Below are 41,642 nucleotides of genomic sequence, written 5' to 3' on the forward strand. Positions count from 1 at the left end.
TGTGCAGTTTGCCGGCCGGACGGCCATCGACGGGGATACCGCGGGACGCGTGCCTTGTCGCGCCCTGAGGAACGCCGGACCGCGCGATGATCCGCACCGGACCGGGGCAGCAGCCATGTGACGCTGCGATCATCGCTCCTTGGGGGCACGCTCCTGGCGGCCCGTCCACTTGCGAGTGACTTGGCCGGCTCCAGGGGCCGCAAGAAGGGCCTGCTGCGAGGGACGCTCTCCCCGTGCTCAGCCGGCGTGGCAGGACAACCCGAGGGGACGATCCAAGGGGACGACCCGAGGGCTGCCCCGATTGCCAGGCGCGGTGCCGCTTGGTTACCGCTCCCGCTCTCAGACGCAGCTCGCCGCCGACGCGACAGGATCGCGGCGGCTTCCAGGCCACAGGACCGAGGCGTTGCTGCCTCAAGCCTTGACCCGCTCGTACGGCGCCTTGGCCCGCTCGTACGGCGCCTTGGCCCGCTCGTACGGCGCCTTGGCCCGCTCGTACGGCGCCTTGGCCCGCTCGTACGGCGCCTTGGCCCGGTCGTACGGCGCCTTGGGCCGTCTGCGGGCCCACGCCGGGTGTCCCCGCTGGCGTAGCTGGGGTCAGCCGCACGGCGCCCCGGCGGGGTCAGCCGTACGGCCGGCCGACGGGTTCGGTCGCTCCAGGTGGTCAGCCCGCGAGCGGGACGTCCACCGGGAGCTGGGGCTGCGAAGCGATGCCCAGGAGGTCTTCGACGAGCGTCACGAACGTCTCCGCCTCGGCCAGGATCTCCTCGGCGTCGGACGCGCTGACGCGGCGCACCATGCCGGCCTCGGCGGCGGCACGCTTGTCGGCCGTCGTCGAGAAGTAGGCGGCCCACTCGGCCAGCGCGGGCTCGGCCTCGGGGAGCAGTTCCCATGCGCTGCGCAGCCGCCGCCGGCGCCCCTCCATGGGGCGGGGACGCGCGGCCAGGAGCGCCGCCGCCGCTCTCAACGCGGCCAGATGGGCGGCCACGAAGCGGGACGCCGGGGTGCGTGCGCCGGCAGCCTCCGCCAGGCAGGAGCGTGAATCAGTCAGATGTGCCCGAACCGCCGGCGACAGCCGGGGCCCGGGCGTGTCTCTAGGCCGTGGTGCCATGTTGCGCGCCTCCTTGGATGCGTGGGCGGCTGTCCGGCGTCTGCGCCGATGGAGTCAACAATCGCAGACGCCACCGACATTTCCGCCGGGCAGGCCGGACGAGGAGCTTCCCCTCTCCCCGTCCGGCCAGGACACGCCCTTTCGTCTCCGCCGACGACGAGGACGTGCCCTTCGCCCGTGGAGCCCGGCCGCGGGCGTCACTTGGGGGAAGCGAACGGCCCACGACCAGGTCCTCGTGACGCTGAGCCGCGAGCCTCACCGTCACAGGTCGAACATAATTTCGAGCAGGCTGCCGTGTCAACCATTTCACGAACACGGGTTCGATGACCATGAACGACCAGGGACGCGACGGACAACGTCACGCCCGCTCCTGGCATCCCGCTGACGTGCCTCGGCCGAGGGTGCCGGATTCACGGAGCCTCAGCCGGCCGGGCACAGCTGACCGCGCCCGCCTGACTCCCCGCTGACGACGCCCGGCCGACGGCGCCGGCAGGGATCGTGGGGTGCGCCACCGCCTCCGTGGTGTCCGGTTCGCATCAGGGCGCCGCCGGGCAGTCGGAGCCTGGACCCGCCCGAAGGCGCTTCGACCGACGAAGCCCAGCGGACGTAGCAGGGGGAGAGCGCGTGATGCGGCACCACCTCCCTGCCGTCCGGGTCGCAAGCGGCGAAACGCCACTGGGCCAGCTCCCGGTCCGGACGCCGCTGCGACGGATCGCGTTCCGGGAACCACTGCGACGGTCGCCCCTCGTTGGCGTGGCGGCGGGGCCGGTCGGCGAGGACGGCGATGGGTTGCTGAGGCTGCTCGAACGCGGCCGGGTAGATGCAGGCCGCTTGAACGTGGCTGGGTAGATGGCAGGCTGCTTGAGCGTGGGCGGGTGACGGCGGGTCGCTTGAACGCGGCCGGATGGACGGCAGGCCGCTAGAGCGTGGCCGGGTCTTCGGCTGATGGCGTGACGGTGCTGGTGAAGTGCGCGTACTGACGCAGGCTCCGGGTTCGACCGGCGAGTTCGAGTTGGCCTGGTGACTCGGGCGTTTCCTTGCAGCCTTCAGCCTCGTACTGGTCGACGGGCCGAGCGCGGGTCGGCTGAGCGGCCGTGTCCGACTTCTGCCGAGCCGCGGGTCAGTGCCGAGCCTTGGGCCCATATGTCTAGCCAGGGGCCGAGGTGTCGGGCGCTTGAGAGCGGGCTGTTCGGGTGGTGTGGGGAGCCATCAAGCTCGGGTCGGAGCATTTCGGCCGGCTCGGCTCTCGGGCTCATGCCGAAGCCGCGAAGAACGCGAGCAGGGCCTCTATGGCGAGCGGGGGCGCCGAAGACGTCGCCGACGAAGCTCGCGCCTGAAGCGGTGGGCTTGTGCGCGTGCCGACGCCTGCCCGACGTCGTGGCTCATAGGCAGGTCAACGGCTTGTGTCCGGGGTCGTGCTCATGAGCGCGTCAACGGCTTGTGCCCGGGGACGTGGCTGGTGCCCGAGATCGTGGCTCGCGTAGGCCGCGGCTCGTGTCCGAGGTTCGGCCTGCTTGGACGCTGTGCTGAATGTCCGAAGTCGTGGTTCGCGTGGGCCGTCGCCGGTGTCCGAGGTCGTGACTTGCGTGGGGTGCGGGGTCGCCGGGCCGGGCATGTCCGGGCATTCGATGTCATGCCGAGCAGCGCGGGGCATGTCTGCGGCCCGACGCCGAGACCATGTCGGGGACCAGGGCCGTGGTGCTTCACGATCGCCCGCAGGTCGATTACCGACCGGCAGCGCGGCGAGTACGTCCTGAGATGCCCGGAACTTGCGCCAGGTTCAGGGTTGTGGGGCCGAGACCTGGGTCATGGCCTCAGAGGTGCTGAGGTGCGGTTGTGGGTTGGGGCCCCGGGGCTCGGGTCCGGAGGGTGGGGCTGGTGAGCCTTGGGTCGGGGTCGAGCCTCGGGGCGGTGTCAACAGAGCCGTGGGGTGGCGTTCGAGATCTGCGGCAGAACTAGAACGACTCGACGGCCCGGCGGGCCTCGGCGTCGAGCACGCCCCAGCTGATCAGCTCCTCGGTCAGCTCACTGGGCGACTTGTCATAGATCACCGCAAGGGAGCGCAGGTCTTCCTGGCGGATCGACAGCACCTTGCCGTTGTAGTCGCCACGCTGGCTCTGGATGGTGGCGGCGTACCGGGCAAGGGCTCCGGCCTTCTCCTTCGGCAGGGTCGCCAGCCGCTCCAGGTCGATCACAAGTTTGGGTGTCGGCCCGAGCGGGCTGGGGGCGGCGCCGCCCGGCAGCAGCTCGGAAACGGGCACTCCGTAGAAGTCGGCAAGTTCGGCAAGCTTCTGCACGGTCACGGCACGGTCGCCGCGCTCGTACGAGCCCACGACAACGGCCTTCCACCTGCCACGCGACTTCTCTTCGACTCCGTGCAGGGACAGACCCTGCTGGGTGCGGATGGCGCGGAGTCTCGCACCCAGCGACTTTGCGTATTCAGACGGCATCGTGTGGCCCCCGGCTCTCGTATGTATCGCTCTCAGTAGATTGTGCTCCCTTGTGGCGAATGCCCGAGCCACCGGGGGGTCTGGTGCCGGGTTAGGCACCATCGGTAGCCATGGCCCTGGGTTTACCCCAGATCGCCACGCGGAGTGGTTACGCACAGTGACGGTAAAGGGGTGGGCGCCTGAGGTCAAGCTGATTGGAAAAAAGATGCCGAATCCGGTCCGGCGTAGAACGCGTGGAACGCCCGTGATGCCCCATTGGTCGGGGCGTTCTAGGCGGGTTTGACGGGGAAATCGTCCCATGTCAGAGCTGCCGGGTCAGAACCATGACGGGGCACGGCGCGGCCTTGACGATCTTGATCGAGGTGTCGCCGAGGAAGACCCGCCGAAGTGGCCCGCTGCCGCTGGAACCGCATATGATCATCTCGCCGGGCAGCCATGAGGTCGTCCCGAGCGCCTGGGCGACCGTCCGTCCTTCCAGCACCTCGACCTCGACCTCCGAACGCCGCCGCGGCCCACGCGCGGCGAGCCGGAGATCGGCCGCCGCCCGGTCGCTCAGCCGCGTCAGCAGGTCCCTCTCGGCGCCCCCGCGCGCGCCGACCACCAGCGTGACCAGCCGCAGGGGCACGCCGAGCGCCGCGGTCGTGCGGACCGCGGCCCTGACCGCGGCCTCGCAGCCACGGCTGCGGCGGTAGGCCACCGTGATGCGTTCGAACGCCTCAGGCGGATCGTCCCCGTAGCCGCGCGGCGCGAGCAGGACCGGCACGGAGGAGGCGTGCAACAGCTGGTCGGCGGTGCTGCCCAGCGTGATGCGCCCCCTCGCGCCACCGGGGGCAGAGCCGATCACGACGGCGTCGGCGCCGCGCCTGCGCGCCAGCTCCATCAGCCCCCGGCCGCTGCCGCGACGGAAATGGGCGACGTACTCGGCGTCGTCGCCGGCCAGCTCCCTGGCCTGGGCGAGCGCCGCGGCGGCCGCCTCACGCAGGTACGCCCGCCAGGCCCACTCCTCGGCCTTCGCGGGCCCGGGCGCGGACCAGGCCAGCGGCTGCACGTTCGCCACGGTCAGGCGGCCCCGCGTGCTCCGCTTGAGCAGCAGGGCCAGGGCCAGGGCGTCGCGGCCCCGGTCATCCGGTACGTAACCGGCCAGCACGTTCTCAGGCGCCATCAGCCCACCTCGGCATTCAGCCGCGAATGGCGGTAGCCGTACAGGAAATAGCAGATCAGACCGACGAGCATCCACAGCGTGAACGCCAGCCAGGTCGTGCCGCCCAGGCCCGCCATCAGCAGCAGGCACATGACCGCGCCGAGCACCGGAGTGGCGGGGAAGATCGGCACGCGGAAGCCGCGCGGCAGGTCGGGACGGCGGTGGCGCAGCACGAGCACGCCCACGTTGACGATGGCGAAGGCGAACAGCGTGCCGATGCTGGTCGCCTCGGCGAGCTGCCCCAGTGGCACCAGCCCGGCCAGTACGGACACGAACGCCGCCACGATGACGGTGTTGGCGACCGGCACCCGCCGGCGGCCCACCCGCTGGAAGACACGCGGCACGAGCCCGTCACGCGACATCGCGAACAGGATGCGCGTCTGCCCGTACAGGACGGTGAGCACGACGCTCGCGATCGCGACGACCGCGCCGAACGACACGACGAGGCCCGGCCAGGTGGCGCCCACGGCCAGGTCGGCGATGTGCGACAGGCTCGCCTCGGCGCCTTCCTCCTCGAAGTCCGTCCACGGCAGCGCGCCGACGGCCGCGAGGGCCACCAGCACGTAGACGGCCGTCACGACGGCCAGGGACAGCACGATCGCCAGCGGCAGGTCGCGCCGCGGGTTCCTGGCCTCCTCGCCGGCCGTCGAGGCCGCGTCGAAGCCGATGTAGGAGAAGAAGACCTGCGAGGCGGCCGCCGTGACGCCGGCCACCCCCATGGGGACGAACGGATCGAGGTTCCCCGCGTCGAACGCCGTGAACGCCACCGCGCAGAAGAACAGCAGCACCGCGATCTTGACGAGCACGAGGACGGCGTTCGCCGTGGCGCTCTCGGAGGTGCCGCGCAGCAGCAGCCACGTGGCCAGCACCACGATGGCGATCGCGGTCACGTTGACCACGCCGCCGTCCTGACCGGGGGAGCGGGTGACCGCGTCGGGCAGCGCGACGCCGAACAGCGAGTGCAGGAACGCGTTCAGGTACTCGCCCCAGCCCACCGCGACGGCCGCCACGGACACGGCGTACTCCAGCATCAGGCACCAGCCGCACACCCAGGCGACCAGCTCGCCCAGCGTCGCGTACGCGTACGAGTAGGACGAGCCGGACACCGGGATCGTCCCGGCCAGCTCGGCGTACGACAGCGCCGACAGCAGCGCGGTGACGGCCGCGAGCGTGAACGACAGCACCACCGCCGGACCCGCCTTCGGCACCGCCTGCCCGAGGATGACGAAGATGCCGGTGCCCAGCGTCGCGCCGACGCTGAACAGCGTCAGCTGCCACAGCGACATCGTGCGCCGCAGCTCGCCGCCCTCGCCGCGGCCGCCCTCGGCGACGATCCGCTCGGTCGGTTTGGTACGGAGCAGCCGCTCCGCCACTGGCATCTCGCGCTCCTACAGGGTGCTCGTCAGCGGCCACCTGCCGTTGGGCGTGACGATCGTCCCCGCCGTGCCGGCGAGGATGCGCTCGGCCTCCTCCAGGCTGCCGATCGCGGCCATGTCGCCGGTCGTCTCCACGAACCTGCAGGCCGCCTCCACCTTCGGCCCCATCGAGCCGTCAGGGAAGGGTAGGGCCCGCAGCTCGTGCGGCGTGGTGTGGCCGATCTCCGACTCCTGCGGCGTGCCGAAGTCGCGCATCACGCGCGGCACGTCCGTCAGGCTGAGGAACGCGTCGCACTCCAGGGCCTCGGCCAGCATCGACGCGGAACGGTCCTTGTCGACGACGGCCTCCACACCGGCCAGCCGGCCGAGCTCGTCGCGGACGACGGGGATGCCGCCGCCGCCCGCGCACACCACGATCACGCCCTGCCCGATCATCCGCCGGATCAGGCGGGTCTCCACGATGCGCTGCGGGACGGGGGAGGGCACCACGCGCCGCCACTGGCTCCCGTCGGGCCGTACCGTCCAGCCGCGCTCGGCGGCCAGCTTCTCGGCCTCCTCCCGCTCGTAGACCGGGCCGACGAACTTGGTGGGGTTCGCGAACGCCGGGTCGACGGCCGTGACCAGCGTCTGCGTGACCATGGCGAGGACCTGCCGGCCGGGCAGCGCGTTCTGCAGTGCCTGCTGCATCCAGTAGCCGATCATGCCCTGCGTCTGCGCGCCCAGCACGTCGAACGGGTACGGCCTGCTCAGCGCCGGGTCGGCGGCGCTCTCCAGGGCCAGCATGCCCACCTGGGGGCCGTTGCCGTGGGTGATGACCAACTCGTGCTCGCCCGCCAGCCGGGCGAGCGTCTTGACGGCCGTACGGACGTTGGCGACCTGCACGTCGGCGTCCGGCTTCTCGCCGCGCCTCAGCACCGCGTTGCCGCCCAGTGCCACGATGACCCGCATTCAGCCTCCCAGCGTGGCGACCATGATCGCCTTGATCGTGTGGAGCCGGTTCTCGGCCTGGTCGAAGACGATCGAGCGCGGCGACTCGAAGACGCTCTCGGTCACCTCCAGCGCGTCGAGCCCCGTCCGGTCGAAGATCTCCCGCCCGATGCGCGTCTGCGGGTTGTGCAGGGCGGGCAGGCAGTGCATGAACCGCACGCCTGGATTGCCGGTCGACTCGACCACCAGGTCGTTGACCTGGTACGGCAGCAGCAGCTTGATCCGTTCGTCCCACACCTCGGCCGGCTCGCCCATGGACACCCACACGTCGGTGTAGAGGAAGTCGACGCCCTTGACCCCGTCCGGCACGTCGTCGGTCAGGGTGATGCGGGCCCCGGTCGCCGCGGCCAGCTCACCGGCCGGCTTGAGCGCGAGGTCGGGGTCGGGCCACAGGGCCTTGGGGCCGACGATCCGCACGTCCATGCCGAACATGGCCCCGGCCACGAGCAGGGACTGCCCGACGTTGTTGCGCGCGTCGCCGAGGTAGGCGAAGGACAGCTCGCGCAGCGGCCGGCCGGCGTGCTCGCGCATGGTGAGCAGGTCGGCCAGCGTCTGCGTCGGGTGCCACTCGTCGGTGAGGCCGTTCCACACCGGCACGCCGGCCAGCGCCGCCAGCTCCTCGACGCGCGACTGCGCGCCGCCGCGGTACTGGATGCCGTCGAACATCCGCCCGAGCACCCGCGCGGTGTCGCCGACCGACTCCTTGTGGCCGAGCTGCGAGTCCGCCGGATCGAGGCACGTCACGTGCGCGCCCTGCTCGCGGGCGGCGACCTCGAAGGCGCAGCGCGTCCGCGTGGAGGCCTTCTCGAAGACCAGCGCGATGTGCCTGCCGCGCAGCCGCCGCGCCTCGCGGCGGGCCCGCCGCGAGGCCTTCAGCTCGGCCGACAGGCTCAGCAGGTGTCCGAGCTCCTCGGGTGTGAAGTCGAGTTCCTTGAGGAAGCTGCGGTGACGCAGGTCGACAGCCATTCGGATCAGGTCCCCCTAGACGCCGTCACGTTCGAGCGGGCAGCTCATGCACCGCGGCCCCCCGCGCCCCCGGCCGAGCTCGCTGCCCCTGATCGTGATCACTTCGATGCCGTTGTCGCGCAGGTAGTTGTTGGTCGTGGTGTTGCGCTCGTAGGCGACGACGACGCCGGGCTCCAGTGCCAGCCCGTTGCAGCCGTCGTCCCACTGCTCGCGTTCGGCGGCGTACACGTCCTGGGTGGGGGTCAGGACGGTGATGTCCGGCAGGTCGATGGCGCGCGCGATGGCCCGGTGCATGTCCTCGGGCGCGTGGTCGGTGACCTTCAGCTCCTTGGGGGTCTCACCCGGCTCGATCGTGTACGACCGCAGCATCCCGAGCCCCGCGTACTTGGTGAACACCCCCACGTCGAGCATCGTCATCACGGTGTCGAGGTGCATGAACGCCCGCGTCTTCGGCAGGTCGAGCGCCACGATCCGGCGCGCCGAGCCGGCCTGGAACAGCCGCCGCGCCAGCATCTCGACCGCCTGCGGCTGGGTGCGCTCGCTCATCCCGACGAGCACGGCGCCCCGTCCGATCACCAGGACGTCGCCGCCCTCCAGGGTGGCGGGCGCCATCGACCGTCCGGGCAGCCAGCAGTGGTAGCCGTCGTCGCCGGGCCGGTTGAAGCCGTCGGCGAACATCGGGTGGAACATGTAGACGGCCTCCATGTTGACCGTCTCGCGCATGCGGGCCTTCTTGCGCATCGCGTTGATGGACACGCCGTCGTAGATCCAGCTGGAGGTGTCGCGGGTGAACAGGTGGTTGGGCAGCGGCGGCAGGACGAAGTCGTCGTCGGCCATGACGTGGAAGGTCAGCGCCTTGGGGGAGCAGCCCATCTCGACGATCTCGCGCTTGGTGATGCCGCCGGTCAGGTAGACCTGCAGCGTCGCCGCGTCCATCGCGTCGAGCGTGTTGCGGATGTCGTCGACGGCGACCGGGCCGAGCCAGTGCTCGTCCACGACCGCGTCGAGGATGTGCTTGCGCGCCTCGGGGATCTCGACGGTCTCCCTGAGCAGGTCGGACAGCAGGTGGACGCGGACGCCGCGGTCGGTGAGCAGCCTGCGGAACTCCTCGTGCTCCTCGATCGCGCGGTGCACCCACAGCACGTCGTCGAAGAGGAAGGCGTCCTTCGTGGTGGGGGTGAGCCGTTTCAGCGCCAGGTCCGGGGTGTGCAGCAGGACCTGCCGGAGCCGCCCCACCTCGGAATCGACATGAAATGTCATCTCTGCTGTATCCCCCTCGGGGGCGCGGCCTCACGCCCGCGGTCCCCGCCTGCGCGCGTCCGGGGGCGGGCCTCGCACGGAGTACGCCCCGGACGTCCGTCACCTGCCCCGCGCCCGGGACCGCGACACCGCGAGTGCGCAGAGCAGGGCCGGAAATTACGTGATCGCGGGCATCGGCTGAACCCCTCCGCGCCTCCGGGAGCCGGGAGGGCAGTCCCGTTGTAGCTGGTAGCCCCTGGTACTGTGTGTCCCGACCGACACCCTTTAAGACCCGTCCCGTGAGGCGGGAAAGGTGGTGAGATTTCGTCATGTCCGATTCGAGGGCTGTTCTCGAGGCCCCGGACATCCACAGGGCGTTGACCCGCATCGCGCACGAGATCCTCGAACGCACGAAGGGCGCGGGAGACGTCGTCCTCCTCGGCATCCCGACGCGCGGCGCCACGCTGGCCCGCCGCCTCGGTGAGCGCATCGAGCGCTTCGAAGGCGTCAAGACCCCCGTCGGCTCCATCGACATCACGATGTACCGCGACGACCTGCGCAGCGGGCCCGCCAGGCCGCTCGGCCGCACCGAGCTCCCGCCCGACGGCATCGACGGCAGGGTCGTCGTCCTCGTCGACGACGTCCTCTACTCGGGCCGCAGCGTGCGCGCCGCGCTCGACGCGCTCAACGACCTCGGCCGTCCCGCCGCCGTACAGCTCGCCACGCTGGTCGACCGCGGCCACCGCGAGCTGCCCATCCGGGCCGACTACGTCGGCAAGAACCTCCCGACCGCCAAGAGCGAGAAGGTCAAGGTCTACCTGGAGGAGATCGACGGGCGCGACGCCGTGCTGCTCATGAAGGGAGGCGCCGCGTGAACCGGCACCTGATCTCCGCCGGCGACCTCGCCAAGGACGACGCGCTGCTCATCCTCGACACCGCGGAGGAGCTGGCGAGAGTCTCGGAACGTTCCATCAAGAAGCTGCCGACGCTGCGCGGGCGCACCGTCGTCAACCTGTTCTTCGAGGACTCCACCCGTACGCGCATCTCGTTCGAGGCGGCCGCCAAGCGGCTGTCCGCCGACGTGATCAACTTCTCGGCCAAGGGGTCGAGCGTGTCCAAGGGCGAGTCGCTCAAGGACACCGCGCTCACCCTGGAGGCCATGGGCGCCGACGCGGTCGTCATCCGCCACTCCGCGTCCGGGGCGCCCTACCGCCTGGCCACGTGGGTGCACGGCAGCGTGGTCAACGCCGGTGACGGCACGCACGAGCACCCCACGCAGGCGCTGCTCGACGCGTTCTCGATGCGCCGCCGCCTGGGGAGCCTCGAGGGGCGCAAGGTCACGATCGTCGGCGACGTCCTGCACAGCCGGGTCGCCCGCTCCAACGTGCTGCTGCTGCACACGCTCGGCGCCGAGGTCACGCTGGTCGCCCCGCCCACGCTGCTGCCCGTCTCGGTCGGCGCCTGGCCGTGCGAGGTCTCCTACGACCTCGACGCGGTGCTGCCCAAGTCCGACGCGGTGATGATGCTCCGGGTGCAGAAGGAGCGGATGAACGCCGCGTACTTCCCCAGCGAGCGCGAGTACTCCCGCCGGTACGGCCTCGACCGCGACCGGTTCGCGAAGCTGCCCGACGACGCGATCGTCATGCATCCCGGGCCGATGAACCGCGGTATGGAGATCGCCGCGGAGGTGGCCGACTCGGCGCGCTCCACGATCGTCGAGCAGGTCGCCAACGGCGTGACCATCCGGATGGCCGTCCTCTACCTGCTGCTCGGGGGAGAAACCGCATGATCATCAAGAATGTCCGCATCCTGGGCGGCGAACCGGTCGACATCCGCGTCGCCGACGGGCTGATCGCCGAGATCGGCCCGGGGCTCGAGGGGCCGGAGACCGTCGACGGCCAGGGCGCCGTCGCGCTGCCCGGCCTCGTCGACCTGCACACCCACCTGCGCGAGCCGGGCCGCGAGGACGCCGAGACCGTGCAGTCCGGCACCCAGTCGGCCGCGCGCGGCGGCTACACCGCCGTCCACGCCATGGCCAACACCTCGCCCGTCGCCGACACCGCCGGTGTCGTCGAGCAGGTGTGGCGGCTCGGTCGCGAGTTCGGCCACTGCGACGTCCACCCGGTCGGCGCCGTCACCGTCGGCCTGGAGGGCAGGCAGCTCGCCGAGCTCGGCGCGATGGCCGACTCCGCGGCCCGCGTGCGCGTCTTCTCCGACGACGGCAAGTGCGTCGACGACGCGGTGCTGATGCGCCGCGCCCTCGAGTACGTCAAAGCCTTCGACGGCGTCGTCGCCCAGCACGCCCAGGAGCCGCGGTTGACCTCCGGCGCCCAGATGAACGAGGGCGTCGTCTCCGGCAAACTCGGCCTCACCGGCTGGCCCGCCGTGGCAGAAGAGGCGATCATCGCCCGCGACTGCCTGCTGGCCGCCCACGTCGGCTCGCGACTGCACGTGTGCCACGTCTCCACGGCCGGCTCGGTCGAGATCCTGCGCTGGGCGAAGTCCAAGGGCTGGAACGTCACCGCCGAGGTCACCCCGCACCACCTGCTCCTCACCGACGACCTGGTGGAGGAGTCGCCGGTAGGGGCCTACAACCCGATCTACAAGGTCAACCCGCCGCTGCGCACCCGCGCCGACGTCGAGGCGCTGCGCGCCGCGCTGGCCGACGGCACGATCGACATCGTGGCCACCGATCACGCCCCCCACCCGGTCGAGGACAAAGAGACCGAGTGGTCGGCGGCCGCCATGGGCATGGTCGGTCTGGAGACCGCGCTCAGCGTGGTCCAGGAGGCCATGGTCGAGACCGGCCTGCTCGACTGGGAAGGAGTGGCGCAGCGCATGTCCGTCGCGCCCGCCCGCATCGGCCGCCTGGCCGGGCATGGGCAGCCGCTCACGCCGGGCTCCCCGGCCAACATCACGCTCTACGACCCGTCCGTCCGCACGAAGGTCGATCCGTCCGCCTTCGCGTCGAAGAGCAGGAACACCCCGTACGAGGGCATGAGCCTGCCCGGACGGGTGATGGCCACGTTCCTGCGCGGCAGGCCGACCGTTCTCGAAGGGAAGCTGGTTTGAACACAGCGGTGCTGGTCCTGGAAGACGGCCGCGTCTTCCACGGGACCTCCTACGGCGCCGAAGGCGAGACGTTCGGCGAGATGGTCTTCAACACCGGCATGACCGGTTACCAGGAGACCCTCACTGACCCCTCCTACCATCGGCAGATCGTCGCCATGACGGCGCCGCACATCGGCAACACCGGCGTCAACGACGAAGACCCCGAGTCGGGGCGCGTCTGGGTGGCCGGCTACGTCGTGCGCGAGCCGTCCAGGATCGTCTCCAACTGGCGGGCCAACCGCTCGCTCGACGACTACCTCAAGGAACAGGGCGTGGTCGGGATCGCCATCTCCGGCACCCGCGCCCTGACCCGCCACCTGCGTGAGCGCGGAGCCATGCGGGCAGGCATCTTCACCTCGCCCGCCGAGCCGGTCGAGGCCCTGGTCGAGCGGGTACGCAACGCCCCCGGCATGGAGGGCGCCGACCTGGCCGGCGAGGTGGCCACCACCGAGCCGTACGTCGTGCCCGCCATCGGCGCCAAGCGCTTCACCGTGGCGGCCGTCGACCTCGGCATCAAGGGGATGACCCCGCAGCGCATGGCCGAACGCGGCTGCGAGGTCCACGTGCTGCCGGCCACCGCCACGTTCGAGGACATCATGGCGGTCGGGCCCGACGGCGTGTTCTTCTCGAACGGGCCAGGCGACCCGGCCACCGCCGACGTGTCGGCGCTGCGCTCCGTGCTGGAGGCCGGGGTGCCGTTCTTCGGCATCTGCTTCGGCAACCAGCTGTTCGGACGGGCGCTCGGGCTGTCGACGTACAAGCTGCGCTACGGCCACCGCGGCGTCAACCAGCCCGTCCAGGACGTCCGCACCGGCAAGGTCGAGATCTCGGCGCACAACCACGGGTTCGCCGTGCAGGCGCCGCTCGACGGGCCGTTCGAGACGGCCTTCGGGCAGGCCGAGGTCAGCCACGTCAACCTGAACGACCGCTGCGTCGAGGGGCTGCGGCTGCTCGACCGGCCCGCCTTCAGCGTCCAGTACCACCCGGAGGCCGCGGCGGGCCCGCACGACGCCGCCTACCTGTTCGACGAGTTCTGTGAGGTCATGAGCCGTGCCCAAGCGTGAGGACATCAGGTCCGTCCTCGTGATCGGCTCCGGGCCGATCGTGATCGGTCAGGCCTGCGAGTTCGACTACTCCGGCACCCAGGCGTGCCGCGTGCTGCGCGCCGAGGGGTTCCGCGTCATCCTCGTCAACAGCAACCCGGCGACGATCATGACGGACCCGGAGTTCGCCGACGCCACGTACGTCGAGCCGATCACCCCCGAGTACGTCGAGAAGATCATCGCCAAGGAGCGCCCCGACGCGCTCCTGCCCACGCTCGGCGGCCAGACCGCGCTCAACACCGCGGTCGCCCTGCACGAGTCCGGCGTCCTCGACAAGTACGAGGTCGAGCTGATCGGCGCCGACTTCGACGCCATCCAGGCGGGCGAGAACCGCGAGCGGTTCAAGGAGATCGTCGCCAAGGTGGCCCGCGAGCACGGCCTCAACGCCGAGTCGGCCCGTTCCTTCATCTGCCACACGATGGACGAGTGCCTGGCCGCCGCCGACGAGCTCGGCTACCCGCTGGTGGTGCGGCCCTCGTTCACCATGGGCGGCGTCGGCTCCGGGTTCGCCCACAACGCCGACGACCTGCGCCGCATCGCCGGCGCCGGGCTCGACGCGTCGCCGACCAGCGAGGTGCTCCTGGAGGAGTCGATCCTCGGCTGGAAGGAGTACGAGCTCGAGGTCATGCGCGACAAGGCCGACAACGTCGTGATCGTGTGCTCCATCGAGAACATCGACCCGATGGGCGTCCACACCGGCGACAGCGTCACCGTCGCGCCCGCGCTGACCCTGACCGACCGCGAGTACCAGAACATGCGCGACGTCGCCATCGCGGTCATCCGCGAGGTCGGCGTCGACACCGGCGGCTGCAACATCCAGTTCGCGGTCGACCCGCGCACCGGCCGCATGATCGTCATCGAGATGAACCCGCGCGTGTCCCGCTCGTCGGCGCTCGCGTCCAAGGCCACCGGCTTCCCGATCGCGAAGATCGCCGCCAAGCTGGCCATCGGCTACACGCTCGACGAGATCCCCAACGACATCACCAAGGAGACGCCCGCCTCCTTCGAGCCGACGCTCGACTACATCGTGGTGAAGGTGCCGCGCTTCGCCTTCGAGAAGTTCCGCGGCGCCGACCAGACGCTCACCACCCACATGAAGTCCGTCGGCGAGGCCATGGCCATCGGCCGCTCCTTCCCCGAGGCGCTGCAGAAGGCGCTGCGGTCGCTGGAGAAGAAGAACTCCTCCTTCACCTGGGCGGGCACGCCCGGCTCGAAGGACGAGCTGCTGGCCGCCTGCCGCACCCCGCACGACGGGCGGCTGCGCACGATGCAGCAGGCCATCAGGGCCGGGGCCACGCTCGAGGAGATCCACGCGGCCACCAACGTCGACCCGTGGTTCATCGACCAGCTCTTCCTCCTCCACGAGGTGGCCGAGGAGATCGCCGGTGAGCCCGAGCTGACCTCCGAGGTGCTCGAACGGGCCAAGCGGCACGGTTTCGCAGACGCGCAGATCGGCGAGATCCGCGGCATCGACGAGGCCAGGGTGCGCGACCTGCGGCACGCCCTCGGGCTGCGGCCGGTCTACAACACCGTCGACACCTGCGCCGCCGAGTTCGCCGCCCGGACGCCGTACCTCTACTCCACCTACGACGAGGAGACCGAGGTCCCGCAGGGCGACCGGCCGAAGGTCATCATCCTCGGCTCGGGGCCCAACCGCATCGGGCAGGGCATCGAGTTCGACTACGCGTGCGTGCACGCCTCGTTCGAGCTGTCGCGGGCCGGGTTCGAGACCGTCATGGTCAACTGCAACCCCGAGACCGTCTCCACCGACTACGACACCTCCGACCGGCTCTACTTCGAGCCGCTCACGCTGGAGGACGTCCTGGAGGTCGTGCACGCCGAGCAGCAGACCGGACCGGTCGTGGGCGTGATCGTGCAGCTCGGCGGACAGACGCCGCTCGGCCTGGCGCAGGCGCTGAAGGACGCGGGCGTGCCCGTGGTCGGCACCTCGCCCGAGTCGATCCACCTCGCCGAGGAGCGCGGTGCGTTCGGCCGGGTGCTCGCCGAGGCGGGCCTGCCCGCGCCCAAGCACGGCACCGCGCTGACCGTCGCCGAGGCCCTCGAGATCGCCGCCGACATCGGCTACCCGGTGCTGGTGCGCCCCTCGTACGTGCTCGGCGGGGCCGGCATGGCCATCGTGTACGACGACGAGACCCTCACCACGTACATGGCGGCCCAGGAGGGCGGCCACCCGGTGCTGGTCGACAAGTTCCTCGACGAGGCCATCGAGATCGACGTCGACGCCCTCTACGACGGCGAGGAGCTGTACCTCGGCGGCGTCATGGAGCACATCGAGGAGGCCGGCATCCACTCCGGCGACTCGGCGTGCGCCCTGCCGCCGATCACGCTCGGCAGCCACGACATCAAGCGCATCCGCGCCGCCACCCTGGCCATCGCGGCGGGGGTGGGCGTCCGCGGCCTGCTCAACGTCCAGTACGCCATGTCCGCCGGCGTCCTGTACGTCCTGGAGGCCAACCCGCGCGCCAGCCGTACGGTGCCGTTCGTGTCGAAGGCCACGGCGGTGCCGCTGGCCAAGGCGGCGGCCCGGGTGATGCTCGGCGCGTCGGTCGCCTCGCTGCGCGAGGAGGGCATGCTGCCCGCCACCGGCGACGGCGGCACGCTGCCGATGGAGGCGTCCATCGCGGTGAAGGAGGCCGTGCTGCCGTTCAACCGGTTCCGCGGCGTCGACACCGTGCTCGGGCCCGAGATGCGCTCCACGGGCGAGGTCATGGGCATCGACGAGTTCTTCGGCGTCGCGTACGCCAAGTCGCAGGCGGGCGCCTACGGCGAGCTCCCGACGAAGGGACGCGCGTTCGTATCCGTGGCCAACAGGGACAAGCGTGCGATGATCTTCCCTGTGAAGGCGCTGGCCGACCTCGGTTTCGAGATCCTGGCTACGGAGGGCACCGCAGAGGTGCTGCGCCGTAACGGCGTCCATGCCAAGATCGTGCGAAAGCACAGCGAGGGACCTGGTCCCGGAGGTGAGCCCACGAGCGTGCAGTGCATTCTCGACGGCGAGGTCGACCTGATCGTCAACACGCCCTTCGGCGGGCCCGGGCAGTCGGGGCCGCGACTTGACGGCTACGACATCCGCACGGCCGCCGTGCTGCGCGGCATCCCGTGCATCACCACGGTCGCGGGGCTGGCCGCCGCCGCCGCGGGCATCCAGGCGATCGTCCGCGGCGACGTCGGCGTACGGTCCCTGCAGGAACACGCACGGGCACTCCGGGGCTGACCCGGCAGGCGGGAGGTGAAGACGACTGGCCGGTACACCGGTGCAGGTGACGGGCACGGTGCTGACGACGCGCCGGGTCGACGCCTACCATGCGCTGACGGTGGTGGCGCCCGGCATCGCCGAGCGTTACCGGCCCGGTCACTTCGTCTCGGTGGCGGTCGGCGGGCCGCACACGTCGATGGTGACGCGCCGCGCGCTGTCCATCCACGACGTGAAGGCCGACTACGGCGGCACGGTCGAGCTCGTCTTCACCACGCGCGGCCCCGGCACGGCCTGGCTGGCCGAGCGCCGCGCCCGTGACACGCTCGACCTGGTCGGGCCGCTCGGCCGGCCCTTCCCGCTGCCGCGCGACCCCGCCCACTGCGTGCTGGTCGGCTCCGAGTACGGCTCTGCCGTGCTGTTCCCGCTGGCCGACGCGCTGCTGGCGCGGGGCTGCCGGGTCGACTTCGTGCTCGGCGGGGCCGGGGCCGAGCGGGTGTTCGGGGCGATGCGGGCCCGCAGGATGGCGACGACGACCACGCTGACCACCGAGGACGGCTCGCTCGGCCTGCGCGGCAAGGTCACCGACGCGCTGCCGTCGGTGATCGCCGACACGCGGGCCGACGTGGTCTACGCGTGCGCTCCGATGGAGACGCTGCGTTCGGTCACGGCGGTGGCGATGGAGTTCGACATCCCGGTGCAGGCGGCGGTGGAGGAGTCGATGGCCTGCGGCATCGGCGTCTGCATGACGTGCGTGCTGCCGGTCATCGGCGACGACGGCGCGACCAGGATGGTCCGGGCGTGCGTGGAGGGGCCGGTGTTCCGGGGGGAGCGGGTGCGGTTCGAGGACGTGGGCACGATTCCGTTCGACGCGCTCGGCGCCCCTGGAGGCGGTGCACGACATGTCAGTTGATATGCGGACATTTCTAGCGCATGTGGAGCTGGCGAACCCCATCACCACGGCCGCCGGCTGCGCCTCCTCGGGCCAGGAGCTCTCCCAGTTCTTCGACCTGCACCGGCTCGGCGCGCTGACCACCCGCTCGATCACCATGGCCCCCCGGGCCGGGCGGCCCACGCCGCGCATGGCGGAGACGCCCTCGGGCATGCTCAACGCCGTCGGGCTGCAGGGGCCGGGCATCGAGGCGTTCCTCGAGCGCGAACTGCCCTGGCTGGCCCAGCGGGGCATCAAGACCATCGTCTCGATCGGCGGCGGCACCGTCGCCGAGTACTCCGAGCTGGCCCGCAGGCTCGCCGACGCGCCCGGCGTGACCGCGCTGGAGGTCAACCTCTCCTGCCCGAACATGGAGGACCGCGGGCGCGTCTTCGCGCGCGAGGGCAGCGCCGCCGCGGAGGTCATCGCCTCCGTCCGCTCGATCATGCGCTACGACGTGCCCGTGGTCGCCAAGCTGGCGCCCGACGTGGCCGACATCGTCGCCGTCGCGCGGGCGTGCGTCGACGCGGGCGCCGACGCGCTGTCCATGATCAACAATCCGCTCGGCATGGCCATCGACACCGAGGCGCTGCGGCCCTCGCTCGCCGCCGTCACCGGTGGCCTGTCGGGGCCGGCCATCCTGCCACTGGCCGTACGGTGCGTCTGGCAGGTCCACGCCGCGCTTCCCGGAGTGCCGCTCATCGGCGTCGGCGGCGTGATGAGCGGCCAGGACGCCTTCCAGCTCGTCCTCGCGGGCGCCTGCGCGGTCGGCGTCGGCACGGCGCTGTTCCACGACCCGTACGCGTGCCTGCGCATCGAGCGCGAGCTCGAGGACCTGCTGAGGGCACGCGGCTTCCAGCGCCTGGCCGACGCCGTCGGCCTGGCGCACCGCCCGCCGGGGAGCGCACCCCGGCACCTGCTAGTCGACACCGAGGAGAGCACGCCTTGACCCCCGCACCGATCGCCGTCGCTCTCGACGCCCCCGACCTGGAGACCGCCGCCCAGTGGGCCGCCCTGGTCACCCCGCACGTCACCACCGTCAAGGTGGGGCTGGAGCTCTACCTGCGCTACGGCCCCGACGTGATCGCCTCCGTCCGCGGGGCCAGCGGCGTCCAGGTGTTCCTCGACCTGAAGCTGCACGACATCCCCAACACCGTCGCCGGGGCCGCGCGCGCGGTGGCGCGGCTGCGGCCGTCCATCCTGACCGTGCACGCCGGGGGCGGGACCGCCATGATCAGGGCAGCCGTGGAGTCGGCGCCGCACACCAAGATCGCCGCCGTGACGATCCTGACCTCCCTGTCGGAGGCCGACCTCGGCCGGATCGGCATCGCAGGGCCCGCCGCCGACGCCGTGCGCCGGCTGGCCGTCCTGTCGGTCGAGGCGGGCGCCACGGCACTCGTCTGCTCGCCGAACGAGGTGGCGGCGGTGCGGGCCGAGGTGGGCGAGGACATCACCCTCATCACGCCCGGCGTCCGCCCCCTGGGAGCCGACACACAGGACCAGATCCGGGTGGCCACCCCTGAGCAGGCCCTGGCCGACGGGGCCGACCTGCTCGTCATCGGCCGTCCCATCACCGGGGCGCCCGATCCGGGTGCCGCCGCCGCGGCCATCGCCGCCTCGCTGCGCCGCGCCTCCTGACGCGAGCCCCGGCAGGGCACCGGTCGCCCCACGAACCGGCGGCCGGTGAGCGGGGACGCCGCAGCGTCACGGAACGTGAAGAGCGAGCCCCGGCATCGCCTCTCCTGGACGCCGGGAGGGCCACGCCCGGCGGAGGCCGGGAGGGCGCGTCTCCAAGATCATAAGGCATCCGTGCAGCGCGTCGCACGCGATCTTCACGACGGTTTCGGCCCAGGTCTGGCCGGGGTTTCGGACACAGGCCCCGACGGGCGGATGATCATCTTCGCTGCTCACGGCCTCGTCGCGACGCATCGCGAGAACGGGGAAGTGAGGGCGATTTGATCAGCACAATGTGATTTTACGATCACGCACAGCGATGAAGTGGATTTTGTCGCGAGAGAAACCGCTCTTGACGTTGCTTAGGTGGCGATGACCAGCTAGTTTCCCTTCCCGTCCGAGTACATCGACAGAAATTCGAGGTGACCCGGCGTGGCTCTTCCTCCCCTGACCCCCGAGCAGCGCGCCGCAGCCCTAGAGAAGGCTGCAAAGGCCCGTAAAGAGCGTGCCGAGGTCAAGAACCGGCTCAAGCATGGCGCGGTTTCTCTGGCTGAGGTGCTCAAGGATGGGCAGGCCGACGACGTCATCGGCAAGATGAAGGTGTCGGCTTTGTTGGAATCGCTCCCCGGCGTGGGCAAGGTCCGCGCCAAGCAGCTCATGGAGCGGCTCGCGATCGCCGAGTCCCGCCGCGTGCGTGGCCTCGGTGCGAACCAGCGGGCAGCCCTCGAGCGCGAGTTCGGTGGCAACGAGGGCTAGTCTCTGTTCCACACGAACACGCAGGCTCAGCGGGGGGTAGGAAGTGACCGACAGGTCCTGGTCCGGCGACATCAGTGCCTTCGAGGCGCTCGGATCGGGAGCCGAGGACGGCTTCCTGCCCCTGAGCGAACGACGACTGACGGTCCTTTCCGGGCCGTCGGGCGTCGGCAAGTCCACGGTCGTCGCCGAGTTCCGGCGGGCACACCCCGAGGTGTGGCTGTCGGTCTCGGTGACCACCAGGAGACCCCGGCCCGGTGAGGTCAACGGGGTCCACTACTACTTCGTGGACGGCGACGAGTTCGAGCGTATGGTCGCCGCGGGCGAGCTGCTGGAATGGGCGGAGTTCGCGGGCAACTGCTACGGAACCCCGCGCGAGCCGGTGCTGAAGAAGCTCGCCGAAGGGGTTCCCACCCTGCTCGAGATCGACCTCGAGGGCGCGCGGCAGGTGCGCCGCACCATGCCGGAGGCGCTGCTGGTGTTCCTCGCTCCACCCAGCTGGGAGGAGCTCGAGAAGCGGCTGCGCGGGCGCGGCACCGAGCCAGAAGACGTGATCGCCCGCCGGCTGGCCGCCGGCCGGGTCGAGATGGCCGCCGAGCACGAGTTCGACCTCACCTTGGTCAACACGAGCGTCGAAGACGTGTGCCGCCGCCTGATAGCCTTGATGACTGACCCTCAGGGGGTCATGACAACCACCAACCGAGAGGTCTGACAATCGTGGCAGGCAGCACCCCGGCCGCGGAGGGCATCACCAACCCGCCGATCGACGCGCTGCTCGACATCGTCGACAGCAAATATTCCCTGGTGATCATGGGCGCCAAGCGCGCCCGCCAGATCAACGCCTACTACTCCCAGCTCGGCGAGGGCCTGCTTGAGTACGTGGGTCCGCTGGTCGAGACGCACGCTCAGGAGAAGCCTCTGTCCATCGCGCTGCGTGAGGTCTCCGAGGGCCTGCTCAGCTCCGAGCCCATCGAAGGCGCGGTCTGACCCCTTCGATGAAGGTCGTCCTGGGCGTCAGCGGCGGCATCGCCGCGTACAAGGCGTGCGAGCTGCTGCGCCTGTTCACCGAGAGCGGGCACGAGGTGCGGGTCGTCCCGACCCGCGAGGCCCTCAAGTTCGTGGGCGCGCCCACCTGGGCCGCCCTGTCGGGCAATCCCGTCTCGGCCGAGGTCTGGGACGACGTTCACGAAGTGCCGCACGTCCGCATCGGGAAGGGCGCCGACCTCGTCGTGGTGGCTCCCGCGACCGCCGACGTGCTGGCCAGGGCCGCTCACGGGCTGGCCGGTGACCTGCTCACCAACACGCTGCTCACGGCGACGTGCCCGGTCGTGTTCGCGCCCGCGATGCACACCGAGATGTGGCAGCACCCCGCGACGCAGGCCAACGTCACGACGCTGCGCGAGCGCGGCGCCGTCGTCATCGACCCCGCCGTGGGGCGGCTCACCGGCGCCGACACCGGCCCCGGGCGGCTGCCCGACCCGGCCGAGATCTTCCAGGTGTGCCTGCGCGTGCTGCGCGGCAGCCCGCGCGACCTCGCCGGGCGCAAGGTCGTGGTCTCCGCCGGCGGCACCCGCGAGGCGATCGACCCCGTGCGCTACATCGGCAACCGCTCCTCGGGGCTGCAGGGTTACGCCCTCGCCCGTACGGCGGTCGCCCGGGGCGCCGAGGTGACGCTCGTGGCGGCCAACGTGGCGCTGCCCGACCCCGCGGGGGCCAAGGTCGTGCGCGTGGAGTCGACGGCCGAGCTGCGCGAGGCGGTGCTCGAGGCGTCGGCGTACGCGGACGCGGTGGTCATGGCCGCCGCGGTGGCCGACTTCCGGCCCGCCACACGCCACGACTCCAAGATCAAGAAGACCGACGGCGAGCCCGAGCCCATCCGGCTGACGAAGAACCCCGACATCCTCGCCGAGCTGGGCGAGCGCCGCCGCCGCGCGAGCGCCGCAGAGAGAGGGCCCGAGGTGATCGTCGGGTTCGCGGCCGAGACCGACGACGTGCTCGCCAACGGGCAGGCCAAGCTCGCCCGCAAGGGCTGTGACCTGCTGGTGGTCAACCAGGTGGGTGAGGGGCTGGCCTTCGGCACCCCCGACAACGCGGCCACCGTGCTCGTCGCGGGCGGCGACGCGGTCGAGGTGCCGTTCGGGCCCAAGGAGGACCTCGCCGACACCGTGTGGGACCTCGTGGCCACGCGCCTCGCCTAACCGGACATGCCGCACATAGTGCATGCAATGCGTTTATAACTAGTTACTCGATCACCTATTGCTACATCCCCATACGCCTGCGGATACTTAGGGCAGAGGGGGATGGAATGCCGGTCGGTTCTGCTGTCAGAGATCGTTGTCGGACGCTCCTCGGCGGCCAGGAGGAGATCCACTACGTCTTCCCCGCGTTCTCGGCGGGGCCCGAGGGATCGGGCAACTTCCTCGTCGTCGTGACCGCCACGGCGATATCCGTGCTGGCCACCCGCACCTTGCGCAGCGACAGGCCCGTGTCGGTCGCCGCGGAGTTCCCGCGACACACCCGGCTCGGCCCCATTCTCGACGGCCCGGTCATCGAACTCGGGACCCGCGTTTTCGAGTTCGACGAGGAGTACGCCGCCGTGGTGGCCGCAGCCGACGCGGAGATCTTCGCGCCGGAGACGCTCCCACCGGATCCGCTGCCCGAACTGTGATAGGAGACAGGGGGTGGACGGTTTCGCGACCCGGCGCCCGGTAGGGCTAGACTTCGGCCAGGCCCGGGCACGCCCATCCGTCCCGGGCCTTGCATACGTCAGCAGCCGCTGCATGAGGAGCCACTGAGTTGTCACGTCGCCTGTTCACCTCCGAGTCGGTCACCGAAGGCCACCCGGACAAGATCGCCGACCAGATCAGTGACGCGATTCTCGACGCCATGCTCAAGGACGACCCGCGGAGCCGGGTCGCCGTCGAGACGCTGATCACCACCGGCCAGGTCCACGTCGCAGGCGAGGTCACGACCGAGACCTACGTCGACATCCCCGGCGTCATCCGGGAGAAGATCCTGGAGATCGGTTACGACGCCTCCCACAAGGGCTTCGACGGCGCCTCGTGCGGTGTGTCGGTGTCCATCGGCGCGCAGTCGCCCGACATCGCCCAGGGCGTCGACGACGCCTACGAGCACCGCATCGGCGGCGACGGCGACGAGCTCGACCGCCAGGGTGCCGGCGACCAGGGCCTCATGTTCGGCTACGCCTGCCGCGAGACGCCCGAGCTGATGCCGCTGCCGATCACGCTCGCCCACCGCCTCGCCCAGCGCCTGTCCGAGGTGCGCAAGAACGGCACGGTCCCCTACCTGCGGCCCGACGGCAAGACCCAGGTGACGATCGAGTACGACGGCGACACGCCGATCAGGCTCGACACCGTGGTCGTCTCCACGCAGCACGCGTCGGAGATCGACCTCGTCGAGATGCTGACGCCCGACATCAAGGAGCACGTGGTCGACCCCGTGCTCGCCGACCTCGACCTCGACACCGAGGGCTACCGCCTGCTGGTCAACCCGACCGGGCGCTTCGAGATCGGCGGCCCCATGGGCGACGCCGGCCTCACCGGCCGCAAGATCATCATCGACACCTACGGCGGCATGGCCCGCCACGGCGGCGGCGCCTTCTCGGGCAAGGACCCGTCCAAGGTCGACCGCTCGGCCGCCTACGCCATGCGCTGGGTCGCCAAGAACGTCGTGGCCGCCGGCCTCGCCGACCGCTGCGAGGTCCAGGTCGCGTACGCGATCGGCAAGGCGCAGCCGGTGGGCCTGTTCGTGGAGTGCTTCGGCACCGAGAAGCTGCCGGTGGAGAAGATCCAGGAGGTCGTGCTGCAGGTGTTCGACCTGCGTCCGGCCGCCATCATCCGCGACCTCGACCTGCTGCGCCCGATCTACTCCGAGACCGCCGCCTACGGCCACTTCGGCCGCGACGGCTTCTCCTGGGAGTCGACCGACCGCGCCGAGGCCCTGCGTACGGCCGCCGGCATCTGATCACCGGCAACTGATCATCGGCTGACCGGTGCCGCGTCGTTGACGCGGCACCGGTCAGTGGCGTTCCTGCGGTCCGCACCGTCGGGTGCGGCGTGGGCGGTCTCGCGGGTGGCCGGGTCTGGTAGACGTTATGCGTGACCCACTCCTCCGACGACGCTCTCCTGCCGCTCGAAGCCGTGCGGCCCCCGGCGTCGGCGAAGGACGGCAGGGGGGCTCCGGTGCCCGCGCCCGAGCGGCCCGTGGCGAGGATCGCGGTCGACAGCCCGCTCCCGCACCTCGACCGCCTCTTCGACTACCTCGTGCCCGCCGCGCTGCACGAGACGGCCGTGCCCGGCGTACGCGTCCGGGTGCGGTTCGCGGGCAAGCTCGTCGACGGCTTCCTGCTGGAGCGGGCCGCCGACACCGAGCACGAGGGCAAGCTGACCCCGCTCGAACGCGTCGTGTCGCCCGAACCGGTGCTCACCCTCGAGATCGCCGGGCTGGCGCGGGCGGTCGCCGACCGCTACGCGGGCACTCTCGCCGACGTGCTGCGCCTCGCCGTCCCGCCGCGTCACGCCAAGGCCGAGGCCGAGCCGTCCGCCGACCCCGAGCCGTCCGAGAGGCCCGCGCAGGACGGGCCGGGCGCGTGGGACGCCTACCCGGCCGGGCGGTCGTTCCTCGACGCGCTGCGCGGCGGGCGGGCGCCGAGGGCCGTGTGGTCGGCGCTGCCCGGCGCCAGGGGATGGGCGGCGGAACTGGCCGAGGCGGTGCGGGCCACGCTCGACGGCGGCAGGGGAGCGGTCGTCGTGGTGCCCGACGGCAAGGACGTCGCGCTCGCGGACGCCGCCTTCGCCCGGGTCCTCGGCCCCGGCGAACACGTGGCGCTCACCGCCGACCTGGGCCCGGCCGAACGGTACCGGCGATGGCTGAAGGTGCTGAGAGGCCAGGTACGCGCGGTGGTCGGCACCCGTACGGCGATGTTCGCCCCCGTCGCCGAGCTCGGCCTGGTGGCCATCTGGGACGACGGCGACGACCTGCACGCCGAGCGGCTGGCCCCGTACCCGCACGCCCGCGAGGTGCTCGGGCTGCGCGCACACCGGGCGGGCGCGGCGATGCTGATCGGCGGCTACGCGCGCACGGCCGAGGCCACCCAGCTGGTCGCGACCGGCTGGGCCAGGCCGATCGTGGCCGCCCGTACCACGATCAGGAGCCTCGCCCCGCGCGTGCGGCCCGCCGGTGAGGACGCCGAACTCGCCAAGGACCAGGCTGCCCGGCAGGCGCGCCTGCCCAGCCTGGCCTGGCGGGCGCTGCGCCACGGGCTGGAGCGCGGCCCGGTGCTCGTGCAGGTGCCGCGGCGCGGCTACCTGCCCGCGCTTGCCTGCCGCCACTGCCGCGCGCCCGCCCGCTGCGTCCTGCCGCCGACCAGGAGCGCGCCGGACGCCGTCATGGCGGGCGCGATCCCGCTGGGCGGCGAGAGCCGGGACCGGGCCGGCGAGCCGGCGTGGTCCCCCGAGCCGCACGGCGAGGGCGGACCGCAGTGCCACGGCCCCCTCGCGCTCAGGGCCGGTCACGCGGCCCCCTACTGCCGCTGGTGCGGCCGGGTCGCCGCGGCCTGGCGCTGCCCGTCCTGCGGCAGCCCCCGGATGCGCGCCGTGGTCACCGGCGCCCGGCGCACCGCGGAGGAGCTCGGCAGGGCCTTCCCGTCCGTCCCGGTGCGCACGTCGGGCCGCGACGGCGTCCTCGCGTCCGTCTCCGACGCCCGCGCCCTGGTCGTCGCCACGCCGGGGGCCGAGCCATCGGCGGCCGACGGTTACGCGGCGGCCGTGCTGCTCGACGGCTGGGCGCTGCTCGGCAGGGCCGACCTGCGGGCGGCCGAGGAGGCGGTGCGGCGGTGGATGAACGCCGCCGCGCTGCTGCGTCCCGCGGCCGAGCTGGTGGTGCTCGGCGACGCCGCGCTGCCCGCCGTACAGGCGCTGGTCAGGTGGGACCCGGTCGGCCACGCCGAGCGCGAGCTGGGCGACCGCGCCGAGCTGGGGTTCCCGCCCGCCGTGCGGATGGCGACGCTCACGGGCGCGGCCGCCGCTGTCCGGCAGATGCTCGACGAGGTACGCCTGCCGCCCGACGCCGAGGTGCTCGGTCCCGTCCCGGTCGACGACGCCGGGCAGGAGCGGGCGATGATCCGCGTGCACCGATCGGGCGGCGCGGCACTCTCCGCCGCGCTCAAAGGGGCCAGCGGGGTGCGTGCGGCACGGAAGACGCCTGATGTCGTGAGGGTGAGTGTCGACCCGCTCGACCTGATTTAGACCGTTTCCCCGATTCGCTCATCCGATGGCCAGCCGTTAGCGTGCCACTGTGTCGATCGAATGGGTGAACCAAGCCATCGACGACCTGCGTGCTTGGGGGCGTACGCGGGACGTCGACGTGGACGCGGACGAGGTCCGCCTGCTCTGCGACTACGCCAGCGACTACCTGGGCGTCGACGAACTGGGCGACTTCACCCCGGAGACCTTCGACGAACTGCTGCTGTCGATCTACCCGCGCAAGGTCATCGCGCCGCCCGAGAGCGCCCCCGAGACCATCGCCGCCGCCCGCACGTTCGTCGACTACCTGGGCGAGTCCGGCCGGGCGAGCGCCCCGAGCGTCGCCCGCATGCATGAACGGCTCGACGACATCGAGCCGCGCATGGTCGAGGCCCTCGCCGACCCGGCCAACTTCGGCATGGCCAAGAGCCTGTTCAGCTCGATCGGCCCCGAGTCGCTCGAACAGGACGTCTCCATCCCCGCCGGTGAGCTGCCCGACCTGGGCGAGGCGCCCTGCGACTGCCCGGGCTGCACGCCCCTGCCCGCCGTACGGCTGGCCGAGCCGGACGAGCTGCGCGCGGAGCTGCCGGGCGTCCCCATGCTGGCCGCGGAGCCCCTGGACGACGACGGCGACCCGCTCGAGGCATGGGCGCGGCGCGTCGCCCGCCTGCTCGACCACGACACCGGCGGCGCGGTCACCGGGTCCGCCGAGCTCGACGAGGGCCTCTACGACCTGTTCGACATGCTCTACCGCCTCCAGGTGCGGGTGCCCATGAGCGTGATCGGCGACCACTTCGCGGAGATCTCCGACGAGACCCCCGTCGATCTGCCCGTGGTGCTCGACCGGCTGGCGTGGTGCGGCATGATCCACGTCGACGGCGAGACCGCCGGGCTCACCCCGCTCGCCCTCTGGGCGTTGCGCGAGCACTACCTGTCGCTCGGCGTCGACGCCCCGCGCGCCCCCGACCTCGCCGAGGCCGACGCGCTCGGGCTCATCGAGGGCCTGCTCGAAGGCGTCCCGACCGAGCTGGCGGAGGCCGACATCAGCCGCTGGCTGACCGGCCGTGACCCCGGCGAGGCCGCCGCCGAGCTGCTCGCCGCCGCCTCCGGCGCGCCCGCGGTGGCCCGCGGCATCGCCATCACCATCGTCGACCGCCTCGGCCCCGAGGCCGAGGCGCAGGTCCGTGACCGCCTCGGCGACGACGAGCTCCGTCCGCACGTGATCCACTGGCTGGGCGCGCGGGGCCTGCCCGCACCGCCGCTCACCCAGGACGAGCTCCTCTGGGTCAGCGTCGACATGCTCGCCCTGGCCCTGCCCGCGGCCGAGGAGGACCCGGAGAACTTCGCCGAGAACATGGCGGCCTCCGGGCCGCCCGCCCACGTGATCGAGGAGATGTGGCGGGTCGACCACCCCGACGTGGTCGATGTTCTCGAACTCCTCGGACGCTCGCTGCCCGACCGCACGGTCGCCAAGGCCGCGCGCAAGGCGGCGTTCAAGGCCCGTTCCCGGGCCATCCGTTAGGTACATTCCTGTGACCGCTGTGCAGTAGGTTTCCTAGGTGGCAAACAACGTCTTCGACCTCGCCGAGCTGCGCAAGCTGATCGATGAGCAGGCCGTCGTGCCGCCGCGGCCCCCGCAGGAGCCTCGTGTCGACCGTGAGGCGCTGACGTTCCCGCCGGTCCTGCCGGCTCCTGACGCCGAGCTGGCCGGGGCGGTGCCGCAGGTGCCGCTCGTGGCCGACGCGATCAGGCTCGCCACCTGGACCGGCACCCGCGAGGTCGGCCCCGACGGGCACCTGTCCGAGTCCGACGCGGCGGCCGCGGCCGCCGCGCTCGGGGTGCCCGCCCCGCGCCTGCGGCTGATCTGGATCGTCGCCGTCAACTCCGGCCTGCTGCAGATCCTCGGCGGACGCGCCTCCCGCGGGCCGCTGTCGATGCAGCTGACCGTCGAGGCGACGCTCGAGTTCTGGGACGGCGTCGTCATGGACGTGCTCGACCGCGCCGACGAAGGCCTGACCGGCTCGGCCGTGGTCGACGGCCACCTCGCCGAGATGCTGGCCACGATCTACTCCGTGCGCTCCGGCGTCGCGACGGCCAACCTCGCCCGCGGCATCCTGCAGTCCCACGAGGTGGCCTGCGCGCCCGGCGCGGCCGAGATGCGCAGGCTGGCCGCCGCGCTGCCGGCCGAGCTGCTGGAGGCGCTGTCGCTGCTGACGTACTGCGGGCTGGTCGAGCAGACGGTGGCCGGGCGCATCGCGCTCACCCCGCTGGGTGTGTGGGCCGTCCGCCGCGACCTGCTGCGCGAGGGCCACGACGCGCCGACCACCGCCGAGGTCGAGGTGTTCGCCGACCTGTCGGCGGCCGAGCTGGTCGAGGCCCTGGTGAGCGGGGCGGCCACGCAGAGCGCCGTCGCCGGGTGGCTGGAACGCCGCTCGCCCGAGTCGGCCGCCGAAGAACTCATCGCGATCGCCGCCACGGGCACGGCCGGCCGGCGTGGCGCCGTCGGCGCGATCCTCGAGGAGCTGGGGCCCGAGGCCGAGGCGCCGGTCCGCAAGGCTCTCGACCATCCGCTGATGCGCCGTTACGCCGCGTCCTGGCTGCACATCCGCGACCTCGAGGCGCCGACGCTCGGCCCGGCCGACCACACCTGGATCGCGGTCGACACCCTGGCGGCGCTCATGCACATGTCGGGGCCCGCGGCCGGGCGGTTCGACACACCCGAGCCCCGCGAAGACCTGATCCGGCTGGTCGGTGAGATGCCCGCGGTCGGCCACCCCGACACGATCGCCGTCCTCGACATGCTCGGCACCACCCACGACGACCCGATCGTGGCGAAGGCGGCGCGTAAGGCCGCGATGAAGGCCCGCACGCTGGCCCACGCGGGTGCGCCGGGCACGCGCCGGTGAGAGGCCCATACCTGCACTAAACTGGGCGGCTGATCCATGCTCGACGAACGGAGATGAACCCCTTGGCGATCCAGCCGATCCGGTTGTTCGGAGATCCGGTGCTGCGCACCCCGGCGGCCCCGGTCGTCGACTTCGACAAGGAGCTCCGCAAGCTGGTCAAAGACCTCACCGACACGATGATGGACGCCCCGGGCGCCGGTCTCGCCGCTCCGCAGATCGGCGTCGGGCTGCGGGTGTTCACCTACTACGTCGACGAGCAGCTCGGCCACCTCATCAACCCCGACCTCGACCTGTCGTCCGAGATCGACGAGGAGGGCGAGGAGGGCTGCCTGTCGTTCCCCGGCCTGGCCTTCCCGACCCCGCGCGCGGTGCGGGCCGTGGCCAAGGGCTTCAACATGCACGGCGAGCCGGTCGTGCTGGAGGGCACCGACCTGATGGCGCGCTGCTTCCAGCACGAGACCGACCACCTCGAGGGCATCCTGTTCATCGACCGCCTCGACCCCAAGCAGCGCAAGCTCGCCATGAAGGCCGTGCGCGAGGCCGAGTGGAGCGGCCTGTCCGCCCCCGTGATCAAGGCCTCGCCCCACGCGACCGGCGGAAAGGCGATCTGACAGCATGCGTCTGGTCTTCGCGGGCACGCCCGAGACGGCGCTGCCGTCGCTGCGCACCCTGATCGACTCGCCCCGCCACGAGGTGGTGGCCGTCGTCACCCGCCCCGACGCCCAGTCGGGCCGGGGGCGCAAGGTCCACCCCTCGCCGGTGGCCGCGCTCGCCGAGGAGGCGGGCATCGAGGTGCTGCGTCCCCAGAAGGCCGGCGACCCCGCCTTCCTCGACCGGCTGCGCGAGCTTGAGCCCGACTGCTGCCCGGTGGTCGCGTACGGCGCGCTGCTGCCGCAGTCGGCCCTCGACGTGCCCCGGCACGGCTGGATCAACCTGCACTTCTCGATCCTGCCCGCCTGGCGGGGGGCCGCTCCCGTGCAGCACGCGATCCTGCACGGCGACGAGATCACGGGCGCGACCACGTTCCAGATCGTGAAGGAGCTCGACGCGGGGCCCGTCTACGGCGTCGTGACCGAGGAGGTCCGCGCCGACGACACGAGCGGCACGCTGCTGGAACGGCTCTCGGTCTCCGGGGCCGGGCTGCTCGCGGCCACGCTCGACGGCGTCGAGGACGGCGCCCTCGAGGCCCGGCCGCAGCCCGCGGACGGCGTGACCATCGCTCCCAAGATCAGCGTCGATGACGCCCGGATCGACTGGACCAAGCCCGCCATGCACATCGACCGGCTCGTCCGGGCCTGCGCGCCCAACCCCGGCGCCTGGACCGAGTTCCGCGGCCAGCGGGTGAAGGTGGGCCCGGTCCGGGTGGTCGCGGGCAAGCGGCTCGCGGCGGGCGAGATCTCCGCCACGAAGACGACGGTGCTGGTCGGCACGGCCACCGACGCGGTCGAGCTGGGCGAGGTGCAGCCGCAGGGCAAGCGGCTGATGGGCGCGGGCGAGTGGGCCCGTGGCGTCCGTCCCGAGGGTGACGAGGTCTTCGCGTGACGCGGCCGTTCCGCGAGGGCGGCGCCCGGCCGTTCCGGGCGAACGAGAACGGGAACAGCGAGCGGCGCGCCCAGGGGGAGCGGCCCCGCAGGTCCCAGGGCGGCGGCGACGATCGGACGCGGCGCTCCCAGAGCGGCGGAGACGATCGGGCGCGGCGGTCCGAGGGCGGCGGCGACGATCGGGGGCGGCGGTCGCAGGGTGGTGGTCAGCGGCGGGCCGGGAGGCCGGCGCGTGACGTGGCCCGTAACGCGGCGTTCGATGTGCTGCGCGCCGTCGACGAGCGCGACGCGTACGCCAACCTGCTGATGCCGCGGCTCCTGCGCGACCGGGGCATCCGGGGGCGTGACGCCGCGCTGGCCACCGAGCTCGCCTACGGCACGCTGCGCGGGCTCGGCACGTACGACGCCATCATCGACGTGTGCGGCGACCGCGAGCCCGACCCCGACGTGCGCGACGCGCTGCGGCTCGGCGCCCACCAGCTGCTGCGCATGCGCGTCCCGCCGCACGCGGCCGTCGGCACCACCGTCGACCTCGTACGCCTGCGGATCGGCCCCGGCGCGGCCAAGTTCGTCAACGCGGTGCTCCGCAAGATCGGCTCCAGGACGCTGGAGGAGTGGCTGCCCATCGTCGCGCCCGACCCGGCCGACGACCCGGTGGGCCACCTCGCCGTCACCCACGGGCATCCGCGCTGGATCGTCTCGGCCTTCCGCGACGCGCTGGGCTCGTCCGATGAGCTGCCCGCACTGCTGGAGGCCGACAACGCGCGGCCCCTGGTGACCCTGGTGGCGCGTCCAGGGCGCAGCTCCGTGGCGGAGCTGGAAGCGGCCGGCGCCATGCCGGGACGCTACTCGCCGTACGCCGCCTACCTGCGCGAGGGCGACCCCGGGCAGATCGACGCCGTGGCCGAGACACGCGCCGCCGTCCAGGACGAGGGCAGCCAGCTGGTGGCGCTCGCCCTCACCCGGGTGCCGGTCGGCAACGGTGGTGACGGCGAGAAGTGGCTCGACATGTGCGCGGGTCCGGGCGGTAAGGCGGGGCTCCTCGACGCGATCGCCACCCACGGTGACCTCGCCGGCCAGGCGGACGGAGGGTCCACGGCGTTCGCCGGTGGGGCGCGGCTGCTCGCGGCCGACGTCCAGTACCACCGGGCGCGGCTGGTGTGGGAGACCACCCGCGACGCGAGCGTGATCACCGCCGACGGCACCGAGCCCGTGTGGCGGCCGGAATCGTTCGACCGGGTGATGCTCGACGCGCCCTGCACCGGCCTCGGCGCGCTGCGGCGGCGGCCCGAGGCCCGCTGGCGGCGCGACCCGGCGGGCATCGCCGACCTCGGCAGGCTGCAGCGCCGCCTGCTCGGCACCGCCCTCGACGCGGTGCGGCCGGGCGGCGTGGTGGCGTACGTCACCTGCTCGCCGCACCTGGCCGAGACCCGGGTGGTGATCGGCGACGTGCTGGCGCGCCGGGACGACGTCGAGCAGCTCGACGCCCGGCTCTACCTGCCCGGCGTCGACGGCCTCGGCGACGGCCCGCACGTCCAGTTCTGGCCCCACCGCCACGGCACCGACGCCATGTTCCTGTCCCTGCTGCGCAAACGCGCCTGACGCCGCTTCCTGCCCCCCGCGTCTCCCGCGTAGGCGCGGGGGACGACGGCGTGGGCCGGGCGTTCACTAGACTGAGGTCATCATGGCTGTACAGATCTCGCCCAGCATCCTCGCCGCCGACTTCGCCAGGCTCGCCGACGAGGCCGCCGCCGTGCCCAACGCCGACTGGCTGCACGTCGACGTCATGGACTACCACTTCGTGCCCAACCTGACGCTCGGGCTGCCCGTGGTGGAGGCACTGCGCAAGGCGACCGAGACGCCTCTCGACTGCCACCTCATGATCTCCGACCCCGACCGGTGGGCGCCGCAGTACGCCGAGGCGGGGGCGGGCAGCGTGACCATTCACGCCGAGGCGGCCAAGGCCCCGGTCCGCACGCTGCGCGAGATCCGCTGGCTCGGCGCCAGGGCAGGCCTCGCACTCAACCCGGCCACCCCCGTCGAGCCGTACGCCGACCTGCTGGGCGAGATCGACATGCTGCTGCTGATGACCGTCGAGCCGGGCTTCGGCGGCCAGAAGTTCCTCGACGTGGTGCTGCCGAAGCTCCGGCGGGCCCGCGAGCTCGTGACCCGCCACGGCGGAAACGTGTGGCTGCAGGTCGACGGCGGGGTCGACGCCGGAACCATCGAGCGTTGCGCCGAGGCCGGCGCCGACGTGTTCGTGGCCGGCAGCGCGGTGTACGGCGCCTCCGACCCGAAGGCCGCCATCGACGCCCTGCGCGCCGCGGCCGAACGCGCCGCCTCTTGACATGAGCCCGCCGTCGGCGGGTAATTGTCCAATTATGGGCGACGATGGGATCTTCGGGCCCCGGTCGGTGACCTGGCGGGTGATGGGCGAGCCGATCCTGCTGGTGGGAGGCATCCGGGCGCTCCTCATGCAAGGCCTGCACCCGCGTGCGATGCGCGGGGTCCTGCAGAACTCCGCGCTCCTCGACCCCCGTGAGGCCTGGGCGCGGTTCGTCCGTACCACCGAGTTCGTCCGGGTGCGTACGTACGGCACCACCGACGAGGTCGAGCGGGCGGGCCGGCGGGTCCGCCGGATCCACGCCTCGCTCACCGCGTACGACCCCGACACCCGCACCACGTACCGGCTCGACGAGCCCGACGCGCTGCTGTGGGTGCACGCGGGCGAGGTCGACTCCTACCTGTCGGTGGCCCGGCGCGCCGGGGTGCGGCTGTCGGACGAGGAGGCCGACGCGTTCGTCGCCGAGTGGCGGCGGGCGGCCGAGGTCGTGGGGCTGGCGGCGGACGACGTCCCCGGTTCGGTGGCGGAGCTGCGCGACTACATCGACGAGCAGCGGCCGGGGCTGCGCTTCGTGCCCGAGGCGTCCCATCCGCTGCTGCTGTCGCTGAACGCGCCGTTGCCGCTCAAGCTGACGCCGCTGCGGCCCGCGATGCCCGCGCTGACGTTGCTGGCCTTCGCGACGCTGCCGCGCTGGGCGCGCAAGCTGTACGGCCTGCCCGCCACGCCAGTCGGCGACCTGTGGGCCACGGCGACGCTGCGCACTCTGCACACGGGGCTCGGCCTGCTTCCCGGCCAGATCCGCTACAGCCCCGACGCCCGGCGCGCGCAGCGCATCATGGCTGCCTGAAGGGCCGGCGCGGGGTTCAGCTGAGGGCAAAGGAGACCCCGTCGCATGCTCATACGGCGGCATGGCACACTGGAAGCCGAAAGAGCTAGCGTGCTCCGGGGTCGGTGAAAGTCCGAACCGGCGGTGACAGTCCGCGACCCGGCCGATGCCATCGGCCGGTTGACTCGGTGAAATTCCGGGACCGACGGTTAAAGTCCGGATGGGAGGAAGCGCGCGCGGTGTCCGGCGTCTCAGCCGGACGCTTGACGTGGTGCATTCGCATCACGATGATCCCCCGGGGCCCGCCATGGCTTGGAGCTACTGGCAGGTAGGAGACCCGGTGGAGATTCCGGCGCAGCACGCCGCCCACATGGCGCGCGCCGTCGAGCTGGCCCGTCTCGGCCATGGCACCACCAGCCCCAACCCCGTCGTGGGCTGCGTCGTGCTCGACGCCGGCGGCCAGGTGGTGGGTGAGGGCTTCCACGCGTACGCGGGAGGCCCGCACGCCGAGGTCGTCGCCCTGGCGCAGGCGGGCGAGCGGGCCAGGGGCGGCACGGCGTACGTCACGCTCGAACCCTGTGACCACACCGGCCGTACGGCGCCGTGCAGCCTGGCGCTGCTGGACGCGGGGGTGGCCCGCGTGGTGGTGGCAGTGTCCGACCCCAACCCCCAGGCCGCGGGAGGCGCCGAGCGGCTGCGCGCCCACGGCGTCGAGGTGCTGTCCGGGGTGCTGGCCGAGGAGGCCGAGCGGGTCAACGAGGAGTGGCTCACCCTCGTCCGGCTCGGCCGCCCCCACGTGACCTGGAAGTTCGCCGCCACGCTCGACGGCAGGTCGGCCGCCGAGGACGGCACCAGCAAGTGGATCACCTCGCCCGAGGCCAGGGCCGACGTGCACCGGCTGCGCGCCGCCGCCGACGTCATCATGGCCGGCATCGGCACGGTCCTCGCCGACGACCCCCACCTCACCGCCCGGCCGGAGCGGCCCCACGCGGAGAGAACCAGCGTGGAGCGCGTGCCGTTGCGGGTCGTGGTCGACTCCGAGGCGCGGACGCCGCAGACCGCGCGCGTCCTCGACGACGCCGCGCCGACGCTCGTCGCGGTGGCCGCCGACACCGGCACCGAGCTCAAGGCCGACCTGCTGCGCCTGCCGCGCCACGACGGCGGCCTCGACCTGCGCGCCCTGCTGCGCGAGCTGGCCGCGCGCGGCGTGGTCAGCGTCTTCCTGGAGGGCGGTCCGACGCTGGCGGGCGCGTTCGTGGCGCAGGGCCTGGTCGACCGCGTGGTCGCCTACCTCGCGCCCGCGCTGCTCGGCTCCGGCCCCGCCGCGCTGGGCGCGGCCGGGGTGTGCACCATCAGCGAGCTCCACCGCCTGACCTTCGACGACATCTCACCCGTGGGGCCGGACGTCCGGCTGGTCGCCCGGTTCACCCCCGACTCCGACAGGGAGAAGTGATGTTCACCGGAATCATTGAGGAAAAGGGCGATGTGGTGGCCATCGAACGGCAGGGCGGAGGCGCCCGGCTCTCGGTGCGCGGCCCGGTCGTCACCTCCGACGCCAAGCACGGCGACTCGATCGCCGTCAACGGAGTGTGCCTCACGGTCGTGACGGTCGACGACGACGTGTTCACCGTCGACGTGATGAAGGAGTCGCTCGACCGCAGCTCACTCGGCGGGCTGACGGAGGGCTCGGCGGTGAACCTCGAGCGGGCCGTACGGGCTGACCAGCGCCTGGGCGGCCACATCGTGCAGGGGCACGTCGACGGCACCGCCGTCCTGCTGTCGCGCGAGCCCGGCGACAACTGGGACAACCTGCGCTTCTCGCTGCCCGAGACGCTCGCCGGCTACGTCGCCGAGAAGGGCTCGATCGCCGTCGACGGAATCAGCCTGACGGTCACGACGGTTGACGACGACAGCTTCGGCGTGAGCCTCATCCCGACCACGCTGAAGCTCACCACCATGGGCGAGCGCCAGGTGGGTGACGTGGTGAACCTGGAGGTCGACGTGATCGCGAAGTACGTGGAGAGGCTGGTGTCCCGGTCATGAGCTGGGTCGAGGCCGGATTCGAGGTGTTCGGCACGCACGTGCTCTGGACCGACCTGATCGGCAACATCGCCGCCCTGTCCACGGTCGTGCTGGCCATGCGCATGTCGATCTGGACGTGGCCGGTGCAGTTCGCCGGTTCTGTGCTGCTGTTCGTGGCGTCCGTCAACGCGCACATCACCGGCAACGCGCTCAAGCAGGCGCTGTTCGCGGGCCTCGCGGTCTACGGGTGGTGGGCGTGGCGGCGCGGCAAGCAGGGCGGCGGCCGGCTCGACATCCGGCCGGCCACCTGGCGGGAGCGGTCGCTGGTGATCGGCGGCCTGCTGGTGGGCACCGCCCTGGTCGGGCTGCTGTTCTACGTCACCGGGCTGTCGTGGGGCGCGCAGGTGCCGCTGCCGGAGGGCGGGTTCCTGGTGGCGGCCGACGCCTACATCTTCGTCGGCAGCGCCCTGGCCACCTGGGCCCAGGGCCGGGCGCTCGTCGACTTCTGGGTGGTGTGGGTGGCCGTCGACCTCGTCGGTGTGCCGCTCGCGTTCTCCTCGGGGCTGGTGGTCTCCGGGGCCGTGTACGGAATCTTCTTCGTTCTGGTGGTGATCGGGTTCGTGAAATGGCTGCGCGAGTTCCGTTCGGCCGCCCCGACCGCTGTGGCGGTGGCGCAATGACAGACATCACGTTCGACCCGGTCGAGCGGGCCATCGAGGACATCCGCAACGGCAAGCCCGTGGTGGTCGTCGACGACGAGCACCGCGAGAACGAGGGCGACCTCATCTTCGCGGCGGCCAGGGCGACGCCTGAGCTGTGCTCGTTCACGATCCGGCACACCAGCGGCATGATCTGCGTGGCCATGGACGGCAAGGAGCTCGACCGGCTCGGGCTGCCGCTCATGGTCGTGCACAACAAGGAGCGCATGCGCACGGCGTACACGATCACCGTGGACGCCCGCGACGGCGTCACCACCGGCATCTCGGCGGCCGACCGGGCGAAGACCATCCGCACGCTCGCCGACTCCGCCACCGAGCCCGACGAGCTGGTACGGCCCGGCCACGTGTTCCCGCTGCGCTACCGGGAGGGCGGCGTGCTGGCCCGGCGCGGCCACACCGAGGCGGCCGTCGACCTGGCCAGGCTCGCCGGGCTGTCGCCCGCCGGGGCGCTGGCCGAGGTGGTCAACGACGACGGCACGATGGCCCGGCTGCCGGAGCTGCGGCGCTTCGCCGACGCCAACGACCTCGCCCTGATCTCCATCGAGCAGCTCGTCGACTACCGCAGGCGGGCCGAGAGCATGGTGACCAGGGTGGCCGAGACGCGGCTGCCCAACGCGTACGGCATGTGGCGGGCCTATGGGTACGCGAGCGCGGTCGACGGCGGCGAGCACGTGGCGCTCGTCTTCGGCGACCTGGGCGACGGCGAGAACATCCTGGTCAGAGCCCATTCCGAATGCCTGACGGGCGACGTGTTCGGCTCGCTGCGCTGCGACTGCGGCGTGCAGCTGGACAACGCCATGGCGGCCATCGCGCGCGAGGGCGCGGGCGTGATCGTCTACCTGCGCGGCCACGAGGGCCGGGGGATCGGCCTGCTCGCCAAGCTCAAGGCCTACAGCCTTCAGGACAACGGCAGCGACACCGTCGACGCCAACGTCGAGCTGGGGCTGCCGATCGACGCGCGCGAGTTCTCCAACGCGGGTCAGATGCTGGCCGACCTCGGCGTGCGGTCGGTGCGGCTGCTCACCAACAACCCGGCCAAGCTCAAGGGCATGGACGGCTACGGCATCAAGGTCCTCGGTCGCGAGCCGATGCCGGTGGCGATGAACCCCTACAACGAGCGGTACCTCACGGCCAAGCGCGACCGGCTCGGCCACAAGATCGTGGAGGCGTCATGAGCGGGGAAGGACGTCCGGGCCTGACGGTCCCGGACGCGGCGGGGCTGACGGTGGGGATCGTGGCGGCCAGCTGGCACGCCAAGATCACCGATCAGCTGGTGTCGCGGGCGGTGCAGGCGTGCGACGACAGCGGCGCCACGGCGACGGTCGTAAGGGTGGCGGGCTCGATGGAGATCCCGGTGGTCGCCCAGGCGCTGGCCCGCCGCTGCGACGCGGTGGTGGGGCTCGGCGTGGTGATCCGCGGCGACACCGCGCACTTCGACTACGTCTGCGACGCGGTGACCACGGGGCTGACGCGGGTCTCCCTCGACGAGGAGACACCGGTCGGCAACGGCGTGCTCACGTGCAACACCCTTGAGCAGGCGGTCGACAGGTCCGGCGTGCCCGGCAGCAAAGAGGACAAGGGGTACGAATCCACCATCGCTGCGCTGGAGACGGCACTCCTCCTGAGAGACCTCCGCTGAGCTGCGGTAGGTTTCCCTCGTGTCAGAGCCCGTGCAGCCCCCGTCCTTGCCCGTGACCTGGCGACCCCGCAGGGGGCGGATCGTCGCCTACAGCTCCGCCGCGCTGATCGTCGCGGGGGCGGTGGTGATGGCGATCTTCATCGCCTCGCCGTTCCAGCTGCCCGACCGGCTGGCGATCGTGGCGTTCGGGTGCGCGGTGGCGTTCGTGCTGCATCTGCTGGGCCGGGTGCGGGTGGAGGCCGACGAGGAGGGCATCACCCTCGTCAACGCCGTCCGCACCCACCGCTACAGCTGGCCGGAGGTCATCGAGGTGACGCTCCTGGTGGGCGACCCTTGGCCGCGCATCGACCTCTCCGACGGGCGCACCATCGGGGCGATGGGCATCCAGGGCTCGGAGAAGGCCCGCGCCCGCCAGGCCACCGCCGAACTGGAGGCGCTCATCCGCGAGCGTGGCGAGGCGCGTGATGACTGAGTTCTGTTCTTGAACGGAACGGCGTCGTAGCCTGAAGGGGTGCTGGGGCGGACAATAAGGGCAACAGACATCGAGTCGCCTGCGAAGCTCGTCGAGCTGCTCGACCGGCAGGCCTATCTCGCCGACGAGGGGCTGGCGACGGCCGCCTTCCTGGCCCTGCGGATGGGGCGTCCGCTGTTCCTCGAAGGGGAGGCGGGGGTCGGCAAGACCGAGCTGGCCAAGGCCCTCGCCGCGCTGCTGGATGCGCCGCTCATCCGGCTGCAGTGCTACGAGGGGCTGGACGCCGCCCAGGCGCTCTACGACTGGGACTTCGCCCGGCAGCTGCTCCACCTCAAGGCCGCTGAGGCCGCCGGCGTCACCGACGTGGGCCGGCTGGAGGGCGAGATCTACGACCGGCGGTTCCTCATCGCCCGGCCCCTGCTGAAGGCGGTCGAGACGCAGCCGAGCGTGCTGCTCGTGGACGAGATCGACCGCGCCGACGACGAGTTCGAGGCGTTCCTGCTCGAGGTGCTGTCCGACTTCACCATCTCCATCCCCGAACTCGGCACCGTCCGCGCCGCGACGCCGCCGGTCGTCGTGGTCACCTCCAACCGCACGCGCGAGGTGCACGACGCGCTCAAGCGGCGCTGCCTCTACCACTGGCTGGAACATCCGATCTTCGACCGGGAGGTGGCCATCCTGCTGCGCCGCCTGCCCGGCTGCACCGAGACGCTCGCCACGCAGGTGGCGCGGGCAGCCGAACGGCTCCGGCACGCAGGCCTGGTCAAGCCGCCCGGCGTCGCCGAGACGCTCGACTGGACGGAGGCGCTGCTGACGCTCGGCGCCACGGAGCTCGACCCCGGCCTGGCGGCGGCCACGCTGGGGGCGGCGCTGAAGTACCGCGAGGACGTCGCCGCGGTCCTCGGCAACGGGTTGCTCGGCCATGGATGAGCTGGTGGCGACGATGACCGGGTTCGCCAGGACGCTGCGGGCCGCGGGAGTCGGAGCCGACCACGAACGCACCCAGAACCTGCTCAAGGCCCTCGACCACCTCGACGTGACCGACCGGGACGAGGTCTACTGGGCGGGGCGGCTGACGTTGTGCGCCACGCCCGCCGACCTGCCCCGCTACGACCGCTGCTTCGCCGCGTACTTCGGCGGGATGAAGGCCAGGCAGGTGCGGACGGCCACCACGAGCGTCACCCGGCACCTGGCCGCGCGCGAGGGCGCGGGCGAACCGGGCGGCGACGACGGCACGGCGGCGCCCGCGACGGCGAGCAGCATCGAGGTGCTGCGCCACCGCGACGTGGCCCGGATGACCGACGCCGAGCGCGACGAGGTGCACCGGATGCTGGCCATGCTGCGCGGTGGCCGGCCGCTGCGGCGCTCGCGGCGGTTCGAAAGCGCCCATCGCGGCGTCCTCGACCGGCGCCGGACCATCCGCGAGGCGCTCAGGAAGGGCGACGTGGCCCGGCTGCGCCGCCGCAGGCACACCACGCGCCCGCGCGGGGTCGTGCTGTTCGTGGACATCAGCGGCTCCATGGCCCCGTACGCCGAGACGCTGCTCCGCTTCGCGCACGCGCTGGTCAGGAGCGAGCCCAGGACCACCCGCGTCTTCTCGGTAGGCACCCGGCTCACGCCGGTCACCGCCGAACTGCGCCACCGCGACCCCGGCACCGCCCTGAACGAGGTGTCCAAGGCCGTCCCCGACTGGAGCGGCGGCACCAGGCTGGGCGAGGAGCTGCGGGAGTTCCTCACCCGCCACCACGCGCGTGGCGCGATCGTGGTGATCGCCTCCGACGGGTGGGAGCGGGGCGACCCCGAGCTGCTGGGGACGCAGATGGCCCGGCTCTCCCGGCAGGCGTACCGGGTGATCTGGGTCAACCCGCACAAGGGCTACGCGGACTACCAGCCGCTCACCGGCGGCATGCGGGCGGCTCTGCCCTATGTCGACGACCTGGTGGCCGGGCACAGCCTGGCCGCGTACGAGGAACTCAGCGAAAGGCTCGCGCATGCGTGACGTGCTGCCGGAGATCACGCGGTGGTGGCGCTCGGGCGCCGGTTTCGGGCTGGCGACGGTGGTGGGCACGTGGAGCAGCGCGCCGCGTCCGCCGGGGGCGTCGATGGCGGTGCGCGGCAAGGAGGTGGTCGGCAGCGTCTCGGGCGGTTGCGTCGAGGGCGCGGTGTTCGAGCTCGCCACCGACGTCGGCGAGACCGGCGAGCCGGTGCTGCAGCGGTACGGCGTCAGCGACGACGACGCCTTCGCCGTGGGTCTGACCTGCGGCGGCATCATCGACGTCTTCGTGGAGCCGGTGTCGGCGGAGACGTTCCCCGAGCTGGGCGAGGTGGCCGCGTCGGTGGAGGCGCGCGAGCCGGTGGCGGTGGCGACGGTGGTGTCGGGTCCGGGGCGGATCGGGGCGCGTCGGGTCGTCTGGCCGGATCGTTCGGCCGGGACGCTGGGCCTGGCTCGGCTGGACGACGCCGTGGACGACGACGCCCGCGGCATGCTGGCGCAGGGCGTGACGGGGTTGCGGCGTTACGGGCCGCAGGGGGAGCGGCGGTTGGACGATCTGGCGGTGTTCGTGCAGGCGTTCGCGCCGCCGCCGCGGATGCTGGTGTTCGGGGCGATCGACTTCGCCGCGGCGGTGGCCAGGGTGGGCAAGTTCCTGGGTTATCACGTCACGGTGTGCGACGCGCGGCCGATCTTCGCGACGGCCCGGCGGTTCCCCGAGGCCGACGAGGTGGTGGTGAGGTGGCCGCACGACTACCTGGCCTCGGTCGAGGTGGACGAGCGCACGGTGATCTGCGTGCTGACCCA

The 41,642-nt window shown here is 72.1% G+C and carries 38 protein-coding genes and 1 riboswitch; of the genes, 31 read left to right on the forward strand and 7 right to left on the reverse strand.

The window, feature by feature from the left end; translation table 11 throughout:
• Positions 1-661: 661 nt before the first annotated feature.
• From BLR04_RS30845 to BLR04_RS30875, 7 genes are all read right to left on the reverse strand, one after another.
• Entirely contained in the window at positions 662-985 is a 324-nt protein-coding gene (locus BLR04_RS30845) for an SAV_6107 family HEPN domain-containing protein (RefSeq protein WP_245740732.1), read from the reverse strand.
• 2,078 nt (positions 986-3,063) lie between these two features.
• Positions 3,064-3,558, reverse strand: coding sequence for a transcriptional regulator BldD (gene bldD / locus BLR04_RS30850; protein ID WP_026214021.1), 495 nt, complete (start codon positions 3,556-3,558; stop codon positions 3,064-3,066).
• Between the two features lie 301 nt (positions 3,559-3,859).
• Positions 3,860-4,720, reverse strand: a complete 861-nt coding sequence (locus BLR04_RS30855; RefSeq protein ID WP_090771899.1) for a universal stress protein — start codon at positions 4,718-4,720, stop codon at positions 3,860-3,862.
• Positions 4,720-6,138 (reverse strand): amino acid permease, encoded by a 1,419-nt coding sequence (locus BLR04_RS30860; protein WP_090771901.1) that lies wholly within the window; start codon positions 6,136-6,138, stop codon positions 4,720-4,722. Before BLR04_RS30860 ends, BLR04_RS30855 begins: the two co-directional genes overlap by 1 nt.
• A gap of 9 nt (positions 6,139-6,147) precedes the next feature.
• Positions 6,148-7,083 (reverse strand): carbamate kinase, encoded by a 936-nt coding sequence (arcC, locus tag BLR04_RS30865; RefSeq protein WP_090771903.1) that lies wholly within the window; start codon positions 7,081-7,083, stop codon positions 6,148-6,150.
• Positions 7,084-8,088, reverse strand: coding sequence for an ornithine carbamoyltransferase (gene argF, locus BLR04_RS30870; protein ID WP_090771905.1), 1,005 nt, complete (start codon positions 8,086-8,088; stop codon positions 7,084-7,086).
• A gap of 15 nt (positions 8,089-8,103) precedes the next feature.
• Entirely contained in the window at positions 8,104-9,348 is a 1,245-nt protein-coding gene (locus tag BLR04_RS30875) for an arginine deiminase (protein WP_090771907.1), read from the reverse strand.
• 308 nt (positions 9,349-9,656) lie between these two features.
• Here BLR04_RS30875 and pyrR point away from each other — a divergent pair, with 308 nt between their 5' ends.
• The 31 genes from pyrR to BLR04_RS31030 all read left to right on the forward strand — a co-directional run.
• Positions 9,657-10,202, forward strand: a complete 546-nt coding sequence (gene pyrR, locus BLR04_RS30880; protein WP_090771909.1) for a bifunctional pyr operon transcriptional regulator/uracil phosphoribosyltransferase PyrR — start codon at positions 9,657-9,659, stop codon at positions 10,200-10,202.
• The gene (locus tag BLR04_RS30885; RefSeq protein WP_090771911.1) at positions 10,199-11,116 is read left to right on the forward strand and encodes an aspartate carbamoyltransferase catalytic subunit; all 918 of its coding nucleotides are present in this window, start codon (positions 10,199-10,201) and stop codon (positions 11,114-11,116) included. Before pyrR ends, BLR04_RS30885 begins: the two co-directional genes overlap by 4 nt.
• Positions 11,113-12,399: a dihydroorotase gene (locus BLR04_RS30890; RefSeq protein WP_090771913.1), complete on the forward strand. Its 1,287-nt coding sequence runs from the start codon at positions 11,113-11,115 to the stop codon at positions 12,397-12,399. The genes BLR04_RS30885 and BLR04_RS30890 overlap by 4 nt, the downstream gene beginning before the upstream one ends.
• Complete coding sequence (carA, locus tag BLR04_RS30895) at positions 12,396-13,502, forward strand: glutamine-hydrolyzing carbamoyl-phosphate synthase small subunit (protein ID WP_090771915.1); 1,107 nt, start codon at positions 12,396-12,398, stop codon at positions 13,500-13,502. Before BLR04_RS30890 ends, carA begins: the two co-directional genes overlap by 4 nt.
• Positions 13,489-16,776 carry a carbamoyl-phosphate synthase large subunit gene (gene carB / locus BLR04_RS30900; RefSeq protein WP_090771916.1) on the forward strand — a complete coding sequence of 1,096 codons (3,288 nt, stop codon included), beginning with the start codon at positions 13,489-13,491 and terminating at the stop codon, positions 16,774-16,776. Before carA ends, carB begins: the two co-directional genes overlap by 14 nt.
• Positions 16,777-16,816: 40 nt before the next feature.
• The gene (locus tag BLR04_RS30905) at positions 16,817-17,668 is read left to right on the forward strand and encodes a dihydroorotate dehydrogenase electron transfer subunit (protein WP_245740733.1); all 852 of its coding nucleotides are present in this window, start codon (positions 16,817-16,819) and stop codon (positions 17,666-17,668) included.
• The gene (locus BLR04_RS30910) at positions 17,658-18,635 is read left to right on the forward strand and encodes a dihydroorotate dehydrogenase (RefSeq protein WP_090771974.1); all 978 of its coding nucleotides are present in this window, start codon (positions 17,658-17,660) and stop codon (positions 18,633-18,635) included. Before BLR04_RS30905 ends, BLR04_RS30910 begins: the two co-directional genes overlap by 11 nt.
• Positions 18,632-19,324, forward strand: coding sequence for an orotidine-5'-phosphate decarboxylase (pyrF, locus tag BLR04_RS30915; RefSeq protein WP_090771920.1), 693 nt, complete (start codon positions 18,632-18,634; stop codon positions 19,322-19,324). The genes BLR04_RS30910 and pyrF overlap by 4 nt, the downstream gene beginning before the upstream one ends.
• 468 nt (positions 19,325-19,792) lie before the next feature.
• The gene (mihF, locus tag BLR04_RS30920; protein ID WP_090771922.1) at positions 19,793-20,116 is read left to right on the forward strand and encodes an integration host factor, actinobacterial type; all 324 of its coding nucleotides are present in this window, start codon (positions 19,793-19,795) and stop codon (positions 20,114-20,116) included.
• Between the two features lie 115 nt (positions 20,117-20,231).
• A complete protein-coding gene (gene gmk, locus BLR04_RS30925; RefSeq protein WP_218129238.1) occupies positions 20,232-20,825 on the forward strand; it encodes a guanylate kinase in 594 nt (197 codons plus the stop codon).
• 5 nt (positions 20,826-20,830) lie between these two features.
• Positions 20,831-21,100 (forward strand): DNA-directed RNA polymerase subunit omega, encoded by a 270-nt coding sequence (gene rpoZ, locus BLR04_RS30930; protein ID WP_090771926.1) that lies wholly within the window; start codon positions 20,831-20,833, stop codon positions 21,098-21,100.
• 8 nt (positions 21,101-21,108) lie between these two features.
• Entirely contained in the window at positions 21,109-22,311 is a 1,203-nt protein-coding gene (gene coaBC, locus BLR04_RS30935; protein WP_090771928.1) for a bifunctional phosphopantothenoylcysteine decarboxylase/phosphopantothenate--cysteine ligase CoaBC, read from the forward strand.
• A 107-nt stretch (positions 22,312-22,418) separates the two neighbouring features.
• Positions 22,419-22,781, forward strand: coding sequence for a hypothetical protein (locus tag BLR04_RS30940; protein WP_090771930.1), 363 nt, complete (start codon positions 22,419-22,421; stop codon positions 22,779-22,781).
• A gap of 128 nt (positions 22,782-22,909) precedes the next feature.
• The gene (gene metK, locus BLR04_RS30945; RefSeq protein ID WP_090771932.1) at positions 22,910-24,097 is read left to right on the forward strand and encodes a methionine adenosyltransferase; all 1,188 of its coding nucleotides are present in this window, start codon (positions 22,910-22,912) and stop codon (positions 24,095-24,097) included.
• 134 nt (positions 24,098-24,231) lie between these two features.
• A complete protein-coding gene (locus BLR04_RS30950; RefSeq protein WP_090771934.1) occupies positions 24,232-26,379 on the forward strand; it encodes a primosomal protein N' in 2,148 nt (715 codons plus the stop codon).
• 49 nt (positions 26,380-26,428) lie between these two features.
• Complete coding sequence (locus tag BLR04_RS30955) at positions 26,429-27,898, forward strand: hypothetical protein (protein WP_090771935.1); 1,470 nt, start codon at positions 26,429-26,431, stop codon at positions 27,896-27,898.
• A gap of 37 nt (positions 27,899-27,935) precedes the next feature.
• Complete coding sequence (locus tag BLR04_RS30960) at positions 27,936-29,282, forward strand: hypothetical protein (RefSeq protein ID WP_090771937.1); 1,347 nt, start codon at positions 27,936-27,938, stop codon at positions 29,280-29,282.
• Between the two features lie 62 nt (positions 29,283-29,344).
• On the forward strand, positions 29,345-29,893 hold the full coding sequence (def, locus tag BLR04_RS30965) for a peptide deformylase (RefSeq protein WP_090771939.1): 549 nt from the start codon (positions 29,345-29,347) through the stop codon (positions 29,891-29,893).
• 4 nt (positions 29,894-29,897) lie between these two features.
• Positions 29,898-30,824: a methionyl-tRNA formyltransferase gene (fmt, locus tag BLR04_RS30970; RefSeq protein ID WP_090771940.1), complete on the forward strand. Its 927-nt coding sequence runs from the start codon at positions 29,898-29,900 to the stop codon at positions 30,822-30,824.
• On the forward strand, positions 30,821-32,425 hold the full coding sequence (locus BLR04_RS30975; RefSeq protein WP_425413463.1) for an RsmB/NOP family class I SAM-dependent RNA methyltransferase: 1,605 nt from the start codon (positions 30,821-30,823) through the stop codon (positions 32,423-32,425). The genes fmt and BLR04_RS30975 overlap by 4 nt, the downstream gene beginning before the upstream one ends.
• Before the next feature lie 82 nt (positions 32,426-32,507).
• Entirely contained in the window at positions 32,508-33,170 is a 663-nt protein-coding gene (rpe, locus tag BLR04_RS30980) for a ribulose-phosphate 3-epimerase (RefSeq protein ID WP_090771942.1), read from the forward strand.
• Positions 33,171-33,204: 34 nt separating this feature from the next.
• Positions 33,205-34,014, forward strand: a complete 810-nt coding sequence (locus BLR04_RS30985; protein WP_090771944.1) for an oxygenase MpaB family protein — start codon at positions 33,205-33,207, stop codon at positions 34,012-34,014.
• A gap of 86 nt (positions 34,015-34,100) precedes the next feature.
• A riboswitch (FMN riboswitch) is annotated at positions 34,101-34,231 on the forward strand.
• A gap of 102 nt (positions 34,232-34,333) precedes the next feature.
• The gene (gene ribD, locus BLR04_RS30990; RefSeq protein WP_245740735.1) at positions 34,334-35,446 is read left to right on the forward strand and encodes a bifunctional diaminohydroxyphosphoribosylaminopyrimidine deaminase/5-amino-6-(5-phosphoribosylamino)uracil reductase RibD; all 1,113 of its coding nucleotides are present in this window, start codon (positions 34,334-34,336) and stop codon (positions 35,444-35,446) included.
• On the forward strand, positions 35,446-36,036 hold the full coding sequence (locus BLR04_RS30995; protein ID WP_090771948.1) for a riboflavin synthase: 591 nt from the start codon (positions 35,446-35,448) through the stop codon (positions 36,034-36,036). The genes ribD and BLR04_RS30995 overlap by 1 nt, the downstream gene beginning before the upstream one ends.
• Positions 36,033-36,695: a nicotinamide mononucleotide transporter family protein gene (locus tag BLR04_RS31000; protein WP_090771950.1), complete on the forward strand. Its 663-nt coding sequence runs from the start codon at positions 36,033-36,035 to the stop codon at positions 36,693-36,695. Before BLR04_RS30995 ends, BLR04_RS31000 begins: the two co-directional genes overlap by 4 nt.
• On the forward strand, positions 36,692-37,909 hold the full coding sequence (locus BLR04_RS31005) for a bifunctional 3,4-dihydroxy-2-butanone-4-phosphate synthase/GTP cyclohydrolase II (RefSeq protein ID WP_090771952.1): 1,218 nt from the start codon (positions 36,692-36,694) through the stop codon (positions 37,907-37,909). The genes BLR04_RS31000 and BLR04_RS31005 overlap by 4 nt, the downstream gene beginning before the upstream one ends.
• Positions 37,906-38,373, forward strand: a complete 468-nt coding sequence (gene ribH, locus BLR04_RS31010) for a 6,7-dimethyl-8-ribityllumazine synthase (protein ID WP_090771954.1) — start codon at positions 37,906-37,908, stop codon at positions 38,371-38,373. Before BLR04_RS31005 ends, ribH begins: the two co-directional genes overlap by 4 nt.
• A gap of 52 nt (positions 38,374-38,425) precedes the next feature.
• Positions 38,426-38,845, forward strand: a complete 420-nt coding sequence (locus BLR04_RS31015; protein WP_245740737.1) for a PH domain-containing protein — start codon at positions 38,426-38,428, stop codon at positions 38,843-38,845.
• A gap of 39 nt (positions 38,846-38,884) precedes the next feature.
• Positions 38,885-39,775, forward strand: a complete 891-nt coding sequence (locus tag BLR04_RS31020) for an AAA family ATPase (RefSeq protein WP_245740739.1) — start codon at positions 38,885-38,887, stop codon at positions 39,773-39,775.
• The gene (locus BLR04_RS31025; RefSeq protein ID WP_090771958.1) at positions 39,768-40,844 is read left to right on the forward strand and encodes a vWA domain-containing protein; all 1,077 of its coding nucleotides are present in this window, start codon (positions 39,768-39,770) and stop codon (positions 40,842-40,844) included. Before BLR04_RS31020 ends, BLR04_RS31025 begins: the two co-directional genes overlap by 8 nt.
• On the forward strand, positions 40,837-41,642 hold an 806-nt coding region (locus BLR04_RS31030; RefSeq protein WP_090771960.1), incomplete at its 3' end, for an XdhC family protein. The genes BLR04_RS31025 and BLR04_RS31030, both read left to right, overlap by 8 nt.

This window comes from Nonomuraea maritima (genome assembly GCF_900100395.1).
Classification (GTDB): Bacteria; Actinomycetota; Actinomycetes; order Streptosporangiales; family Streptosporangiaceae; genus Nonomuraea; species Nonomuraea maritima.

Bases quoted from the DNA above. Each gene is read 5' to 3' on its own strand.
- bldD (WP_026214021.1), bottom strand. From the start codon at position 3,558: ATGCCGTCTGAATACGCAAAGTCGCTGGGTGCGAGACTCCGCGCCATC.
- BLR04_RS30855 (WP_090771899.1), bottom strand. From the start codon at position 4,720: ATGGCGCCTGAGAACGTGCTGGCCGGTTACGTACCGGATGACCGGGGC.
- BLR04_RS30860 (WP_090771901.1), bottom strand. From the start codon at position 6,138: ATGCCAGTGGCGGAGCGGCTGCTCCGTACCAAACCGACCGAGCGGATC.
- arcC (WP_090771903.1), bottom strand. From the start codon at position 7,083: ATGCGGGTCATCGTGGCACTGGGCGGCAACGCGGTGCTGAGGCGCGGC.
- argF (WP_090771905.1), bottom strand. From the start codon at position 8,088: ATGGCTGTCGACCTGCGTCACCGCAGCTTCCTCAAGGAACTCGACTTC.
- BLR04_RS30875 (WP_090771907.1), bottom strand. From the start codon at position 9,348: ATGACATTTCATGTCGATTCCGAGGTGGGGCGGCTCCGGCAGGTCCTG.
- pyrR (WP_090771909.1), top strand. From the start codon at position 9,657: ATGTCCGATTCGAGGGCTGTTCTCGAGGCCCCGGACATCCACAGGGCG.
- BLR04_RS30890 (WP_090771913.1), top strand. From the start codon at position 11,113: ATGATCATCAAGAATGTCCGCATCCTGGGCGGCGAACCGGTCGACATC.
- BLR04_RS30910 (WP_090771974.1), top strand. From the start codon at position 17,658: ATGTCAGTTGATATGCGGACATTTCTAGCGCATGTGGAGCTGGCGAAC.
- coaBC (WP_090771928.1), top strand. From the start codon at position 21,109: ATGAAGGTCGTCCTGGGCGTCAGCGGCGGCATCGCCGCGTACAAGGCG.
- BLR04_RS30940 (WP_090771930.1), top strand. From the start codon at position 22,419: ATGCCGGTCGGTTCTGCTGTCAGAGATCGTTGTCGGACGCTCCTCGGC.
- fmt (WP_090771940.1), top strand. From the start codon at position 29,898: ATGCGTCTGGTCTTCGCGGGCACGCCCGAGACGGCGCTGCCGTCGCTG.
- rpe (WP_090771942.1), top strand. From the start codon at position 32,508: ATGGCTGTACAGATCTCGCCCAGCATCCTCGCCGCCGACTTCGCCAGG.
- BLR04_RS30985 (WP_090771944.1), top strand. From the start codon at position 33,205: ATGGGCGACGATGGGATCTTCGGGCCCCGGTCGGTGACCTGGCGGGTG.
- BLR04_RS30995 (WP_090771948.1), top strand. From the start codon at position 35,446: ATGTTCACCGGAATCATTGAGGAAAAGGGCGATGTGGTGGCCATCGAA.
- BLR04_RS31000 (WP_090771950.1), top strand. From the start codon at position 36,033: ATGAGCTGGGTCGAGGCCGGATTCGAGGTGTTCGGCACGCACGTGCTC.
- BLR04_RS31005 (WP_090771952.1), top strand. From the start codon at position 36,692: ATGACAGACATCACGTTCGACCCGGTCGAGCGGGCCATCGAGGACATC.
- ribH (WP_090771954.1), top strand. From the start codon at position 37,906: ATGAGCGGGGAAGGACGTCCGGGCCTGACGGTCCCGGACGCGGCGGGG.
- BLR04_RS31025 (WP_090771958.1), top strand. From the start codon at position 39,768: ATGGATGAGCTGGTGGCGACGATGACCGGGTTCGCCAGGACGCTGCGG.